The organism is Streptomyces sp. NPDC001231 (assembly GCF_042896885.1).
Lineage (GTDB): Bacteria > Actinomycetota > Actinomycetes > Streptomycetales > Streptomycetaceae > Streptomyces.
This window is the reverse complement of sequence record NZ_JBIAXS010000004.1, coordinates 222847-279202: the sequence shown is the minus strand read 5'-3', so window position 1 is coordinate 279202 and position 56356 is coordinate 222847. Positions and strand designations below refer to the sequence as shown.

Genomic DNA, 56356 nt, shown 5'->3' with positions numbered 1-56356 from the left:
GCCTTCATGAAGACGCTCGACGACGCCCGTGAGCTGGCCTCCACGATGGTCGGCCTGGGCACCGACCACGGCGTGCGGACGGTCGCGCTCCTGACCGACATGTCGACCCCGCTCGGCCTGACGGCGGGCAACGCGCTGGAGGTCCGCGAGTCGGTCGAGGTCCTGGCCGGCGGCGGCCCCGCGGACGTGGTCGAACTGACCCTGGCCCTGGCGCGCGAGATGCTGGACGCGGCCGGCCTGAAGGACGCCGACCCGGCGAAGGCCCTGGCCGACGGCTCCGCGATGGACGTCTGGCGCCGCATGATCGCGGCCCAGGGCGGCGACCCCGACGCCCCCCTGCCCACCTCCCGGGAACAGCACGTGATCACGGCCCCCTCCTCCGGCGTCCTGACCCGCCTCGACGCCTACGACATCGGCGTCGCCGCCTGGCGCCTGGGCGCCGGCCGCGCCCGCAAGGAGGACCCGGTCCAGGCGGCCGCGGGCGTCGAGCTGCACGCCAAGCCCGGCGACCGGGTGACGGAGGGCCAGCCCCTGCTGACCCTTCACACCGACACCCCCGAGCGCTTCGAGTACGCGCTCCAGTCGGTCGAGGGCTCGTACGACATCGCGGCGCCCGGCACGGACTTCACCGCCTCGCCGGTGGTGCTGGAACGTATCGCCTGACCTGCGCTTTCCCCTTTTGGGTGAACGGGATCGGTGGACCACCGCCGGTCCCGTTCGGCATGCTGGGATCGGTGACGCACCGATAGGAGACGGCCATGAGGGCACTCACCGTCAGTCATGACCCCGAGCAGGGCTGGGACGACCTCGTCCGGTTCTGGGAGGAGATGGAATGGCCCGAGGGCGGCAAGGTGGAGATCATCGAGGGGATCGTCACCGTGTCACCGCCGCCGTCCGAAGAGCACAACGACACCGCGGAACTGCTTCACGAACGCCTGTACGGCGCACTACCACCCAACTGCGACTGGGGCGTCTATCAGACGCTCGGGCTGACGTGCCCGGAGACGGGCAGCTTGTTCGTCCCTGATCTGTGCGTGGTGCCGAGAGTCGCCCTGCGCCGCGGAACGCGGGTGCCTGTCGGCGAGGCGGAACTGGTTGTCGAGGTCACGTCCCGGAGCAACGCCAATCAGGACCGCATCAAGAAGGCCCACGGTTACGCCGTGGGAGGCGTGCCCTTCTACCTTCTCCTGGATCCCTGGCACTCGGGTCGTCCCACGGCGACGCTCTACGGCGAGCCGCGGAAGGGCACGTATCGGGTACTCGCATCAGTCGAGTACGGCGAGGAACTGAAGCTCCCCGAGCCGTTCAAACTGGTTCTCGACACCGGTATGTTCCCCTGCATCTGACGGGTTTCACCCCAGCAGTGCCGCCACCACCACCAGCGCCGGCACCGACAGGATCGTCGACAGCAGGATGGACTCGCGGGCCAGGGACTCGCCGACGCGGTAGCGGCTCGCGTAGGTGAACAGGTTCTGTGCGGCGGGCAGGGCCGAGGTCACCACGACGTCCAGCAGAGGTGCCCCGCTCAGGCCGAAGACGCCCGCCGCCAGGGCCCAGGCCGCCAACGGCTGGCCCGCCGACTTCAGGGCGACCGCGAGCAGCACCGGGTGGCGGTCGCGGCCGCGGCCGGGGGCCGCGCTGCCGCGCAGGGAGATGCCGTAGGCCAGCAGGACGGCCGGGACGGACATGTTGCCGATCAGGGTGATCGGGTCCATGACCGGGCCGGGCACCCGCAGGCCGGTGGCCGAGACCAGGACCCCGCTCAGGGAGCCCATCGCGATCGGGTTGCGCAGCGGGGTGAGCAGGCGCCGCCACAGGGAGCCCTTCCCGTCCGGCCCGGAGAGGTCCAGCACCGTCAGCGCGATGGGCGTGACCATGATCTGCTGGAACAGCAGGACCGGGGCCACCAGGGACGCGTCGCCGAGGACGTACACGGCGATCGGGATGCCGAGGTTGCCGGAGTTGACGTAGCTGGAGCACAGCGCACCGATCGTGGTGCGGCCCACGCCCCAGCGCCGCACCGCGCCGAACGCCACGAAGACGCCGGCCGCCGCGGCCGTGCTCATCGCCGTCACCAGCAGCCGGCTGGAGAAGACCACCGACAGGTCGGCCCGCGCGAGCGTCGTGAACAACAGGGCGGGGGACGCCACGTGGAAGGCCAGCCTGGTCAGCACCTCGCGGCCCTGGTCGCCGAGGGAGCCGCGGCGCCCGATCACATAGCCGACGCCGATCACCACCGCGATGACCGCGAACCCGCTCAGCACCCCCCGCACACGGCCTCCTCCGCGGGCAGGAGGCCGTCGGGTATCCAGGGAGGTGCCGATCCGTGGGACATACGGCCACCCTCCGGGGAGGGCGGGGACCGGGTCAATGTGATCTCCGGCGGGCCTGTGGCCTCCGGTCCGCGATGAGTTGTGCCCGGCCGCACGGTCTACAGACCGTGGATGCCAGGACACCTGCCGTGCTCGTGCTCGCCGGCCCCGTCGCCCGGGAGGAGGTGGCGGGGCTGTGTGCGGATGTGCGGGCCCTGCTGGAGGACACCCGGGCCGACGTCGTGGTGTGCGACGTCGGGGGTCTCGGACCGCCGGGACTCGGCGTGGTCGACCTGCTGGCGCGGCTCCAGCTCACCGCCCGGCAGGTCGGCGGCCACATACGGCTGCGCGACCCCGACCCGGCGCTAGACGCCCTCCTCCGCCTGGTCGGCCTCTCCTTCGAGATGGAGCGGCAACCCGAACAACGGGAACCACCGCTGGGTGTCGAGGAAGCAGTGGAACCCGGTGATCCGGCCCTCTGACGTCTCCAGGACCTGCACCGCCCACGGGGTGAAGCCGCCCTTCTCCGGGTCCGGCTTGTACTGGGCGAAGCCCGGCAGCCCGTTGGCCCGCACCGCCAGCAGCCGGGAGCCCGCGCAGGCCGCGCCCAGCGTCGTCATGAAGCCCGTTATGTCCGACGGGCCCGTCAGCCAGAGGTCGAACGGCGGCATCGTCATCACCGCGTCCTCGTGCAGCAGCGCGGTCAGCTCCGCCATGTCGTACCCCTCGAACGCCTTCACATAGCGCTCCAGGAGCCGTTGCTGGGCCTCGTCCAACGGGTCCGACACCGCCGCCTCGGCCGCCTTGTCGCCCCGCTCGGCGAGCGTGGCGCGCGCCCGCTGGAGGGCGCTGTTGACCGACGCGACCGATGTGCCCAGCAGTTCGGCGACCTCGCTCGCCCGCCAGGCCAGCACCTCGCGCAGGATCAGCACGGCCCGCTGCTTGGGCGGCAGCTGCTGCAACGCGGCCATGAAGGCGAGCCGCACCGACTCCTTGGTGACGGCCGCCTCCGCCGGGTCCTCGACCGCCGGCAGCACACGGGCGTCCGGCATCGGCTCCAGCCATGTGTGGTCGGGGCGCGGGGACAGCGCCGCGCGGGCCAGCGGCGTGGACTCGGTCAGGTCCATCGGCCGGGCCCGCTTGCTGCCCGCCGCCAGCATGTCCAGGCAGACGTTCGTCGCGATGCGGTAGAGCCACGAGCGCAGACTGGAGCGCCCCTCGAACTTGTCGTAGCTCCGCCAGGCACGCACGAGGGTGTCCTGGACCGCGTCCTCCGCCTCGAAGGACGAGCCGAGCATGCGGTAGCAGTAACCGGTCAGCTCGACCCGGTACTCCTCCAGCCGCTCGTCGAGCTCCGCCGTCGCCGTCGTGCCGTTTCCCATCGTCCACCCGCCCTGTGGCCGTCCCGGCCGGTGCGCGTCGTCACGCCCAGCACTTCGGAAGCTATCGCAGCCCACTGACAACGGCCCTTGGAGCGGAAGAAACAGCAGGCCGGAGGGTATCCACCGGCTCGCGGCCCGCGCGTGGGCGTCCCGGACGGCGCTGCGGCGCGGGGGCCGGCGCGGCTACGCGGGCAGCGGCTCCCGCCGCGCCGCGACCCTGGCCGCCCGCGAGCCGAGCACCGTGATCGCCACGACGCCCAGGACGGCCAGCAGTCCGACCCCGACCGTTCCCGCCCAGCCCTGCGCGTGGAAGGCCAGGGCGCCCACCGTGCTGCCCGCGCTGGAGCCGACGTAGTAGGCGGACTGGTAGAGCGCCGAGGCCTGGGCGCGGCCGTGCGTGGCCGTCCGGCTGACCGCCGAGGAGGCGACCGCGTGACCGGCGAAGAAGCCCGCGGTGATCAGGACCAGGCCCAGCAGGACCAGCGCGACCGAGTCCAGCAGGGACACCAGCAGACCCGCCGCCGTCGTGGCGCCCGCCAGGTACAGGGCGCCCCTGCGGCCCAGCCGGCCCACCAGCCGGCCCGCCGTCGACGCGGACACCGTGCCGACCAGGTACACCAGGAAGATCGAGCCGACGATGCCCTGCGGCAGGGAGAACGGCGCCTCGGTCAGGCGGTAGCCGATCACCGTGTAGACCCCGCCGAACACGGTCATGAACAGCGCGCCGATCGCGTACAGCCGGCGCAGCAGCGGATCGGCGAGGTGGTCGCGGACCGAGCGCGCCAGCACCCGCGGGCGCAGCGAGCCCGCCCTGAAGTGCCGGGGTGCCGGAAGCAGCAGGCGGAAGGCCACCGCGCAGCCCACCGCGATCACCCCGATCACCCCGACGGCCACCCGCCAGCCCCACTCCTGGGCGACCCAGCCGGTGATGACCCGGCCGCTCATGCCGCCCACGCTGTTGCCGGCCACGAACAGGCCGATCGCCGTGACCAGGGCCCGGGGCCGGACCTCCTCCGCCAGATACGCCTGCGCCGAGGCCGGCAGCCCCGCGAGGGCCGCGCCCTGGAGCGCCCGCAGCACCACCAGCGCGCCCAGCGACGGCGCGAACGGCACCAGCAGCCCGACGACCACCGCGACCGCCAGCGAGGCCGTCATGACCGTACGCCGCCCGAAACGCTCCGACAGCGCGCTCGCCGGGAGCACGAACAGCGCCAGGCCGCCCGTCGCGGCGGCCACCGTCCAGCTCGCGTCGCTCGCCGCCACGTGGAACTCGCCGGAGATCAGCGGCAGCAGGGCCTGTGTGGAGTACAGCAGCGCGAAGGTGGCGACACCCGCGAGGAAGAGGGCGAGGCTCATCCGGCGGTAGCCGGGGCCGCCCGGGGCCATGCGGGAGTCGGAGTCGGGGACTGAGGCGACGGCGCCCACGGTGGTGAGCGCCCCGGTATCGGCGGGAGTCATACGGCGACCGTAGAAAGCCGGGCACTCATCCGTCCAATGCACGGACTCTGCATAATCGTTCCCATGGTGCATCAGCCGAGGTCGCAGCCGCGTCTGTCACAGACCGGTGACACAGAAGACATCGTCGCGTTGCTGGCGCCCCGCCTGGCGCACTTCGCCGGCGTGGCCCGCACCGAGCACGTCACCCGGGCCGCGCAGGAGATGCAGGTCCCGCAGTCGACGCTCTCGCGGGCCATGGTCCGGCTGGAGCAGGACCTCGGCGTCGACCTCTTCGCCCGCCGGGGCCGCACGGTCTCCCTGACCCCCGCCGGCCGTACCTTCCTCGCCTCCGTGCAACGCGCCCTCGCCGAGATCGAGCGCGCCGCCGAGGAGGTGCGCGCCGACGCCGACCCGGCCACCGGCAAGGTCGCCTTCGGCTTCCTGCACACCATGGGTGCCGAGACCGTGCCCGGCCTCATCCACGCCTTCCGAGCCGACCACCCCCGCGTTCGCTTCAGCCTCGTGCAGAACTACGGCGAGGCCATGCTGGAGGGGCTGCGGGCGGGCGAGCTCGACCTCTGCCTGACGTCCCCCGTGCCGGACGCCCCCGACCTGGTCGCCCGCCGTCTCGACGAGCAGAAGCTGCGCCTGGTCGTCCCCGCCGACCACCGGCTCGCCGCCCGGCGCCGCATCCGCCTGACCGAGGCCGCCGAGGAGTCCTTCGTGACCCTGGAACCCGGCTACGGCCTGCGCCGCATCACCGACGCCCTGTGCCGGGAGGCCGGCTTCAAGCCGCGCGTCGCCTTCGAGGGCGAGGAGGCCGAGACCCTGCGCGGCCTGGTCGCCGCGGGCCTCGGGGTCGCCCTGCTGCCCCCGCCGGCCTTCCCCCGCCCGGGAGTCGTCGAGCTGACGGTGACGGCCCCGCGCGCGGTACGGGAGATCGGCGTGGCCTGGCTGGCGGGCCACCCGGACACCCCGCCGGTGGCGGCCTTCAAGAAGTTCCTGCTCGCCAAGCGCGGCAATCTGCTCCCCACCTGACGGCGGGCGGCCCTACCGCCGCAGCGTCTTCCCGAACCCGGCCGCCAGCGGCATCCGCAGACCCAGCGGTGGCGGAGCCGCCAGCGCGTCCTGCACCGGCCGCGAGAACACCCGCCCGAACAGTGAGCCCATGACGAAGTCGGTGGTGAGCGCGAGGACTTCGTCCCGGTACTGGCGCAACCCGTGTCCGTCGGCGTGGACTTCGAACCGGCACACGTCCCGGTTCGCCTTCTTCGCCCGCTCGGCGAACCGGAAGGACAGCTCGGGATCGGTCCGTTCGTCGTTCGTGCCGTGCACGATCAGCACCCGGCGCCCGGCGAGCTGCCTGACCGGTTCGGGCGAGGCCGCCACGTCGTCCTCGGGCAGCCAAGGGGCGATGGCCACCACGGAGTTGACGGTCTCGTGTCCGGCGGCGTGCAGCGCGGCGCGGCCGCCCATGTCGGGACCGGCCAGGCAGACCGGCACGTCCCCGTAGCACCGGACGACCTCCTCGACGGCCCAGGCGGCGTCGCGGGCCGGATGCGCCTCGGCGCCGTTCCAGCCGCGGTAGCGGTAGTGCACCACGTGCACGGCCAGGCCCTCCTCGCGCCCCGCGCGGGCCAGCCGGCGCCCCAGCGCGCGCACCGAGGCGGCGGCCAGCACCGGCGAGGGTCTGCGGGTGGAGACCTCCTGGCCGCCCGGGAGCAGCAGCACCGCTCCGCCCACCGCCGCCGGCTCCGGGCCGAGCGTCCTCCCCAGCCGGGCCGTGCGAACCGGCGTCGCTTGGTGTGCCATCAGATTCCTTTCGAGCGGACCGTCGGCTTCGGCTGGTTGGGGAATCGACTCCGTGATTGCGCTGCGGAGCAGCGTGACATCCGATCTCGAATATGAGTCACCGTCAAAAGCGGTTCTGGTCGTGGCTGGAGGTGACCGCCGGAGCCGCTGAACCTTCGCGTGCCCCCGGATTTGAAGCGGCAGGTCGAGGAGTACGCCCACCGGGCGGGCATCTCGTCGCTGCCGCGTGCGTTCTCCTCGCCGAAGCCCTGCGCCTTGAGCGGAGGCGCAGGGGGTGGTCCGCGCGTACAAGTTCCGCCCACTCCTGTCCTGCGACGACGTGACTGCTGAGCTCCTGCCGCCCAGCGGTGGCGTGGTCGGCATCGACATGGGCACCGTGCACTTCCTGACCACCTCGGACGGAGCACACGCCGCCAACCCGATGTTCCTCGACGCCTTCCTGCCGAACGGCGCCGCCGCGAAGGCCGGGCGCAACCGCGGCATCCTGGACGCGAGCTGGGGACAGCTCCTGACGCTCCTGGCGAACAAGGCTGAAAGTGCCGGTCGCCTCGTGATCGGAGTGGACGCCCGCAACACCTCCCGCACGTGCCCGGCGCGCGGGCACGTCGCGAAGGAGAACCGCGTCACCCAAGCGAAGTTCCAGTGCACGGCGTGCGGCTTCACCGCCGACGCCGACCGCGTCGGCGCGACGAACGTCCTCAACAGGGCCGGGCTGGTCCTCTGTGACGTGGCCTCGCCACCGTCGCAGGGAGCCCGAGCGTTCACGCGTGGGTGGAGTCACGACAGAACAGTGTCAGAAGCACCCGTGTACGCCACCCGTCCGGGCGGTCACCGTTACATATCGACGGATGTGTACACGCGATGATCTACGCGCGTAGGAGTTAGAGTGCGGAAATGACGAGCCAGACTGCCCGCCAGGCGAACACCCCGAGCTCGGACCAGATCCGCCGGGCGCCCAAGGTTCTGCTCCATGACCACCTCGACGGCGGGCTCCGCCCGGGAACCGTCGTCGACCTGGCCCGCGCGTCGGGCTACTCCCTGCTCCCCGAGACCGACCCCGACAAGTTGGGCCTGTGGTTCCGTGAGGCCGCCGACTCCGGCTCCCTGGAACGGTACTTGGAGACGTTCTCGCACACCGTCGCCGTGCTGCAGACCCGCGACGCCCTCGTCCGGGTCGCCCGCGAGTGCGCCGAGGACCTCGCCGAGGACGGCGTCGTCTACGCCGAGGTGCGCTACGCCCCCGAGCAGCACCTGGAGGGCGGGCTGAGCCTGGAGGAAGTCGTCGAGGCCGTCAACGAGGGCTTCCGCGAGGGCGAGCGGACCGCCCTGGCGAACGGTCACCGGATCCGGGTCGGCGTCCTGCTGACCGCGATGCGGCACGCGGCCCGTTCCCTGGAGATCGCCGAACTCGCCAACCGATACCGGGACTCGGGCGTGGTGGGCTTCGACATCGCGGGTGCGGAGGCCGGTTACCCGCCCACCCGGCACCTGGACGCCTTCGAGTACCTGAAGCGGGAGAACAACCACTTCACGATCCACGCCGGCGAGGCCTTCGGACTGCCGTCCATCTGGCAGGCGCTGCAGTGGTGCGGCGCGGACCGGCTGGGCCACGGGGTGCGCATCATCGACGACATCCAGGTGCACGAGGACGGCACGGTCGAACTGGGGCGGCTGGCCTCCTACGTCCGCGACAAGCGCATCCCGCTGGAGCTGTGCCCGAGTTCCAACCTCCAGACCGGGGCGGCGCCCTCGTACGCCGAGCATCCGATCGGGCTGCTGCGCCGGCTCCACTTCCGGGCCACGGTCAACACGGACAACCGTCTTATGTCCCACACCAGCATGAGCCGGGAGTTCGAGCAGCTGGTCGAGGCATTCGGATACACACTCGACGACATGCAGTGGTTCTCCGTCAATGCGATGAAATCAGCATTCATTCCTTTCGATGAACGGCTGGCGATGATCAATGACGTGATCAAGCCCGGATATGCGGCACTGAAATCCGAATGGCTGTTTCAGCAGACGGCGTCCACCAGGGGTTTCTCCACCTCGGAAGGCTGATCGGAGGATACGGGAACACATCCGGGACGCATATTCCGCCCGTATTTCGACGTTTGCGGCGGGCGGCTCGGCATGTTTACGGTCGTGGACCGCTCGGTTCCCTGTCTTCCACCCAAGGACGCGTTTTCATGAAGCAGTCTGCCGCCAAGTCCCTCGGTGTCGCCGCCCTCGGGGCCGCCTTCGCCGCCGCCGGCGCGGGCGCCGCGAACGCCGCGCCGGCCGTTCCGGACGCCGGCCAGGCACTCGGCACCGTCAGCAAGGCGCTCCCGACGGAGAACGTCGCCAAGTCGGTGCCCGGGGCCGGTCAGGCGCTGAACCAGGCCAAGCCCGCGGTGCAGTCGGGTCTCGCGGCCGCGCAGCCGGCCACCCAGGGCCTGCTCCAGAACGGCCCGACCAAGCCGGTCGCCGGTCTGCTCGGCGGACTGCCGGTGCAGGGCCTGCCCACCCACGGCCTGCCGTTGAACGGGCTGCCGCTGGGCTGAGCCGACCGCTCCCCCCTCCGGACACGGCACGGCTGGGGCGCACCTCCTGGTTCCAGGGTGCGTCCCAGCCGTGCCGTCGTTTCACCGTGTCACCGGTTCACCGGTTCACCGTGTCGCCGTCTGCGCGTGCGCGGCGTTCACCACGCGCTGCCGGCCGTCTCCTCCGAGGGCAACAGGATCCACAGCGCGATGTAGACCAGGAACTGCGGGCCCGGCAGCAGGCAGGACAGCAGGAAGATCACGCGCATCGTCGTCGCGGAGGTGCCGAAGCGCCGAGCCAGCGCAGCGCACACTCCGCCGATCACGCGGCCGTGGGTCGGGCGGGCCAGGGCGGTCATGGTCGACTCCTTCGTGAGCTGTCGGTGCGGGGCCGCTCCGTCGGCTGCCCCGTCCGTCTTCCACGTTACGGAGACGAAGGGGGCAGAGCGTCGCTCCACGGGGCGAGGCCGACCCTGGCAATCGTCGGGGTGCGACCCTGAGGCGGATCCTCCTGGCGCGGGGCCGACCGGTCCCGGCGCTCGGCCCCACGGCGGAGACGGGAGCGGCCCGCGGGCACGACCGCGAGGTGGGCGAGGGCCACGCCCGCGGTGTTCAGCAGGAGCGTGTCGACGTCCACCACCCGGCCCGGTACGCCGGTCTGCAGCAGGGCGATGCCCAGCGAGACCAGGGCGCCCGCGGCGACCGTGCGGAACAGGGACCCGAGGGGGGAGACGTGAAGGCTGCCGTGCGTCATCGGCAGCAGGACGCCCAGCGGCGCGAGCAGCGCCAGGCCCTCGCCGATGCGCCGGGCCGCCTCGGGCCAGTCCAGCGCCAGGTCGGCCCGGACGGTGGCGAGCGGACGCAGATTGGGCGGCGTCACCCAGGGGACATCCAGCGGACGCAGCGTGAGCCAGGCGACGAGCGCGAGGTGGGCGACGAGGAGGACACCCCCTGTCACGCGGACGTGGAACGCGGCGCTGCCGCGGATGGAGCCTTGACGCTGCACGCCACCCAAGACGCGGCCCCCGGCACGATCGGTTCCGGCCGGACAGCACACTCCGCGGTGAGTGCTGCGCCACACTCGCGCACCGCGCCTGCGTGTCACGGCCCTGTGCCACACCCGTGCGCCACGCCCCCGCGGCACACCTGTGCACCGCACCTGTGCGGCACGGCCCTGTGTCACACCCATGCGCCGGGCTCGTGTGCCACGGTTGAGCACCCCACCCCTGTGCCCGCGCTCGTGTGCCACGGCCCTGTGTCACACCTGCCCGCCGCACCTGTGTGCCAGGGTCCAGCGTCAAGCCTGTGCGCCGCGCCGTGTGCCACAGCCGAGCGTCCCACCCGTGCGCCGCGCTCGTGTCTCACGGCCCAGCGCCGCGCCGTGTGCCACGGCCGAGCGTCCCACCCGTGCGCCGCGCTCGTGTGTCACGGCCCAGCGCCGCGCCGTGTGCCACGGCCGAGCGTCCCACCCGTGCGCCGCGCCCGTGTGCCGCGGCCCAGCGCCACCCGTGTGCCACGGCCCTGTGCCAAGCCTGTGTGGCCGCGGCCCTGTGTCGCACTCGTGTGCTGCAACCGAGCGGCGCACCCGTGGCCCGCACCCGTGTGCCGGCCCGCGTCAGCCCGTGGTCACCTGGGTCGACGGTGGCAGGGTGGTGCCTGGTCGGGAGCGGAGTTCCCCGGTGCAGTCGTAGCGGCGCAGCGCCGTGTCGTCCGGGCCGCCGAGGACGACGGAGCCGTCCCCTTCGGCGGCGGCCGAGTCGGACAGCGTGCACACGATCTGCGCGAGGGCGTACAGGGCGAGGCCGGCCGGCGCGCTGCTCAGCCGGAGCGTGTCGGCGGGGTCACCGGGGTGCGGCCCTTCGACCTTCAGGCCGTCCGGGACGTGCGTGGTGTACCCGGCCGCCTTCTCGCCGGTCGACGGCGGCGCGGCGAGCTGGTCGAGCAGCCCCTGGGCCACGATCACCCGCCGCCTCGCGTCCGCGGTGCCCTCCGGCACCCGTACCGTCCGGTCGACGGTCACCAGCGACGAGCCGCACAACAGGAAGACCTGTACGGGCACGCCGCGCGAGGACTGGATGGTCAGGTCGGGCTGGGACAGCGAGCAGGGCACACGGGAGGGCGCGCCGCCGAAGTCCGTGGGCACCTCGGTGGGCCGGATCCCGCACCCGGCGAGCAGCAGGCCCAGGGCGGTCAGCGCCGCCGGAAGAAGTCGGCGTGCGTTCATCGGGTGGCCCCGTTCGGGCCGTTCGAGCCGTTCACGCCGTTCACGCCGTTCACGCCGTTCTCCTCGTACCGCTCACCCTCCGACCGCTCCTCGGCGAGCGTGGAGGCGTCCTGCGGCAGCCGCAGCGTGAAGACCGCTCCGCCCTCGGGCGAGTTGGCCGCGGTGATGCCGCCGCCGTGGATGTGCGCGTTGTTCAGGGCGATGGACAGTCCGAGGCCGCTGCCCTCGGAGCGCGGCCGGGACGCGCTCGCCTTGTAGAAGCGGTCGAAGACGTGCGGCAGGACGTCCTCGGGGATGCCCGGCCCGTGGTCGCGCACCTGGATGACGATCTCGGCGGGCCGCTCCGCCTCCGCGGCCGACTCGCGCACCGACACCCGCACCGGCGAGCCGCCGTGCTTGAGCGCGTTGCCGATGAGGTTGGCGAGGATGACGTCCAGGCGGCGCGGGTCGAGCCGGGCGTGGATGCCGCGCTCGGCGTCCAGCTCCACGGCGTCCAGCCAGGCACGGGCGTCGATGCAGGCGGTGATCTGATCGGCGATGTCGACGTCGTCCAGCACCAGCCGGGCCGTGCCCGCGTCGAAGCGGGTGACCTCCATCAGGTTCTCGACCAGGTCGTTCAGTCGCCGGGTCTCGCTGACGACGAGCCGGACCGCCGGCTCGATCATCGGGTCGATGCCGCCGCTCTCGGAGTCCAGCTCCTCCTCCAGCACCTCCGTCACGGCGGTGATGGCGGTCAGCGGCGTACGCAGCTCGTGGCTCATGTCCGCGACGAAGCGGCGGGAGGCCTCGTCGCGGGCGGCCATGTCGGCGACCCGTTTCTCCAGCGCCTCGGCCGCCTTGTTGAACGTGCGGGACATGTCGGCGAGTTCGTCGGTGCCGGACACCCGCAGCCGGGTGTCGAGCTTGCCCTCGCCGAGCCGGCGCGCGGCGACTCCCAGCCGGTGCACCGGCTTCAGCACCGTCGTGGCGGCGGCCTGGGCGAGGAGAGCGGCACCGACGAGCGCCAGTCCGGTGGCGATGCCCAGGGACCAGGCAAGCGAGTTGAGGTCCTTGGCCTCCGGCTCCAGCGACTTGAGCATGTAGCCGGTCGGGCCGCCACCGATCACCCGTGTGCCGGCCACCAGGTACGGCGTCCCGTGCATGACGATCCGCTGCCAGTACAGGTGGTAGGGCGCCTTGTTGGCCGAGGAGAGCGGCTGCTGCCTGTTCACCGCGGTGCGCAGCGAGGCGGGCACGTCCTCCAGCGAGAAGCCGTTCAGCCCGCCGGAGTTGCCGTACAGCGTCCTGCCGTTCGCGTCCTGGCCGACCAGCAGCACGCTGACGCGCTGGCTGCTGCCGGCCATTTGCCCGGCGGTGTGCTGGAGTTGGTCCTGCGTGATGTGCACCGGCAGCGCGCTCGCGCGGTTCTGCACCTCCTGCTGGAAGTCGCGCAGCGCCGCGTCCTGGGCGCGGGTGAGCACCGCCTCGCGGTTGAGCCAGTACGCGATCCCGGACGCCGACACGGCCGCGGTCAGCGCCACCAGCGCGAAGACCACGACCAGCCGCAGGCGCAGACTGGTGAACCGCAGCCGGGACAACGTTCCCCTGCGCCCCGAGGCCCAGCCCCGGAGCCCGCCCCGCTCGTCCGTCACTGAGGCGCGTCCAGGCGGTAACCGACGCCGCGCACGGTACGGATCAGCGTCGGGGACGAGGGCACGTCCTCCACCTTGGCGCGCAGCCGCTGCACACAGGCGTCCACCAGCCGCGAGTCACCGAGGTAGTCGTGCTCCCACACCAGCCGCAGCAGCTGCTGCCGGGACAGCGCCTGCCCGGGCCGGCGGCTCAGCTCCAGCAGCAGTCTCAGCTCGGTCGGGGTCAGCTGGAGGTCCTCGCCGTTCTTCGTCACGGTCATCGCCGCCCGGTCGATGACGAGGCTGCCGAAGGTCGCCGAGTCGTTCGCCTCCCGCTCGCCGCGCCGCAGCACGGCCCGGATCCGGGCGTCCAGCACCCGCCCCTGCACGGGTTTGACCACGTAGTCGTCGGCTCCGGACTCCAGCCCGACCACCACGTCGATGTCGTCGCTGCGCGCGGTGAGCAGAATGATCGGCAGCTGGTCCGTGCGCCGGATGCGCCGGCACACCTCGAACCCGTCGATGCCGGGCAGCATCACGTCCAGCACGATCAGGTCCGGCCGCTGCTCGCGCAGCAGCTTCAGACCGTCCTCACCGCTGGCAGCGGTGGCCACCCGGTGTCCCTGGCGCGTCAGTGAGAGCTCCAGGGCCGTTCGGATGGCGTCGTCGTCCTCGATCAGCAACAGGGAAGGCACGAGCCTCATTCTGGCCCATGTGGGCGTGGGGTTTCGACACCTGGAGCGCTCCCGCACATCTCCCACGAATGACGACGGTCATCAAGACCCCTGTACCGACCCCGCCTCGTCGACGGCTGCCTCCCGCCCACCGGCTCGGCGATGGATCACTACGCGATCACGTCACCGGACTCCGCGCGTGCACCCGGATCGCCTCGCCGGACCTTTGTTTCCGCACAGCGGTCTCCTGAAGGCCATTGATCACAAATGAAGACAATCCCCAGTTCTCATCGATTCAAGCCGGACCTGTTCACCGCCGACAGGGTACTGCGCAACGCGGCTGGATCGGCATGGCGGCGTCTGAGACAGGAGGAGATGTTCATGCGATTCGCGGTCACTGTTCTTCGTCCGCAGGGGTATCAACATTGGGAAGCGTTCAAAGAGGTCGCTGAAACCGTGCATCGGGCGCTGCTGCACCTAGGCCATGACAGTGTGCTGACCCACGATCCTCGTCTGCCGGGCCGCAGGCACATCATTTTCGGATCCAACCTTCTAGGGAATTACCCGAGCCCGGCGGAAGTCCTGCCGGAGAAGTCCATCCTGTATAACTTGGAGCAGATTTCCGCTGGTTCCCGTTGGGTCACGCAGGGTCTGCTGGATTTGTTCCGAAAGTGCACGGTGTGGGACTACAGCGCTCGTAATATCGCCGAACTCGAGCGCTTGGGGGTGGGCGAGGTCCAGCATGTCCCCATCGGCTACGTTCCGGAGTTGGAGCGAATGCGGCCAGTGGTCGAGGAGGACATCGACGTGCTGCTCATCGGCTCATTGAACGAACGCCGCCTCGCTCCGATCCAGCACCTCGCTTCGGAGGGGCTCAATGCCGTCGCCCGGTTCGGCCTCTATGGCGGAGCGCGCGATGCTCTGCTGGCCAGAGCGAAGATCGTGTTGAACATTCACTTCTACGAAGCCAAGGTCTTTGAGATTGTAAGGGTTTCCTACCTGTTGGCGAACGGCAGGTTCGTAGTGTCCGAGCGCGGCTGTGACATCGAAGAGGAATCCCGGTTCGACTCAGGTCTGGCCTTCACCGACTACGCGAAAATCGCCGATACGTGTCGCCACTACCTCCAGCGTGCTGATGAGCGACGGGCCCGGGCAGAGGCAGGCAGGGAACTCATGCGCTCGAATCCCGCCACGGATCTTCTGCGTCCCGCTATCGCTGCCCTGTAGCGGTAGCCGCGGCTCGCCGCGGCACGTGGTGACCTCCACCCCGCTCGCCGTCCCCGACTCCGACGCGGTGTCCAGCCGGGCCAGCGCTTCCCACGCAGCTTCTTCTGCAGCGCGTCAGCGAACACCTCGCGCCCACGGGCTCCGTACCCCTGTGACAGGTCTGTGACAGTCGGCGGACATGGCCATGAAGTGACCACGGCAAGATTTTCGGCACGGGGCAAGGAACAGAGCGGAACACCGGAACTCCACGACGGGGGGCGCGAATGAACACGCTGCACAGCACCAGCCACAGCGCAGTGGTCACGCGTCTGCACGACGTGGCCCGGTCTTCGGAGAAGTCCGGTGCCGTGAGCGGGCGGGGGTGCGCTCGCGGCACCGGGCGTCAGCACACCGCGCATGCGCAGCAGGGGCCTCAGCCCCGCATGACGGTGGTTGACGCTCACACGGGGGAAACACACGGGGGAACCGCGTACGGGGAGGGTCCGGGGGAGCGCCGCGCACTGTCGGAGACCGTGGACGCCGAAGCGGCGTTCACCGCCTACGTCCAGGAGCGCCGCGCCTCCCTGTACGCAACCGCCTACCACCTCACCGGCGACCGCTTCGAGGCCGAGGACCTGCTGCAGAGCGCGCTGTTCTCGACCTACCGGGCGTGGGACCGGATCAGTGACAAGGCGGCCGTCGGCGGGTACCTCCGCCGCACCATGACCAACCTGCACATCAGCGCCTGGCGGCGCCGCAAGCTCAACGAGTACCCGACCGAGGAACTGCCGGAGACGCCCGGCGACACGGACGCCATGCGCGGCACCGAGCTGCGCACGGTCCTGTGGCAGGCGCTGGCCCGGCTGCCCGAACTCCAGCGCACCATGCTGGTCCTGCGTTACTACGAGGGCCGTACGGACCCGGAGATCGCGGACATACTCGGCATCAGCGTCGGCACGGTGAAGTCCAGCATCTGGCGGTCCCTGCGCCGGCTGCGCGAGGACGAGGTCCTCAGCTTCGGCCGTGACCGTGAGGAGTCCTTCGGCGAGCTCGTCGCCTGAGCCGGCCGAAGGGCAAACGGGGGAAGGGAAAACGGGGGGAACAACGGGGGAGGGAAAAAGGACGGGGGAACCGGGGGAACAACGGGGACTCGGGGGACGGGGGAGTCCCTGGGGACACGGGGGAACACGGGGGAGTGTGGGGGAGCACCAAGGGAGCGGGACTGGAGGACCGGGGGGTCTGTCCAGTCCCGCTTTCGCGTGCGCACGCGCGTTGACGCGCGAGAGGTGCTACGAGGCGCGTACGACGAGAGGGGCGTACGAGGCGCGTAGGCGCGTACGAGGTGTGTACGACCCTGTGCCGTAAGCCGGTTACGCGGCCGTCCGTGTCTGCGCCTGCCGACCCGCCGCCGCGGCGGCCAGCCGGCCCAGGGCCTCGTCCCGGTCGCAGGCGTGGGCGCCCAGCGCGACCTGACGGGCCACGATCGACCGCTCGGCGCGCATCAGCCGCCAGCCCCGGCGCAGCAGGAACGGGACCGACTTGCGGCCCTCCTTCAGATCCCGCAGGAAGCGCCGCCGGAAGGTCCTGGCCGGTCCGCGGTTCAGGCACAGCGCGTCGGCCAGGACGCCGAGTTCCCGGCAGCGCGTCACGATCTCGGCGGCGAAGATGCCCTCCGCGATGAACAGCGGGGTGCGGCCGATGTGCAGGGTGTTCTCACCGGTGCGGGCGCTCAGCGAGATGTCGTACACCGGCACGTTCGTGGTGCCCGTCGCGCACAGCCGGCTGATCGCCGCGACCGCGACGTCCGCGTCCCACGAGCCGGGGTGGTCCCAGTCGATGTCCGAACTCCCCGCCACCAGCGGCAGGGTCGGGTCGCCGGCCTCCTTGTAGAAGTCGTCGAGGCGCAGCACGGGCAGTCCGGAGCGGGCGGCTACCAGGGACTTGCCCGAGCCCGAGGGGCCGCACAGCAGCACGACACGGGCGGGTGACGGGGGATGAAGGCTCACGGAACACCAGTTTGACGCATGGTGGCCCGCCTGCCGACCCCGCGGGTCGGCTTTGGAACGTGGGTTACGTCTCAACTACCGTTCCTGAAGACTGAGCGGTAACGGGTCCTGTTGCCAGGCCTCGTGCTCAGCCGAACGCCCCGAACGGTGTTGGGCGTTCTGGCCTCCCGCTTTCGCTCCGCGGTCCGGCGGCACGGATCGTGTCCGTGGTCCGGGAGTGCGGGGACGGGTTTCCTGCTCCCACCGCAACGGCAGCACGCAGCCCCGGATGCGACCGCCGGCTCTCTCTCGTGCACGCCAGAACACACTCCAGCTCAGCCAAGCCCCGGCAGCCCCCAACGCTGTGTACTGTTCTGGTTACCCAACGCAGCAGAAGGTGGCATCAGCAATGGCCCGACACGCGTCCTTCCCTCACTCCACCGCCCGGCGTGCTCTGCTCGCCGTCGCCACCGCCGGGGCCGCCCTGGGCGTGGGCGCGACAACGGCCTCGGCGGACATCCTCCCCGGCGGGGGCGAGGGCCGACTGCTCGGCTCCCTCGGCAAGGCCGACCCGCAGACGGGCGTGCAGGCACTGACCGGCACGGTCGGCCACACCACCGGAACGGTCACGGCCCTCAAGCCCAACCCGCTCGCGGGCACCGGTGTCGACCCGCTCGACAACGGCGTCGGCACCCAGCTCGCCGACTTCCGGCCGGTCAGCTCGAAGATGCTCACAGGCCCGGTGGCCCAGGCCCCGTCGGTGGGTGCCGTGCCGGTCGTCGGGCAGTTGCTCGGCTCGGTGCGCTGACGCGCGCGCACGCGGAGAGTCGGTGCGCTGACGCGCGCACGCGGAAAGCCGCGCCTCCCCCGGACGGAGGGGAGGCGCGGCTCTCGTCTGTGCGGGGGAGGCGCGGTGCGGCGCCCCGGGCGGCTCAGTACGACGAGCCGGAGGCGCCCAGGGAGCCCGTCGGGTGCCAGACCGTCTTGGTCTCCAGGAAGGCCGTCATACGGTCGATGCCCGGCGTCGCGAAGTAATCCACAGGCTGTGGACGAAGGACGCGCTTGAGGTTGTCCGCCGCCGCGACCTCCAGCTCCTTCGCCAGCTCGGCGTCGGCGCCCGCGAGGTCGATCGCGTTGACGTCCTGGTGCGCGGCGAGCGGCGTGGCGATCTCCGCCGTACCGCCGGACAGGACGTTCACGACACCGCCCGGCAGGTCGGAGGTGGCCAGCACCTCGCCGAGGGAGAGCGCGGGGAGCGGGTGCTTCTCGCTCGCGACCACCACCGCCGTGTTGCCCGTCGCGATCACCGGGGCGATCACCGAGACCAGGCCCAGGAACGACGACTCCTGCGGGGCCAGGACGGTCACCACGCCGGTCGGCTCGGGGGAGGAGAGGTTGAAGTACGGGCCCGCGACCGGGTTGCCGCCGCCCACCACCTGGGCGATCTTGTCGGTCCAGCCCGCGTACCAGACCCAGCGGTCGATCGCCGCGTCGACCTGCGCGGCCGACTTGGCCTTGGACAGGCCCTCGGCCTCGGCGACCTCGCGGACGAACTGCTCGCGGCGGCCCTCCAGCATCTCCGCGACGCGGTAGAGGATCTGGCCCCGGTTGTACGCGGTCGCGCCGGACCACGCGCCGAACGCCTTGCGCGCGGCCACGACCGCGTCACGGGCGTCCTTGCGGGACGACCGCGGTGCGTTCGCCAGCCAGTTGCCCTTGGAGTCGCTCACCTCGTACACCCGGCCGCTCTCGGAACGCGGGAACTTGCCGCCCACGTACAGCTTGTAGGTCTTGAGGACCGAAAGCCGCGGTTCGGTCGTCGCCCCAGACTTCTCGGACTTCTCAGACATCGAGGTACGCCTCCAGGCCGTGCCGGCCGCCCTCGCGGCCGAAGCCCGACTCCTTGTAGCCGCCGAACGGCGAGGTCGGATCGAACTTGTTGAACGTGTTGGACCAGACGACACCGGCGCGCAGCCTGCTCGCCACCGCCAGGATCCGGGAACCCTTCTCCGTCCAGATGCCCGCCGAGAGCCCGTACGGGGTGTTGTTGGCCTTGGCGACGGCCTCGTCCGGGGTGCGGAAGGTGAGGACGGAGAGCACCGGGCCGAAGATCTCGTCACGGGCGATGGTGTGCGCCTGGGTGACACCGGTGAACAGCGTCGGGGCGAACCAGTAGCCGCTCTCGGGCAGTTCGCAGGCGGGCGACCAGCGCTCGGCGCCCTCCGCCTCGCCCTGGTCGGCGAGCGTGGTGATCCGGGCCAGCTGCTCGGCGGAGTTGATCGCCCCGATGTCGGTGTTCTTGTCGAGCGGATCGCCCAGACGCAGGGTGGAGAGCCTGCGCTTGAGGGAGTCCAGCAGCTCGTCGTGGATCGACTCCTGCACCAGCAGGCGCGAGCCCGCGCAGCAGACCTGGCCCTGGTTGAAGAAGATGCCGTTCACGATGCCCTCGACGGCCTGGTCGATCGGCGCGTCGTCGAAGACGATGTTGGCGCCCTTGCCGCCCAGTTCGAGGGTGAGCTTCTTGTCCGTGCCCGCGACCGTGCGCGCGATCGCCTTGCCGACGGCCGTGGAGCCGGTGAAGGCGACCTTGTTCACGTCCGGGTGCGCGACCAGCGCGGCGCCCGCGTCGCCGTAGCCGGGAAGGATGTTGACGACACCCTTCGGCAGGCCCGCCTGGCGGCAGATGTCCGCGAAGAACAGCGCGGAGAGCGGGGTGGTCTCGGCGGGCTTGAGCACGACCGTGTTGCCGGTCGCCAGCGCCGGGGCGATCTTCCACGCCAGCATCAGCAGCGGGAAGTTCCACGGGATGACCTGGCCGGCCACGCCGAGCGGCTTCGGGTTCGGCCCGTAGCCCGCGTGGTCGAGCTTGTCGGCCCAGCCGGCGTAGTAGAAGAAGTACGCGGCCACCAGGGGCAGGTCCGCGTCCCTCGTCTCCCGGATCGGCTTGCCGTTGTCCAGCGTCTCCAGGACGGCCAGCTCACGGCCGCGCTCCTGGATGATGCGGGCGATGCGGAACAGGTACTTGGCGCGCTCGGAGCCGGGCAGCGCCGACCACTTCGCGAAGGCCCTGCGGGCCGCCTTGACCGCGCGGTCCACGTCCGCCTCGCCGGCCTGGGCGACCTCGGACAGCACCTCCTCCGTGCTGGGGGAGACCGTCTTGAAGACCTTGCCGTCGGCGGCCTCGGCGAACTCGCCGTCGACGAACAGACCGTAGGACGGCGCGATGTCGACGATCGACCGGGACTCGGGAGCCGGTGCGTAGGCGAAGGGGGAAAGCGGGTTTTCCGTGTTCATGGGGCTCAGTCCACCGTCACGTAGTCGGGGCCGGAGTAGCGGCCGGTGGCCAGCTTCTGGCGCTGCATCAGCAGGTCGTTCAGGAGCGAGGAGGCGCCGAAGCGGAACCAGTGGTTGTCCAGCCAGTCCCCGCCGGCGGTCTCGTTGACCAGGACCAGGAACTTGATCGCGTCCTTGGAGGTGCGGATGCCGCCGGCCGGCTTCACGCCCACCTGCACGCCGGTCTGCGCCCGGAAGTCACGGACGGCCTCCAGCATGAGCAGCGTGTTGGCCGGGGTGGCGTTGACGGCGACCTTGCCGGTGGAGGTCTTGATGAAGTCGGCGCCCGCCAGCATGCCGAGCCAGCTCGCGCGGCGGATGTTGTCGTACGTCGACAGCTCGCCGGTCTCGAAGATGACCTTCAGGCGGGCAGAGGTCCCGCAGGCCTCCTTCACGGCGACGATCTCGTCGTACACCTTGAGGTACTTGCCGGCGAGGAACGCCCCGCGGTCGATGACCATGTCGATCTCGTCGGCGCCCGCGGCGACCGCCGCGCGCACGTCCGCCAGCTTGATGTCCAGCGGCGCCCGGCCGGCCGGGAAGGCGGTGGCGACCGAGGCGACCTTCACGGCCGAGCCGGCCACGGCCTCCTTCGCGGTGGCCACCATGTCGGGGTACACGCAGACCGCGGCCGTGGCGGGGGCCGTACGGTCCGTCGGGTCGGGGTGGACCGCCTTGGCGCCGAGCGCCCGGACCTTGCCCGGGGTGTCCGCGCCTTCCAGCGTCGTCAGGTCGACCATCGAGATGGCGAGGTCGATCGCGTACGCCTTCGCGGTGGTCTTGATGGAACGGGTGCCGAGCGAGGCGGCGCGCGCCTCCAGGCCGACCGCGTCGACGCCGGGCAGCCCGTGCAGGAAGCGGCGCAGCGTGCTGTCGGACGCGGTGACGTCAGCGAGAGGGGGTGCAGTGGTGGGCATGGTCACCAGGCGAGCATATCTACGCGCGTAGCGGCTGTACACCCCTTGAGTCCAGATTGTGCCCCCGGCCATATTCCGCGGGGTGCTGGTTTCCGTGCTCGCTCCGTGCTCCCGCACCGCGGATGAGGGCGCCCGCGGACGTCGGGCACAATCGGGGCCATGACGACGCCCGAGCACGAACCCCCCGCGCCGCAGCCCTCCGCCTCCGAGTTCCAGGACCGGGTCCACCGGTCGTCCGCGGGCATCGCGGGCGGTGTCCTGCTGCTCGCCATCATCCTGTGGCTGGGCATCGACGCGCTGGTCACCGGCCAGGGCCGTACCCCGTGGCTGGCGCTCGCCGGGATGATCCTCGCGGTGCCGCTCGTGGTCGCCTTCACCGTGCGGCCCGCCGTGTACGCCAACTCCGACCGGCTGCGTGTCCGCAACCCCTTCCGCGTGATCGTGCTGCCCTGGGGGCAGGTCTCCGGCCTGCGCTCCGGCTACTCCAACGAGGTGTTCGACAAGGCCGGCACCAAGTACCAGCTGTGGGCGCTGCCCGTGTCGCTGCGGGCGCGCAAGCGGGCCGCCCGCCGGCAGGCGCGGGCCACCGTCGCGACCGCACGCGCGACGGGTGGCACCAGGGTCGGTGCCGGTGACACCGCCGCGGACCGCGATCCCATCCGGACGGACACCGACCAGTTCATGAACGACCTGCGCGAGGTCCAGGAGGCCCGCGAGCACGCCGAGTCCGCCCAGGGCGAGGTGACGGTCCGCTGGGCGTACGAGATCGTGGGTCCGGCGCTGGCCGGTGCGGTGGTGCTGGCGATTCTGATCGCGGTGGGGTGACGCGGGCGCGTCGGCGTCACATCGCGTGACCTTCGGAACGGAACGGGTGCCCTCGCTCAGAGGGCACCCGTTCCGTTCCGTTTTCGTACGGGTCAGATGCCCGCCGCCGCCGACAGGTCCCGCTTGATCGACGCCAGCAGGGCGTCGGCCCTGCCGCGGGCCGCCGGGAGGTCGGCGTGGGTGCCGACCGGGATCACGACCTCCAGGTAGCACTTCAGCTTGGGCTCCGTACCGCTGGGGCGGACGATGACGCGGGCGCCGTCGAGGGTGTAGCGCAGGCCGTCCGTGGGCGGAAGCCGGTCCGTGCCCCGGGTGAGGTCCTCGGAACGGGTGACCGGCAGGCCCGCGAGCGCGGTCGGGGGCTGCTCGCGCAGGCGCCGCATCGCGTCGGCGATCAGCGAGAGGTCCTTGACGCGGACCGAGAGCTGGTCGGTGGCGTGCAGGCCGTGCTCGACGGCGAGGTCGTCCAGGAGGTCCAGCAGGGTGCGGCCCTCCTCCTTGAGCCGGGACGCCAGCTCGGTGATCAGGAGGGCGGCGGTGATGCCGTCCTTGTCGCGTACGCCGTCGGGGTCGACGCAGTAGCCGAGGGCCTCCTCGTAGCCGTAGCGCAGACCCTCCACGCGGGCGATCCACTTGAAGCCGGTGAGCGTCTCCTCGTGCGGCAGGCCCGCCTTCCCGGCGATGCGTCCGAGGAGGGAGGAGGAGACGATCGACTCCGCGAAGGTGCCGGTCACGCCACGGGAGACCAGGTGGGCGGCGAGCAGGGCGCCCACCTCGTCGCCGCGCAGCATGCGCCAGTCGGTGCCGTGCCCGACGGCCACCGCGCAGCGGTCGGCGTCGGGGTCGTTGGCGATGATCAGGTCGGGGCCGGTCGCGCGGGCCCGGGCGAACGCCAGGTCCATCGCGCCGGGCTCCTCCGGGTTGGGGAACGCGACGGTCGGGAAGTCCGGGTCCGGCTCGGCCTGCTCGGCGACCAGGTCCGGGGCCGGGAAGCCGGCCCGGGCGAACGCGGCGAGGAGGGTGTCCTTGCCGACGCCGTGCATCGCCGTGTAGACGGTGCGGGCCGTGCGCGGCGAGCCGGGGGCGAGGACCGCGTCCGTACGGGCCAGGTAGGCCTCCAGGACGGAGCCGTCGAGGGTGTCCCAGCCGGAGTCCGGGCGGGGCACCGCGGTGAGCGTGGTGATCGCGTCGATCTCGGCGGCGATTCCGGCGTCCGCCGGGGGCACGATCTGGGAGCCGTCGCCCAGGTAGACCTTGTAGCCGTTGTCGCGGGGCGGGTTGTGGCTGGCGGTGACCTCCACACCGGCGACCGCGCCGAGGTGCCTGATGGCGAAGGCGAGGACCGGGGTGGGGAGGGGGCGGGGGAGCACGGCGGCGCGCAGTCCGGCGCCCGTCATGACGGCGGCGGTGTCGCGGGCGAAGTCGGCGGACTTGTGCCGGGCGTCGTAGCCGATGACGACGAGGCCGGCGTTCTCGTCCCCGTGGGCGGTCCCGTTCTTCTTCAGGTACGCGGCGAGGCCTGCGGCGGCGCGGATGACGACGGAGCGGTTCATGCGCATGGGCCCGGCGCCGAGTTCGCCGCGCAGGCCGGCGGTGCCGAACTGGAGCGTGCCGGCGAAGCGGGCGGTCAGCTCCTCGGTATCCCCGGCTTCGAGGAGCCGGGCGAGTTCGTCACGGGTGTCGGCGTCGGGGTCCTCGGCCAGCCACGCCTTGGCCCGTGCGATGAGGTCGTCGTGCACGTTGGGGTCAGCCTCTCGTGAGTTTGTCGGCCTGGGCCGTCTGCCTCCGGCGGGTGGGTGCCGGGGCACCTGGGATGCGTTGGGGGGCGGGGCCGTGGGGCGCGTCCGGCCGCCGCGCGCGAGCGTACTGCCCGGAGTTCCGAGGCCGTGCCGGGCGGAGACCGCCGGGCGCAGACGAAGTGCGCGGCAGGGGCCGCCGGCGCACCCCACGGCCCCTGCCGCGGTCCGGCGGCTCTCCCTTCGCGGGTGCCGCCGGCCGTTCGGCGTGCTGCGGGGTGCCGGGGTGTGCCGGGGTCTACAGGCGGCCCAGCACCTGGGTCAGCAGGGAGCCCATGCGGGTGGCGCTGTCGCGGCCCGCCTGGAGGACCTCCTCGTGGTTGAGGGGCTCGCCGGTCATGCCCGCGGCGAGGTTGGTCACCAGGGAGATGCCGAGGACCTCCGCGCCCGCCTCGCGGGCGGCGATCGCCTCCAGGACGGTGGACATGCCGACCAGGTCCGCGCCGATGGTGCGGGCCATGCGGATCTCCGCCGGCGTCTCGTAGTGCGGGCCGGGGAACTGGGCGTAGACGCCCTCCTCGAGGGTGGGGTCGACCTCCTTGCACAGGGCGCGCAGGCGCGGCGAGTACAGGTCGGTGAGGTCGACGAAGTTGGCGCCGACGATCGGCGAGGTCGCCGTCAGGTTGAGGTGGTCGCTGATCAGCACCGGCTGACCGGGGCGCATGCCCTCGCGCAGGCCGCCGCAGCCGTTGGTGAGCACGATCGTCTTGCAGCCGGCCGAGACAGCGGTGCGCACACCGTGGGCCACGGCGGCCACGCCACGGCCCTCGTAGTAATGGGTGCGGCCCAGGAACACCAGCGCGCGTCTGTCCCCGATGGCGTACGAGCGGATCTTGCCGCCGTGGCCCTCAACCGCCGGCGGCGGGAATCCGGGCAGCTCGGTGACCTGGAACTCGGCGTCGGGGGTCCCCAGGGCGTCGACGGCCGGCGCCCAGCCGGACCCCATCACGAGGGCGACGTCGTGGGACTCGGCACCCGTGAGTTCGCGCAGGCGCGCGGCGGCGGCGTCGGCGGCGGCGTACGGATCGCCCTGGATGTCGTCCGGAAGAAGAGATGCGTTCACGCGGATGAGCGTAGCCGGTATTCGCCTACGCGCGTAGATGTCAGTGGTCACGGCAATGCGATCGTTGTCTTGTCGTTTCCGGCGAGGGGCGGCGCCGGAGGGGCCCGCCCAGGCTTTCGTTCAGGTCTTCGGGAGCCCCGCGCCGCTCAGCACGGCCGCTTCCGCAGCTCCATCACATAGTCGTGGGGCGCCCCCGCCGACTCCGCCGCGTCCGCGATCTCGCCGAGGTAGCGGGCGGAGGGGAGACCGCCCTCGTAGGCGTTGAGGACGTAGACCCAGGCCCGTTCCTCGCCGTCCAGGGTGTGGACGCGCACGCGTGCGCGCCGGTAGACGTCCATGCCCACCCCCACCCAGCGGTCGAGGGCGTCCTCGTCCATCGGGGCGATGTCGTACAGGGCCACGAAGACCTGGGAGATCGGGTCCTCGACCAGGGTCGCCAGCGCGCCCTCCCAGCTCACCTGCTCGCCGCCGAAGGTCAGCCGCCAGCCGTTCAGCCAGCCCGTGGCACGCAACGGCGAGTGCGGGGCGCGGCGGGACATCAGCCGCGCGTCGAGATTGCCGGCGTATGCGGCATAGAGCGACATGCGTCGAGCGTACGGCAGCCGCGCACCCGCCTCACGGGTCCCATGCGCAACGGGAGTGCCCCGCGCCGACGCCCCGGGGCCGTAGCACCTTGAACGGTGCGGGACAATGGAGTACGTGACTCGGATCGTGATCATCGGTGGTGGACCCGGCGGCTACGAAGCGGCGCTGGTGGCGGCGCAGCTCGGCGCGGAGGTGACCGTCGTCGACTGCGACGGTCTGGGCGGAGCGTCGGTGCTGACCGACTGCGTGCCGTCGAAGACCCTTATCGCTACGGCCGAGGTGATGACCACCTTCGACTCCTCGTACGAGGAACTGGGGATCATCGTCGCCGACACCCCCTCCGACGGCGGCCCCGCCCAGGATCTTCCGGCGGACCAGGCCGGCCGGGTGGTGGGCGTCGACCTGGGGAAGGTCAACCGCCGGGTGAAGCGGCTGGCGCTCGCCCAGTCCCACGACATCACCGCCTCCGTGACGCGGGCCGGCGCCCGGGTCGTGCGCGGGCACGGCCGGCTGGAGGGCATGCAGGCGCTCGACGGGTCGCGCACGGTCGTCGTCAGGGCGGCCGACGGGAGCGAGGAGAGGCTCACCGCGGACGCCGTGCTGATCGCGACCGGCGGCCACCCGCGCGAGCTGCCCGACGCCCAGCCGGACGGCGAGCGGATCCTCAACTGGACCCAGGTCTACGACCTCACCGAGCTGCCCGAGGAACTCATCGTGGTCGGCTCGGGCGTCACCGGTGCCGAGTTCGCCGGCGCCTACCAGGCACTCGGCTCGAAGGTCACGCTGGTGTCCTCCCGCGACCGCGTGCTGCCGGGTGAGGACCCGGACGCGGCCGCGGTCCTGGAGGACGTCTTCCGCCGCCGCGGCATGAACGTCATGGCGCGCTCGCGGGCCGCCGCGGCCAAGCGGGTCGGGGACCGTGTGGAGGTGACGCTGGCGGACGGCCGGGTCATCACGGGCAGCCACTGCCTGATGGCCGTCGGCGCCATCCCCAACAGCGCCGGGCTCGGCCTGGAGGAGGCCGGCGTCAAACTGCGCGAGTCCGGTCACATCTGGACCGACAAGGTGTCGAGGACGACGGCTCCGGGCGTGTACGCGGCCGGCGACGTGACCGGAGTCTTCGCGCTGGCGTCGGTGGCGGCGATGCAGGGACGCATCGCGATGTACCACTTCCTGGGCGACGCGGTGGCCCCGCTGAACCTGAAGACGGTCTCCTCCAACGTCTTCACCGACCCCGAGATCGCCACCGTCGGCTACACCCAGGCCGACGTGGACGCCGGCAAGATCGACGCCCGCTGTGTGAAGCTGCCGCTGCTGCGCAACCCGCGCGCCAAGATGCAGGGCATCCGGGACGGCTTCGTCAAGATCTTCTGCCGTCCGGGCACGGGGATCGTGGTCGGCGGCGTGGTCGTCGCCCCGCGCGCCTCGGAACTGATCCACCCCATCTCGATCGCCGTCGACAACAACCTGACGGTCGAACAGATCGCGAACGCCTTCACCGTGTACCCCTCGCTGTCGGGGTCGATCGCGGAGGTGGCACGGCAGTTGCACACGCGCAAGGCGACGGCCGAGGCGTAGGCGGTCCGGCGTCCGGGCCGACTCCCCGCCGGTCACGGGGAGTTGCGGACCGTGCCGGTGGCACGGGCAAGGGGACCAGGCCCCATACCACTTCGCACCCTGCCCTGCGAACAACTTCTGCTATTCGGCGCAAACTGCTGAAAGCAGACGGTCGCTGGGGTTACTGTCAGTTTCGTGTTCGCTGCTGAACGTCGCCAATTGATCCTCGAAATGGTGCGAGCGAACGGTGCCGTGTCGCTCCGTGAACTCGCCCGCGTCGTCCAGACCTCCGAAGTGACCGTACGGCGGGACGTGCGGGCGCTGGAGGCCGAAGGACTCCTCGACCGCCGGCACGGCGGTGCGGTACTCCCGGGTGGGTTCACCCGGGAGTCCGGCTTCCCGCAGAAGTCGCATCTCGCGACCGCGGAGAAGACGGCCATCGCCGACCTCGCCGCGAGCCTCGTCGAAGAGGGCGAGGCGATCGTCGTGGGCGCGGGTACCACCACTCAGGAGCTGGCCCGCCGGCTCGCCCGGGTGCCCGGCCTGACCGTCGTCACCAACTCCCTGCTGGTCGCCCAGGCGTTGGCCCATGCCAACCGCGTGGAGGTCGTGATGACCGGCGGCACGCTGCGTGGCTCCAACTACGCGCTCGTCGGGTCGGGGGCGGAGCAGTCGCTGCACGGGCTGCGGGTGTCCAAGGCCTTCCTGTCGGGGAGCGGGCTGACGGCCGAACGGGGCCTGTCCACCTCCAACATGCTGTCGGCGTCCGTCGACCGGGCCCTGGTGCAGGCCGCCGCGGAGGTGGTGGTCCTCGCCGACCACACCAAGCTCGGTACGGACACGATGTTCCAGACCGTCCCGACCGATCTCATCACCCGCCTGGTGACGGACGAGCCCCCGGCCCACGACGACCGCGCGGCCACCGAGCTCCAGGCCCTCGCCGACCAGGGCGTCCAGATCGCCGTGGCCGGCGCGACGGGAAACCCGGTGGCGGACCAGCCCCCGCCCCGCGACCGTCGCCGTGAGGTCCCGCTCCCGGGTCCCCGCCGCACCCAGCCGCCGGGCGCGAACCTCCGCCCGGCGTCCCTGGGCGGGGAACAGCCGAACGGCACGGAACGCCCGGCCGCGCGGGTGGCGGACCTCCGGAGGCGATGAGGGCCTTCGGGCCGTCCTCGGGACTCTCGGACTGTCTTCGGGATGGGCTTCCGACCGTCCTCGGGAAGGGCTTCCGACCGCCCTACGGAAAGCACGGCGCCCGGCGGGCCGCTCTCGCGGCTCGCCGGGCGCCTGTGGGTGCGGGTGCTCCGGGGGATCAGTCCTTGATCTCGCAGATGACGGCGCCGGAGGTGACGGAGGCGCCGACGTCGGCCGACAGGCCCTTGATGGTGCCGCTGCGGTGGGCGTTGAGGGGCTGCTCCATCTTCATGGCCTCCAGGACGACGACCAGGTCGCCCTCCTTGACCTCCTGGCCCTCCTCGACGGCGACCTTGACGATGGTGCCCTGCATCGGGGAGGCGAGGGTGTCGCCGGAGGCGACGGGGCCGGACTTCTTCGCGGCGCGGCGCTTGGGCTTGGCACCCGCGGCGAGGCCGGTGCGGGCCAGGGACATGCCCAGCGAGGTGGGCAGCGAGACCTCCAGGCGCTTGCCGCCGACCTCGACGACCACGGTCTCGCGGCCCGTCTCCTCGTCCGCCTCCGCGCTGTCGGCGGTGGCGGTGAAGGGCTTGATGTCGTTGACGAACTCGGTCTCGATCCAGCGGGTGTGGACCGTGAACGGGTCGCTGGAGCCGGTCAGTTCCGGGGCGAACGCCGGGTCGGTGACCACCGCGCGGTGGAAGGGGATGGCGGTGGCCATGCCCTCGACCTGGAACTCCTCCAGGGCGCGGGCGGCCCGCTGGAGGGCCTCCTTGCGGGTGCGGCCGGTCACGATCAGCTTGGCCAGCAGCGAGTCCCAGGCCGGGCCGATGACGCTGCCGGACTCGACGCCCGCGTCCAGGCGGACGCCCGGTCCGGACGGCGGGGCGAAGTTCGTCACGGTGCCGGGGGCGGGCAGGAAGCCCCGGCCCGGGTCCTCGCCGTTGATGCGGAACTCGAAGGAGTGGCCACGCAGCGGCGGGTCGTCGTAGCCGAGTTCCTCGCCGTCGGCGATGCGGAACATCTCGCGGACCAGGTCGAAGCCGGCGACCTCCTCGGTGACCGGGTGCTCGACCTGGAGGCGGGTGTTGACCTCCAGGAAGGAGATCGTGCCGTCCTGGCCGACCAGGAACTCGCAGGTGCCGGCGCCGACGTAGCCGGCCTCCGACAGGATCGCCTTGGAGGCGCGGTACAGCTCGGCGACCTGCTCGTCGGACAGGAACGGCGCAGGGGCCTCCTCGACCAGCTTCTGGTGGCGGCGCTGGAGGGAGCAGTCACGGGTGGAGACGACGACCACGTTGCCGTGCTGGTCGGCCAGGCACTGGGTCTCCACGTGCCGCGGCCGGTCCAGGTAGCGCTCGACGAAGCACTCGCCGCGGCCGAAGGCGGCCACCGCCTCGCGCACCGCGGACTCGTACAGCTCGGGGACCTCGTCCAGGGTGCGGGCGACCTTGAGACCGCGCCCGCCGCCACCGAAGGCGGCCTTGATGGCGATCGGCAGGCCGTGCTCCTCGGCGAAGGCCACGACCTCCTCGGCACCGGAGACGGGGTCGGGGGTCCCGGCCACCAGCGGCGCGCCGGCGCGCTGGGCGATGTGCCTTGCCGCGACCTTGTCACCCAGGTCGCGGATGGCCTGCGGCGGCGGGCCGATCCAGATCAGGTCCGCGTCCAGCACGGCCTGGGCGAAGTCGGCGTTCTCCGAGAGGAAGCCGTATCCGGGGTGGATCGCGTCCGCGCCGGACTCCTTCGCGGCCTTCAGCACCTTGTCGATGTCCAGGTAGCTGGTGGCCGGGGTGTCACCGCCCAGGGCGAACGCCTCATCCGCGGCGCGGACATGCAGAGCGTCCCGGTCCGGGTCGGCGTAGACGGCCACGCTCGCGATACCGGCGTCCCGGCAGGCCCGGGCAACGCGGACAGCGATTTCGCCACGGTTGGCGATGAGCACCTTGCGCACGATTGAGGCTCCCTCCTTGAAACAAGCCGAGTTTAGGGACTGCCGACACGGCACTTCGACCCGTCCCCGATGGTGAGCTTGCCCACACGGAGCGTGATTCGAGGCGCGCTCGACCTGCGAAATCCCTTGTCGCATCGCTGTACGCAGGACTCCTCCGGAAAACCCTAGCCCTCCCATGTGGCCAAGGTCTCTGTGAGGGCGTGCTGCGACGCACTTCGTTTCTTTGTGGAGTCCCTACGAATGGCCCAATGATTCTTTGCCGGTGGCAGAACCCTTGTCCCCCCGTTTACCCGTTAGTAGCGTTCACGATGTCTCGGCGGTACTCGCGGTAACAGGGCTCCGGACGGAGCGGCAGTCGGAAGTGGGTGGGACCGGTGGTGCGCAGACCGGTGGCGTGGGTGGTGGCGGTGGTGCTCTTCGCCGAGGCGTTGGGCGTGGCGGCGCTGAACTGGTTCCTCGGCGAGGTCGTGCACCAGCAGCGGATGTCCCTGGCCGGCCTGGATCCGAACGTGATGTCGAACTCGTCGAAGGCCGGCGGTCTGGTCTTCGGCCTCTACTTCGCCCTGTGCGGGCTGGTCGCCCTGCTCGTGGCGGTACGGGGTCGCCGCCCGGCCGGCCTGGGACGCGTCCTGCTGATCAGCGCGGCCGTGGTGCACGGGCTGCTGGGCGCGTTCGCCTGGGGGCTGGTGGGCTGGCGGGCGTTCCTGTTCATGGTGCTGGTGCTCGGGCTCATCGTGCTGCTGCTGATGACGTACGACCACGAGGAGGGACCGGCCGGTGAGGTGCCGGGCGCCCCCCGGGGCGCGGGCGGCCCCGGGACCGAGAAGACTCCCGGGCCCGCGGACGACACGGGTCACGGGGGCGACACGGGTCACGGGGGCGAGACGGGTCACGGGGGCGAGGCGCCCAGGCCTCTCACCCCTCCGGCCGAGGCCCGCACTCCCTGATCAGTCCTCGGCCGGCGCCCACAACTCGGTGATGCCCACGCCGAGTTCGGCCAGCAGACGGCGGATCAGGGGCAGGCTGATGCCGATGACGTTGCCGTGGTCGCCGTCGATGCCGTCGATGAACGGCGCCGAGCGGCCGTCCAGGGTGAAGGCGCCGGCCACGTACAGCGGCTCGCCCGAGGCGACGTACGCGGCGATCTCCTCGTCCGACGGCTCGCCGAAGCGGACCACGGTGGAGGCCGTGGCCGAGGCGTGCCGCCCGCTCTCCGTGTCCCAGACGCAGTGACCGGTCTGGAGGGTGCCGGCCCGGCCGCGCATCGCCTTCCAGCGGGCGGTGGCCTCCTCGGCGTCGGCGGGCTTGCCCAGGGCGTGGCCGTCCAGGTCGAGCACCGAGTCGCAGCCGATCACCAGCGCGCCCCGGACCTCCGGCCGGGCCGCCACCACGGAGGCCTTCGCCTCGGCGAGCGCGAGCGCCAGTTCGGCGGGGGTGGGCGCGGTGACCGCGTCCTCGTCGACGCCGCTGACGATGACCTCCGGGTCGAGCCCGGCCTGCCGGAGCAGCCCGAGCCGGGCGGGGGACTGGGAGGCGAGCACGAGTCGGCGGCGCGGCTGGTCTGTCATACGGTCAGCGTATCGGCGGCGGCTCCTCCGGCTCACCTCACGCCGATCACGAACATCGCCAGCACCATGGCCAGTGCCATGAGAACGCCCAGCCGCCGCAACATGTCCTGCGTGTCACGCAGTTCCTTCGGCGGCTCGTTCTCGGGATCGGACCACAGCATCCTCCGATCGTGCGACCGCGACCACGCCGCGCGCCTGAGTACGCGTACTCAACTTGTCCCCCACTGGGCGTTCACGCGGGCGGGCCGGGGACACCGCCTCAAGGACTGAACCGCCCCTGACGGCCGCAGGCCCGTCCCCGGGCCACCGCCCCGACGCGGCCGCACAGGCATCGGCCCCACGGCCGTGGCGCGGCGGCTGCGGCTCTCCTGAGTGGGTCAGCGGCCGGAGGGTGGGATACGGCCAGGCCCCGGGACCCAGGAGCGGAGCCGTGCCCGGGCACACAGGGAGGCGCGGAGGACCCCGCCGGGGGAGGGGGCGCAGCCCAGCCGAGACACAGGGGCGGAGCCAAGCCGGGACGCCCGGGACGCAGGGGCGGAGCCCAAGGAGGTGGTTACTTGAGCCTACGGAGTTGGGCGGGGGGCCATGTACTGGGGCGGAGCCTCGGCGGGGTGCAGGGGCGGGGCCTCGCCGGGGGTGTGGGGCGGAGCCCCAGGGAACGGTCGCCTGAGCCCTACTGGGTCGGGCGGGATGGTGGGCCAAGTACCCGGGGCGGAGGCCCGCCGGGGTGTGGGGCGGAGCCCCAGGGAACGGTCGCCTGAGCCCTACTGGGTCGGGCGGGATGGTGGGCCAAGTACCCGGGGCGGAGCCCCGCCGGGGTCTGGGGCGGAGCCCCAGGAAGCCGTCACTTGAGCCCTACTGAGTCGGACGCGCGGGTGGGCAGAGCGCCCCCGGGCGGAGCCCGGCCAGGGGTGCAGGGGCGGGGCCCCGCCGGGGTCTGGGGCGGGGCCCCGGGGGACGGTCGCCCGAGGCCCACCGAGTCGGGCGGGCGGGTGGGCAAAGCGCCCTGGGTGGCCGGTGGCGCGGGCGATCAGCCGGGCCAGTAGGTGCGGGACCAGGCCGTAGGGCTCGGGTGAGGGACGTGCCGGGTGGCGATGCGGGACGGGTCGGACCAGGAGTCTCGGGGGGCCGGCGCGCCGGACGGCGTGTTGGCTGCCGCCGCGGCGCGGGCCCGGACCACCGCCAGGGCGGCGGCGAGCTCCTCCGGGGTCGGATGGCCTCGTACGACCTTGATCACAGCGGCTCCTTACAGGGGGATGTTGCCGTGCTTCTTCGGAGGCAGGGATTCCCGCTTGGTGCGCAGCTGACGCAGGCCGCGCACGAGGTGGGAGCGGGTGTCGGAGGGCTTGATCACCGCGTCGACGTAGCCGCGTTCGGCCGCGACGTAGGGGTTGAGGAGGGCGTCCTCGTACTCCTGGATCAGCCGGGCGCGGGTCGCCTCGGCGTCGCCCGCGGCCTCGGCCTCGGCGATCGTGCGGCGGTGCAGGATGTTGACCGCGCCCTGGGCGCCCATGACGGCGATCTGGGCGGTCGGCCAGGCCAGGTTGAGGTCGGCGCCCAGGTGCTTGGAGCCCATGACGTCGTAGGCGCCGCCGAAGGCCTTGCGGGTGATCACGGTGATCAGCGGGACGGTCGCCTCGGCGTAGGCGAAGATCAGCTTGGCGCCGCGGCGGATGATGCCGGTGTGCTCCTGGTCGACGCCCGGGAGGAAGCCGGGCACGTCGACGAAGGTGAGCACGGGCACGTTGAAGGCGTCGCAGGTCCGTACGAAGCGGGCGGCCTTCTCGGAGGCGTCGATGTCCAGGCAGCCGGCGAACTGCATCGGCTGGTTGGCGACGATGCCGACCGGGTGGCCCTCCACCCGTCCGAACCCGGTGAGGATGTTCGGCGCGAACAGCGGCTGGGTCTCGAAGAACTCGGCGTCGTCCAGCACGTGCTCGATCACCGTGTGCATGTCGTACGGCTGGTTCGCGCTGTCCGGGACGACCGAGTCCAGCTCCAGGTCCTCGCCGCTGACCGCCAGGTCGGCCTCCTCGGGGAAGACCGGCGGCTCGGAGAGGTTGTTCGACGGCAGGTACGACAGCAGCTGCTTGACGTACTCGATCGCGTCCTTCTCGTCCCCGGCCATGTGGTGGGCCACGCCGGAGGCGGTGTTGTGGGTGCGCGCGCCGCCCAGCTCCTCGAAGCCGACGTCCTCGCCGGTGACGGTCTTGATGACGTCGGGGCCGGTGATGAACATGTGCGAGGTCTGGTCGACCATGATCGTGAAGTCGGTGATCGCCGGCGAGTAGACCGCGCCGCCCGCGCACGGGCCGACGACCAGGCTGATCTGCGGGATCACCCCGGAGGCGTGGGTGTTGCGGCGGAAGATCTCCCCGTACGCGCCGAGGGAGGCGACCCCCTCCTGGATCCGGGCGCCGCCCGAGTCGTTGATCCCGATGACCGGGCAGCCGGTCTTCAGGGCGAAGTCCATCACCTTGACGATCTTCTGCCCGTAGACCTCGCCCAGCGCTCCTCCGAAGACGGTGAAGTCCTGCGAGAACACCGCGACCGGGCGGCCGTCGACCATGCCGTAGCCGGTGACGACGCCGTCCCCGTACGGCCGGTTCTGCTCCAGGCCGAAGTTGGTGGAGCGGTGCCGGGCGAACTCGTCCAGCTCGACGAACGACCCCTCGTCGAGCAGCAGTTCGATCCGCTCGCGCGCCGTCAGCTTCCCCTTGGCGTGCTGCTTCTCCACGGCGCGCTCGGAGCCGGCGTGCGTCGCTGCCAGGACGCGGCGCTGAAGATCCGCGATCTTGCCCGCGGTCGTGTGAATGTCGATCTCTTGGCGCTCTTCCGGCTCGGACATCGGGATCGCGGCTCCCTGCCTGCTCACAAGGGGGGACGGTTACTCATCCGTAGCGTAGTAGGGGGTCCGCCGTTCGGCAGTGCGGCGTTTCCCACACCTAGGGTGGCTTGCATGACGCCCCGAGATGCAGCAGACGACAACCCCGACAACGTGCCGCACGGCAGCCGCTGGTCCGACCTGGACCGCCCGCCCCTGAACGCCGGGGCCCTGCGGCGCGGGCTGGTACGGGCGGACGGGCTGTGGTCCGAGGTGGACGTGGTGCAGAGCACGGGCTCCACGAACACGGACCTGGTGGCCCGCGCCGCCGCCGGGAAGGCGGGCGAGGGTGCCGTCCTGGTCGCCGAGGAGCAGACCTCCGCCCGGGGCCGTCTGGACCGCCGGTGGACGGCCCCGCCCCGCTCCGGGCTGTTCTTCTCGGTGCTGCTGCGGCCCAGCGAGGTGCCGGTGGCCCGCTGGGGCTGGCTGCCGCTGCTCACCGGGGTCGCGGTGGCCACGGGCCTGTCCCGGGCCGCCGGGGTCGATACGGCGCTGAAGTGGCCGAACGACCTGCTGGTGACCGTCGGCGATGAGGAACGCAAGGCCGGCGGCATCCTGGCCGAGCGGGCCGGCGGGGACGCCGTGGTCATCGGCGTCGGCGTCAACGTCACGCTGCGGCAGGAGGAGCTTCCCGTCCCGGGGGCCGGCTCCCTCGCCCTCGCCGGAGCGGTGAGCACCGACCGCGACCCGCTGCTGCGGGCGGTCCTGCGCTCCCTGGAGGACTGGTACGGCCGATGGCGGGAGGCGGGAGGCGATCCGGCCGCGAGCGGCCTCCAGGAGACGTACGCGGCGGGCTGTGCGACGCTCGGGCGGGTGGTCCGGGCGGAACTGCCGGGCGACCGGTCGGTGGTGGGAGAAGCGGTCGCGGTGGACGGCGACGGCCGGCTGGTCATCGCCACGGAGGCAGGGGTGCAGGAGCCGGTCGGCGCGGGCGACATCGTGCATCTGCGCCCCGTGTGAATCGGTGCCGGTCAGCTCCCCCCGCGGCGCGACCTGACGGAGTGAGCTGGCGCACACCTGCCGTAGAGTTGAGGCCGGTCGATACCTGACCGTGGCAGATCGGAAGGGCAGCAGGCGTGACCGTCGACGACACGGGCTCCGGCGCGGACGCGGACGGCCGGGAGGAGCCTCCGCCATTCCCGTCCTCGCTCGAGCAGGGGGACTCCGACGCCGAATCCGGCGGACACCCTCTCGCACTGCGTCTCGAACAGCTCATCCTGGGCGCGGAGCGGCGCTACACCCCGTTCCAGGCGGCCCGCAGCGCCGGCGTCTCCATGGAGCTTGCCTCCCGCTTCTGGCGGGCCATGGGCTTCGCCGACATAGGCCAGGCCAAGGCGCTCACGGAGGCCGACGTACTGGCCCTGCGGCGGCTCGCCGGTCTGGTCGAGGCGGGGCTGCTCAGCGAGGCCATGGCCGTGCAGGTGGCCCGGTCCACGGGGCAGACCACCGCCCGTCTGGCCGAATGGCAGATGGACTCCTTCCTGGAGGGCCTGACCGAGCCGCCCGAGCCCGGCATGACCCGCACCGAGGTCACGTACCCGATCGTCGAGCTGCTGCTGCCCGAGCTGGAGGAGTTCCTGGTCTACGTCTGGCGCCGCCAGCTCGCCGCCTCGGCCGGCCGGGTCGTGCAGGCCGCCGACGACGAGGAGATGGTCGACCGGCGGCTGGCCGTGGGCTTCGCGGACCTCGTCGGCTTCACCCGGCTGACCCGCCGTATGGAGGAGGAGGAGCTCGGCGAGCTGGTCGAGGCGTTCGAGACGACCTCGGCCGACCTCGTGGCCGCGCGCGGCGGCCGGCTCATCAAGACGCTCGGCGACGAGGTGCTGTACGCCGCCGACGACGCCGGCACGGCGGCGGACATCGCGCTGCGGCTGGTCGAGACGATGGCCCACGACGAGACGATGCCGGAGCTGCGGGTGGGCATGGCGTTCGGCACGGTGACCACTCGAATGGGCGATGTGTTCGGCACCACCGTCAACCTCGCCTCCCGGCTCACCTCGATAGCTCCGCGTGACGCCGTCCTGGTGGACAGCGCCTTCGCCGAGGAGCTGATCCGCACCGGGGACGCCCCGGCGTCCGAGGCGGAGGCGGCCGAGGCCGCGGCGGCCGCGGAGAAGGAGGGCGAGGAGCCGCCGGTGTACCGGTTCGCCCTTCAGCCGATGTGGCAGCGCCCGGTGCGCGGCCTGGGCGTGGTCGAGCCCTGGCTGCTCACCCGGCGGAGCGACGGGACCTCGTAACCGGCGGTCGCGGCCCGGATCAGCGGCCGGGTCCGGCCTCGAGGCCGACGCACAGCCCGATGATCGGCAGGCACAGGCCGCCCCCGCCGGAGGGCGGGGCCGGGGGCTGCGTACTCCGGCTCGGGGCCGGTGTGGGGCGAGGAGCCGGGGCCGTGGTGGCGGGCGGCCGCGGTACGTCGGTGGGCTCCGGGTGCTCCGGCGGGTCCGTGTCCTCGGGGAGCGCCGTGGGAACGGTCGTGGTCTGCGGGAGCGCCGAGGGCTCCGCGGTGGCCGCCGCCGCGGACGGGGACGCCATCGGTACGGCGCTTCCGTCCGGGAGCGGTGCGGCGCTCACCCCGTCCAGGGCGACGGTCGCCGAGGGCGCGGTCGCCGGACCGGCCCCGGTCGTGCCGGAGGTGCCGGCGGGGGTCCCGGCGGAGCGGCCCGAGCCGTGGCCCGGGGCCGCGTGGGGTTCGGCCTCCGCGGCGCCCAGGCCGGCCGGTCCGGACTCGGGCGCCAGCCGTACGAGGCTCAGCACACCGGCGGCCACCGCGAGCCCTCCGGCGGCCAGCAGCGCCTTGCGGGGCCGGCGCCTGCGGTGCCGTCCGTGGGCACGGGAGCCCCAGGGCCGCGTCCATGTGCCGGCGGTCTCCTCCTCCGCCGCGGCGTCGGCGACTATGTCTGTGCTGTCGCAATGATCGCCGTTGTCGTTCTTGTCGCCGTCGTTCTTGTCGCCGTCTTGCCGGACTGTGGCTGTATGCGTCGTCATCGCCGTCCTCCCCGATGCGCTCGCGCCCCCCGATGCGCCATGGCGGACGCACGTTATGCGCTCTCCCGGGGATTCGGTGGGGGTTGGCCGGGGATGTCACTCGAACGGGGTGCCGGGTCTCGACAACGGGGCCGCGGTTGTGTTCCGTCCGCACTTTCCCCGGTGCGGGCCCTGCTGCGATGATCGGACCTGGTTTCTTGTTAACCCGCGTTAACCAGGAGGGTGTCATGAGTGAGGAGCGGTTCGGCGAGTTCGTGCTGGTGCGGCGGCACGACTACGTCGCGGAGCTCGTCCTGGACCGGCCCAAGGCGATGAACGCCGTGTCCACGGACATGGCCCGGTCGATCGCCGGGGCGTGTGCGGCGCTCGCCGCCGACCGGGACGCGCGCGTGGTCGTCCTGACGTCCTCGCACGAGCGGGCGTTCTGCGTCGGGGCCGACCTGAAGGAGCGCAACTCCTTCAGCGACGCCGACCTGGTGCGCCAGCGCCCGGTCGCGCGCGCGGCGTACACCGGCGTACTGGAGCTGCCGATGCCGACGATCGCCGCGGTGCACGGGTTCGCGCTCGGCGGCGGCTTCGAACTGGCCCTGTCCTGCGACGTGATCGTGGCCGACCGTACGGCCGTGGTGGGGCTGCCGGAGGTCTCGGTGGGGGTGATCCCCGGTGGCGGCGGTACGCAGCTGCTGCCCCGGCGGGTGGGCGCCGCGCGGGCGGCCGAGCTGATCTTCACGGCGCGTCGGCTGGAGGCGCCGGAGGCGGCCGGGCTGGGCCTCGTGGACCGCCTGGTGGGCGAGGGCCGGGACCGCGAGGAGGCCCTGGAGCTGGCTTCCCGGATGGCGGCGAACTCGCCGGTCGGACTGCGCGCCGCCAAGCGCGCCCTGCGACTCGGGCACGGCCTCGACCTGCGGGCCGGCCTGGAGGTAGAGGACGCGGCCTGGCGCTCGGTCGCCTTCTCCGCGGACCGCGCGGAGGGGGTGGCGGCCTTCAACGAGAAGCGCCCCCCGCACTGGCCGGGAGAGTAACCACCGCCTCGCGCCGCCTGCGTCCCACGCCGGCCGGGAGTGCACCTCACGCCTGCTGGGGGCGGCGGCTGCCCGACACCGAGCAGTCCGGCGACCGCCGGCAGCCGTGCAGTGCGCCGACCGGAGGAGGCGGGCACCGCCGCCGGGCGCGGACGGCCCGCGTCCCCGTGCCTGCCGTCCGCCGTGACCGCCGTACCGGCCGGGTCGCGGTCGCCCGGCGCTCTGGCTGTCGTGGTCGGCGGGTGGTGGCGGTTCGGCGTCGAGCCGGGGGTCGGCGTCCGACGACTGCGGGCTGCGGTGCCGTGCACTGAGCGGTGGAGGTAGGAGCCGTCGTCGGGCGCGGACGGTCCGCGGCCTCGTGCCTGTGGTCAGGCATGCCCGCTGGGCCGTGCGAATGCCGTGCCGACGGGTCTGTGGCCGCCCGACGTTGTGGCCGTGGTGCTTGGCCGGGTCGCGGTCGCCCGGCGCTCTGGCCGTCGTGGTCGGCGGGTGGTGGCGGTTCGGCGTCGAGCCGGGGGCCGGCAGTCCCCGCGGCTGTCGGCAGCCGTGCCGCGCGCTGGCCGGACGAGGTGGGAGCCGCCGCCGGGCGCGGGCGGCCCGCGGCGCCTGCCGTCCGCCGTGGCCGCCGGACCGCGTGGCCACCGTGCGCGGCGAGCCACACCTGGCCGGGAAGGGACGCCGTGCCTCGCGCGTCCGGGGGCGCGTGAGCCCTGTCGGGTCCTGTGGGTCGGGGGTGTACGGGTCCGTGTCGGGTCCCGTTGACTCGGGGGTGTGGGGTTCCGGTGATCCGGGGGAGCTGTGTGCGGCGCACTGGTGGGTGGGCCAATGTCTCGATTCATCTGAAACATCCCTAGCCTGGGGTGATGGGCGAGAACAGGCGGCTGGCGGACGTCGTGGCGTTGGCACAGGGGATGGCCGCGGCGCAGACCTCGCGTGAGTCGTGGCGGGCGGCGGCGCTCGGTGCGTGCCGGGCGCTGGAGGGGAGCTTCGCCGCGCTCTCGGCGTGGGAGCGCGAGCACGGCCGGCTGCGGGTCCTGGTGAACGTGGGGGACCGGGCGCCGGAAGAGGAGGAGTTCCCGGAGAACGAGGCGTACCCGGTGCACCAGTTTCCGGAGATCACCGAGTTCCTGCACGAGCGGTGGGCCTCGGGCGGTGAACCCGACGCCTGGGTGGAGACCGCCGACGGCGCGGCCGCGGGCCACCCCGGCTACAGCCACCAGCGTGTCGCCGCGCTGCGCAGGCGAGGGCGCGGCTGCTGCGTGGTCGCGCCGATCGTGCAGCACGGACGCGCCTGGGGAGAGCTCTACGTCGCCCGTCCGGTCGGCACCCCCCTCTTCGGCCGCTCCGACGCCGACTTCGCCACCGTGCTGGCCGCCGTGGTAGCCGCCGGGCTCGCCCAGAGCGAGCGGCTGGAGGAGGCCCGCAGGCTGGCGTTCACGGACGCGCTGACCGGGCTCGCCAACCGCCGTGCCGTCGACGTGATGCTCGACGAGGCGATCGAGCGGCACCGCGCGGACGGTGTCGTCGTCAGCCTCGTCGTCTGCGACCTCAACGGGCTCAAGCAGGTCAACGACACCCTCGGTCACGCCGTCGGCGACCGGCTCCTCGAACGGTTCGGCTCCGTGCTGTCGCTGTGCGGCGCGATGGTGCCCGGCGCCCTGGTGGCACGGCTCGGCGGCGACGAGTTCTGCCTGGTCGCGGTGGGCCCCTCGGCCGACGACGTGATCAAGGCGGCCGACGAGCTGTGCCGGCGCGCGGCCGAGCTGGAGCTGGGCGAGGGCGTCGCCTGCGGGGTGGCCTCGACCGAGCACGCGATCCGGCCGGTACCGTCGGCCCGGCGGCTGTTCCGGCTCGCCGACGCCGCCCAGTACCGGGCGAAGGCGCTGCGCGCCGACCGCCCCGTGGTCGCCGGCCGTGAGGGCGCGCAGGACCCGGTCGTCCGCCTCGTCGACGCGCCCCCGCCCGTGCCGGAGGCCCCGGTGGAGCGGCGCCGCTTCCGCGGCCGCAGGCCCTGAGCGGCGCCGGGTGTTCAGGCGTATCCAGGCCGCGAGTTGTAAGAGTCGCTCCCAGCATCCACTAGTGACATCTTCGCATTCACTGCGTACGCTCCTGAATATGGATATGCATACTGTGGTGGTGGGGACGTCGGGGGTCACCGCGTCCGACGTTCTCGCCGTGGCGCGCGGCGGCGCCCGCATCGAGCTCTCCGACGAGGCGGTGGCGGCCCTCACGGCGGCCCGGGAGATCGTGGACGCGCTGGCGGCCAAGCCCGAGCCCGTCTACGGCGTCAGCACCGGCTTCGGCGCCCTGGCGACCCGGCACATCAGCCAGGAGCTGCGCACCCAGCTCCAGCGCAACATCGTCCGCTCGCACGCCGCCGGCATGGGCCCGCGGGTCGAGCGCGAGGTCGTGCGGGCGCTGATGTTCCTCCGGCTGAAGACCGTGTGCTCCGGGCACACCGGCGTACGCCCCGAGGTCGCGCAGACCATGGCCGACGTGCTCAACGCCGGCATCACCCCGGTCGTGCACGAGTACGGCTCCCTCGGCTGCTCCGGCGACCTCGCCCCGCTGTCCCACTGCGCCCTCACCCTCATGGGCGAGGGCGACGCGGAGGGCCCCGACGGCGTCGTACGCCCCGCCGCCGAGCTGCTCGGCGAGCACGGCATCCGGCCTGTCGAGCTGCGCGAGAAGGAGGGCCTGGCCCTCCTCAACGGCACCGACGGCATGCTCGGCATGCTGATCATGGCCCTCGCCGACCTCGAAACCCTGTACAAGTCCGCCGACATCACCGCCGCCCTCAGCCTGGAGGCGCTGCTCGGCACGGACAAGGTCCTCGCTCCCGAGCTGCACGCCATCCGCCCGCACCCGGGGCAGGGCGCCTCCGCCGCCAACATGCTGGCCGTGCTCAAGGGTTCCGGCCTCACCGGGCACCACCAGGGCGACGCGCCCCGCGTCCAGGACGCCTACTCCGTGCGGTGCGCCCCGCAGGTCGCCGGCGCCGGCCGGGACACCCTCGCGTACGCCCGGCTGGTCGCCGAGCGGGAACTCGCCTCCGCCGTGGACAACCCCGTCGTCCTGCCCGACGGCCGGGTGGAGTCCAACGGCAACTTCCACGGCGCCCCGGTCGCCTACGTGCTGGACTTCCTCGCCATCGCCGCCGCCGACCTCGGCTCGATCGCCGAGCGCCGTACCGACCGGCTGCTCGACAAGAACCGCAGCCACGGCCTGCCGCCGTTCCTCGCCGACGACGCCGGCGTCGACTCGGGCCTGATGATCGCCCAGTACACGCAGGCCGCGCTGGTCAGCGAGATGAAGCGGCTCGCCGTACCGGCGTCCGCCGACTCCATCCCGTCCTCCGCCATGCAGGAGGACCACGTCTCCATGGGCTGGTCGGCGGCGCGCAAGCTGCGCACGGCCGTCGGCAACCTGAACCGGATCATCGCGATCGAGCTGTACGCCGCCGCGCGCGCCGTTCAGTTGCGTGAGGGCCTGACCCCGGCTCCGGCGAGCCGGGCGGTCATCGACGCCGCCCGCGAGGCGGGGGTGGAGGGACCGGGCCCGGACCGCTTCCTCGCGCCCGACCTCGCCGCCGCGGACGCCTTCGTGGGGGACGGCCGGCTCGTCGCGGCGGCCGAGACCGTCACCGGCCCGCTCCAGTAGGACGGCGGGCCGGGGCCCAAGTCGAGGGAGGGCCGGGCGGGTTCAGAAGCCGAGGCGCTCCCGGCGCACGGAGTAGACCACGAAACCGGCGCCCAGTATGAGGAGCGCGGTGCCGCCGACGACGTACGGAGTGGTGTCGATGCTTCCGGTGTCGGCGAGTTCGGTCCCGCTCCCGGTGGAGGCGTTCTCCTGGGCGCCGGACGTCTCCACCGCCGAGGCGGGCCGCCCCTGTTCCGTGACCTGGGCGGTCGGCGCCGCCGGGTCCGCCCCTCTCGCCGGAGTGCCCACCGACGCGTCCGCGGAGGGGACGAACCACAGGGCGCCCAGCAGGGTGCCCGCGGCGGTGGCGGTCAGCAACGTACGGCGAGCGGATGACACGGAATATCGATCCCCTTGTGGCGCTGGTGAATTGGCCGTGTGGGGCGATGTTAGTGAACGTCGCGGGTCACAGGAAAGTCACGGGAGGTTTGAGCCGTACCCTCCGACCATGAGCACTCCAGAGACTTCACGTTTTGTACGCCTCAGTGTCGAGCTCGTCCTCGAGATCGAGGACGAGGACGCCGTCATCGGGGCGGCCCGCAGCCGGATCGCCGAGCACATCGAGGACGGCGAGTTGGACCCCGCGGAGCGGGCGCACGCCGAGGGCGCTGTGACGGAAGACACCGCCGAGGCCCTGGCGTACCTGGTTGATCCGTTCGACCTGGTCGGCGAGGTGCCCGGGGTGGAACTCCAGCAGGCCTCCTGGTCGAGCGAACCCATCGCGTACGACCCGGATTCGCCCGACTGGGAGTTCGGCGAGGATGATGTCGATGAGGAAGTCGAGGAAGTCGAGGAAAACGGGGAAGGCGACGAGGACGAAGAGGGCGGGGACGACCAGAAGGCAGGCGGCGCCGGACACTCCGGCTGACGTCGTCCGGATCACATCGGCGACCCCGGCCGCAACCGACGTCCGGGGTTTCGTCGTCTCACGCAACGCGCAGACCGGGCCGCGTACCGTCCGCTACGGCGGACGTGGCAAGTCCCACATCTCCACGACGTGGGAAATGGGACGAAACGGTCGTAGCGTTGAGGACTCGCGACGGGGGCCTCGAGGGGTTTTGGGACTCGCCAACGATGGAGAAGCGTGTGATGACGAACAGTAAGCGGCGCAAGCGCCTGACGGCCGCGTCCGCACTGCTCGGCGGTGTACTGGTGCTCACGGCCTGTTCCGGCAACAGCGACGCGGCCGGCGACGGGGGCGACACCTCGCAGGCCAAGGCCGACAAGGCCGCGGCCCAGGAGGCGTCGGAGGCCCAGATCAAGATCACACCAGCGGACGGCTCCGACAACGCCTCGATCAACAACTCCGCTGCCGTGATCGTGGCCAAGGGCACGCTGACGAAGGTCGCCATGACGACGGCCGACGGTACGGCCGTCGAGGGGCAGATATCGGCCGACAAGAGGAGCTGGAAGCCCGACGCCCAGCTCCAGCGCGCCACCACCTACAAGGTCGCCGCGAGCGCCACCGACGCCAAGGGCCGGGCCGCTCACGAGAACGCCTCCTTCACCACGGTCGCCCCGGCGCACAGCTTCATCGGCTCCTTCAACCCGGACAACGGCACCACGGTCGGCGTCGGCATGCCCGTCTCGATCAACTTCGACAAGGCGATCACCAACAAGGCGGCCGTCCAGAAGGGCATCACCGTCACCTCCTCCAGCGGCCAGGAGGTCGCCTGCCACTGGTTCGGGGTGCAGCGCATGGACTGCCGTCCCGAGCAGTACTGGCAGGAGAACTCCACCGTCACGCTGAAGCTCGACCTCGACGGCGTCGAGGGCGCCCAGGGCGTCTACGGCGTCCAGCAGAAGACGGTCACCTTCAACATCGGCCGCAACCAGGTCTCCTACGTCGACGCGAAGACCAAGCAGATGAAGGTCACGCGGAACGGCAAGGTCGTCAAGACCATCCCGATCTCCGCGGGGTCGCCCGACAACAAGACGTACGAAGGCCAGATGGTGATCTCCGAGAAGTTCAAGGAGACCCGGATGAACGGCGCGACGGTCGGTTTCACCGACGACGACGGCAAGGGCGAGTACGACATCAAGGACGTGCCGCACGCCATGCGCCTGACCAACTCCGGCACCTTCATCCACGGCAACTACTGGGGCGGGCCGGGCGTCTTCGGCAACGTCAACACCAGCCACGGCTGTGTCGGCCTGCAGGACAAGAAGGGCGCGAACGACCCGAACACGCCGGGCTCGTGGTTCTTCGACAACTCGATGGTCGGTGACGTCGTCATCGTCCAGAACACCGGCGACAAGACCGTGGCCCCGGACAACGGCCTCAACGGCTGGAACATGAGCTGGGCGCAGTGGAAGGCCGATTCGGCCGTCTGACGACCGCTTGCCCGTGAAGACCGGTGCCGCCCCTCGGGGCCGCACCGGTCTTCTCATGCTCCTCTCACGACGGCCTCAAGACCTCATCAGGCGGCGCCCCTACCGTCGGCACATGTTCTTCACCTACCTGAGGCGCGAGCTGCGCCGCCGTCGAAAGGCGGCTCTCGTCGTCGCCTCCGGCCTCGCGCTGGGCATCGCGCTGGTCATCGTGGTCAACTCCGTGTCCAACGGCATGGGCGCGGCGCAGGAGAAGGTCCTGCAGTCGCTGTACGGGCTGGGCACCGACATGACCGTCACCAAGGCGGCCACGCCGCCCTCCGGTGACTCCGAGCGCCCGCGCTTCCGGTTCGACGCCAAGGACAACGGGTCCGAGGACACCCAGAGCAGCGACCGGGTCATGGTGCAGGGCTTCACCACCCTGTCCGCCTCCACGGTCACCAAGGTGGCGGACCAGAAGGGCGTCTCCTCCGCGGTCGGCGGGCTCAGCCTCAACGTGGTGAAGGTCAGCGGCCAGTTCACCCGCGGCCAGTTCCAGCAGGGCGAAGGCGGCCGGACGGGCGGCGGCCCCGGCTCCCAGCCGCAGGGCCGGGTCCAGGGCGGCGGCGCCGACTTCGACGTCAACCAGTACTCGGTCTACGGCACCGACGTCACCAAGCCGGAGCTCGGCCCGCTGACCTCCTCGGAGATCACCAGCGGCCGCACCTTCAAGACCACCGAGACGGACGCGAAGGTCGTCGTCGCCGACTCGGCGTACGCCAAGGAGAAGAAGCTCAAGGTCGGCGGCACCGTCACCATCAAGGGCGTCAAGTACGAGGTGATCGGCATCGCCACCGCCAGCAGCGGGGACGCGGCGGCCAACCTCTACATCCCGCTGAAGCAGGCGCAGACCCTCAGCGACAACAAGGACAAGGTCACCACGATCTACGTCAAGGCGACCGACTCCCAGCAGATCGACGCCGTCAAGAGCGCCGTCCAGAAGAACGTCTCGGGAACCACGGTCACCACCTCCGCCGACCTGGCCAAGACCGTCTCCGGCTCGCTGTCCACCGCCTCCAGCCTGGCCACCAACGTCGGCAAGTGGCTGTCCATCGCGGTGCTCGTGGCCGCGTTCCTGGTCGCGGGCCTGCTCACCTCCTCCGCCGTCTCCCGGCGGGTGCGCGAGTTCGGCACGCTCAAGGCGCTGGGCTGGAAGTCCGGCCGGGTGACCCGGCAGGTGGTCGGCGAGGCCGTCGTCAACGGACTGGTCGGCGGCATCCTCGGCATCGCGCTCGGTCTGGCGGGCGCGTACGCGGTGACCGCGATCAGCCCGACGCTGCAGGCCGACCTCGGCGGCTCCGGCGGCGGGGCGGCCGCTGCCGGTGGCGGTCCCGGCGGTGGCGGCTTCTTGGGCGGCGGGGGCATGGGCGGTCCGGGCCGGCAGGCCGCGAAGTCCCTGGAGGTCGCGCTCACCGCGCCGGTCAGCCTCACCACCATCGTCCTCGCGGTCGGCCTCGCCGTGGCCGGCGGTCTGATCGCCGGCGCGTTCGGCGGCTGGCGCGCCTCCCGCCTCCGTCCGGCGGACGCGCTACGGCGGGTCGAGTAGCGCCCGCCCGGGGCCGCGCGATCCTCCCCTGACCGCGCGGCACACCCGCCCACCAGCGGGCCGTCGGCCCAACTCCCGCACGCACTCCAGGAGCTGCTTCACCCATGTACGAACTCACCGGCGTCACCAAGCGCTACATCCGCGGCAAGGGGGTCGTCCAGGCCCTCGACGGGATCGACCTGACCATCGCCGACGGCGACCGCCTGGTCATCCAGGGCCCCACCGGCGGCGGCAAGTCGACGCTGCTGCAGATGCTGGGCGGCCTGGACCGGCCCACCTCCGGCCAGGTCGTCCTCGACGGCACCGACCTGGCGAAGCTGCCCGAGGCCCGGCTCACCCGGGTGCGCAGCGAGAGCATCGGCTTCGTCTTCCAGTCCTTCAACCTGATCCCGACCCTGACCGCGCAGGAGAACGTCGAGACCGCCCTCGTCCCGCTCGGCATCAAGGCCGCCGAACGGCGCGAACGGGCCGCCGAGGCACTGGAGTCGGTCGGGCTCGGCGAGCGGCTCGGACACCTGCCGTCGGAGATGTCCGGCGGCCAGCAGCAGCGCGTCGCCATCGCCCGCGCCCTGGTCAAGCAGCCGAAGGTGCTGCTCGCCGACGAACCCACCGGAAACCTCGACGAGTCCATGCGCGACGAGATCATGGACGTGCTCGAACGGATGTGGAAGGAGCACGGGCTGACGTTCGTCATGGTCACCCACGACTCCGCCATCGCGAAGAAGGCCCCGCGCCTGGCGACCATCCGCAAGGGCCGCATCACCGTCAAGGAGAACGCGAGCGCCTGACACCGATCCGCTCTTGAGCGGTTGATCACCCCCCGGGCATACTTCCTCTTCCGGGGGGTGGGGGTATAGCGCACTCGTGCGAGCCTTCCCCCGGCCGAGTGGACAGGAATCCGCTCGGCACTCCGTTTCCAGGGGGAGTTTTGCGCAGACAAGTGAAAAGAGCGTGCGTGGCCACGGTCGCCACAGCGGCGGCCGTCGCCCTCGCCGCGGGCATGACCAGCCCCGCGTCGGCGGGGCCCGAGCAGCGCTCGGCCCACGCCGCCGGGCCCACGGCCCACCGCACCGTCACTCTCATCACCGGCGACCGGGTCACTGTGGACGCCAAGGGGCGCGTGGTCGGGCTGCACCGGGCCGAGGGCCGCGAGCAGATACCCGTGCAGGTCCGTCGGACGGGCGGACACACCCTCGTCGTACCGGCCGACGCATCCCGTCTGATCGCCTCCGGCAAGCTGGACCAACGCCTGTTCGACATCACCGAGTTGAACAAGTCCGCTACCCGCAGGTCGCTCAAGAACGGCCTGAAGGTCATCGTCGGCTACCAGGGCGCGGCCACCACCGCCCGGGCCGACGTCCGCGAGGCCGGCACCCTGCGCCGGGCGCTGAAGGCGCTGAACGCCGACGCGGTGCAGACGCCCCTCAAGGACACGCCCGAGCTGTGGAAGGCGCTCACCAAGGGGGACCGGACCAGCGCCGGCATCGCGCACATCTGGCTCGACGGCGTCCGCAAGGTCAACCTCGACAAGTCCGTGCCGCAGATCGGCGCGCCGAAGGCCTGGCAGACCGGCTACACCGGCAAGGGCGTGAAGATCGCCGTCCTGGACACCGGAGTCGACGCCACCCACCCCGATCTGAAGTCCCAGGTGGTGGCGGCCAAGAACTTCTCCACCGCCGGCAGCACGACCGACCGCTTCGGCCACGGCACCCATGTCGCCTCCATCGCGGCGGGTACCGGCGCCAAGTCGGGCGGCAAGTACAAGGGCGTGGCGCCCGACGCCAAGATCCTCAACGGCAAGGTCCTCGACGACGACGGCTACGGCGACGACTCCGGCATCCTCGCCGGTATGGAGTGGGCGGCCCAGCAGGGCGCCGACATCGTCAACCTCAGCCTCGGCGGCCCGGACACCCCCGGAGTCGACCCGCTGGAGGCGGAAGTCGACAAGCTCTCCGCCGAGAAGGGCATACTCTTCGCGATCGCCGCGGGCAACGAGGGCCCCGAGTCGCTCGGTTCGCCCGGCAGCGCCGACTCCGCCCTCACCGTCGGCGCCGTCGACAAGAAGGACCGGTTCGCCGACTTCTCCTCCACCGGCCCGCGCCTGGGTGACGGCGTCATCAAGCCCGACGTCACCGCGCCGGGCGTGGCCATCACCGCCGCCGCGGCCAAGAACAGCCTGATCGCCCAGGAGGTCGGCGAGAGCCCGGCCGGCTACCTGACCATCGACGGCACCTCGATGGCGACCCCGCACGTCGCCGGTGCCGCCGCGCTCCTCAAGCAGCAGCACCCCGACTGGGGTTACACCGAACTGAAGGGCGCGCTGGCCGGTTCCGCCAAGGGCGGCCCGTACACCCCCTTCGAGCAGGGCGCCGGCCGTATCGCCGTCGACAAGGCGATCCAGCAGACCGTGATCGCCGACCCGGTGTCGGTGAGCTTCGGCATCCAGGCCTGGCCGCACACCGACGACGAGCCGGTCACCAAGCAGCTGACCTACCGCAACCTCGGTACCGAGGACGTCACGCTCAGCCTTGCCATGACGGCCACCGGCCCCAAGGGCCAGCCCACCCCGGACGGTTTCTTCACGCTCGGCGCGACCGAGGTGACCGTCCCGGCCGGCGACAAGGCCTCCGTCGACGTGACCGTGAACACCCGGCTGGGCGGCACCCTGGACGGTGCGTACTCGGCGTACGTGACGGCGACCGGCGGCGGGCAGACCGTCCGTACGGCCGCGGCCGTGCAGCGCGAGGTCGAGTCGTACGACGTCACCGTCAAGCACATCGGCCGGGACGGCAAGCCCGCCGCCGGCCACGACACGGTCCTGTTCGGCTACACCGGCCTCGGCGCGGACCGCGCCTACCAGGTGCCCGCGGGATCCGGCACGTCGACCGTGCGCGTGCCCAAGGGCACCTACCTGCTGGACGCCTGGATCGCGAAGGACTTCACCACCTTCAAGGGCGGCCTGGACTGGCTGGTCCAGCCGAAGCTGACCGTCACCGGGAACGTCACGCTGGCGGTCGACGCCCGCAACGCCAAGAAGGCCGACATCACCGTGCCGGACAAGACCGCACGGCAGCACGGCGGGACGATCGGCTACTCCTACGACCCGGCGATGGTCGCCCTCTCCATGACCGTCGGCAACTGGTCCGAGCTGCGCACCGGCTCCGTGGGCGGCGACGTCACCGGGCTCAGTCAGACCTGGAGCGGCCAGTGGACCAAGGGCGCGAAGGCCGAATACGACGTGGCGACCGCCGCGACGGTCAAGCGGTTCCAGGGCGGCAAGGTCCGCCACTACGCCGCGCGTGAGCTCGCCACGGTGAAGAACAACGTGGGCGCGGGCGCCACCGGCAAGACCGGCGCCGTCACGCCCTGGGGCCTGTTCTCCGACGGCATCGTCCTCGCGGACAGCATCGAGCAGAAGCTGCCGGGCACGCGGACGCTGTACCTGTCGACGGGCAACGGCATCGCGTGGTCCCTGTTCGTGGAGCAGTTCCGCGGCCACGACAAGAAGGGCCGGCCGATCTCCGAGGCGCTGTACGTGCCCGACGGCATGAAGACCTACAAGGGCGGAAAGACCTACACCAACACCTTCAACAGGGCGGTGTTCGGTCCCCACCTGAGCCGGGACTACGGCGTCTTCCGCTACGGGAACGAGCTCTACGGTGCCCTGCCGCTGTTCGCCGACTCCCAGGGGCACTGGGGCATCTCGACGTACACCTCGGCGAAGACGACCCTGTACCGCAACGGCAAGAAGGTCGCCTCCAACGACGACCCGCTGTTCGGGGACAAGCCCTTCACCGTGAGTGCCGGTGACGCCCAGTACCGGCTGACCACCTCGGTCCAGCGCAGCGCCAAGGTGGCGAACGCCTCCACCCGCGTCGACGCGAGCTGGACGTTCCGTTCCAAGAAGCCGTCCGGCCGGGCGGAGGTCCGGCTGCCGGCCTCCATGCTCCGCTTCAAGGCCGGCACCGGCCTGGACAACCGTGTCCCGGCGGGCAGGAAGGCCACCTTCCCGGTCACCGTGGAGGGCGCCGCCGCGGGCAAGAACCTCAAGTCGCTGACCGTCTGGGTGTCGTACAACAGCGGCAAGACCTGGAAGAAGGTCACCGTCACGAAGGGCAAGATCACCGTCAAGAACCCGGCGAAGGGGAAGGCCATTTCCTACAAGGCCAAGATCACGGACAAGAAGGGCAACGTGTCCACGGTCTCGATCTACGGTGCGTACTACGGCAAGTGAGCCGGTGGTCGACGGCACTTGACGGCCTGACGGGCCTGATGGGCCCGACGGCCCATGGCGAATGAGCGGCCCGCCGGAAGCATGGCTTCCGGCGGGCCGTTCCCGTGCTCGGGACCGGTACCGGGTCCATCGCGCCCCCGTTGGGCCGGGGTTGACTTAGGGTCGTGACCATGACAGCCGAAGTGACCGCCATGATCACCGCCGTCGTCGGCGTCCTCGGCACGCTCTTCGCGCCCGTGCTCAGCCAGCGGCTGAGTGCACGCGGGCGCGCGGAGGAGGCCGAGGCGGCGGAACGCAGACGGCGGTTCGAGGAACGCCGCGACGCGTACACGGCGATGAACCGGGCCTCGCGCCAGTTCCACACGCTCCTCAAGGACGCGCTGCACCGCATCCGCGACGGCGTGTACACGGAACAGGACCGCGAGCAGCTGGAGGAGGTGCGGCGCGACCACCGCGACCGCTACGCCGAGGCCCAGATGGTGGTGCCCGAGCGGATCCTGAGCGCCTCGCGGGCGGTGAACGAGGTCCTGGCCGACGTCGACGCCGCGGCCAAGCGTCTCGACCGGGGCCTGGCCGGGGAGGGCGAGAGCGCGGAGCAGGCCCTGCTCGACCTGAAGGAGGCCGAACCGCGCCTGTCGGCGATGCGCAGGATGATGCGGGAGGACCTGGGCGTGCGGGACTGAGGCGCGCGGCCCCGGGCGGTCCCTGTGCGGGACCTCTGGAAGGGGGCGACGACGGAGCGGGTTGCTGTTGCCGGGCGGATGTGCGAGACGGCCATCGCTGGATAGAGTCGTCCCGTTACAACTGGTTGTGGGGACAACCAGAGTGCCTTGGGGAGGGCCCGCAACACATGAGTCGTCGCTCTAATGGCTTGGTCGGTGTCTGGGCTGAGATGCAGCGGCAGCAGCAGCGCCAGATGGAGGCCGAAGCCCGACGGCGGCGACAAGAGGCGCAGCAGGCACGTGCCCATCAGCGCCGGGCCGCACAGAGTCACCGCGAGTACCGGCAGGCAGAGGCCCGACGCCGTACCGAGGAACTGGACGCACAGGTCGCGTCCCTGCAAGGCCTTCTCGCCTCGGGTTGTCGGGCTCCGGCATTCAGGGCCTCCTCTCTCACGCGCCGTGAAGAGATCGAGCCCTTCGCTCCAGGTCCACTGGCGCAGCCCGTGCCCATGCCGAATCTCGGTCATTACCAGGCGCAGGGCGGGTGGACTGCCAGTCGCCGAGCACAGGCGCAGGCCGAAGCCCGGGCGCGCTTCGAGCGGGACTGGCACGCGGCGCAGGCGGCGGAGGCCCAGCGGCAGCAGCAGTTGGCGTCGTACCGGCGGGAGTACCAGCAGTGGGCCGACGCCCAACTGGCCGATGTGCGGCGGCACAACGCCGACGTCGCCGAGCTGACCGAGGGAGTGAGGCGCCGCGATCCCGACGCCGTGGTCGAGTACTTCTCCGCCGCTCTCTACGCGTCGACCGCGTGGCCGGAGGGTTTCCCACGCCAGGTGGCGGCGGCGTACGACGCGGCAGCCGGACAGTTGGTGCTGGACTGGGAGCTGCCCGCCTACGGCGTCGTCCCCGAGGTCAAGTCCGTCCGGTACGTGTCCGCGACGGACCAGGACAAGGAGACCGCCCGGCCGGTGACTCAGCGCAGGGCCCTGTACCGGAAGGTTCTGGCGCAGTGCGCGCTGCTCGTCCTGCACGAACTCTTCGCCGCGGACGAGCTGGGCGCGCTTGAATCGGTCACCTTGAACGGCTTCGTGGACGGACACGACCCCACGACGGGCCGACCGGGCCACATCTACCTGGCGACCGTCATGGCCCCGCGCCCGACGTTCCGCGATCTGCACCTGGCGCAGGTGGACGCCTGCAGCTGCCTGGCCGATGCGCTGCGCGGGCAACTCTCGGCCCGCCCCGACCAACTCACTCCGGTGCGGCCGAGCCGCCGGCCGCAGGAGGTGGGGAACCGTGTCGTCACGCATGGCAGCGATGAGGAACCCGACCTGTACGAGATGGATCCGATCGCCTTCGAGGATCTCGTTGCCGATCTATTCCGGTCCATGGGGATGCAGGCGGTCACCACCCAACGCTCGAACGACGGCGGGGTGGACGTCGACGCGCTGGATCCGACACCGATCCGCGGCGGCAAGATCGTCGTCCAGGTCAAGCGCTACCGCAACACGGTGCCGCCCACCGCTGTGCGCGACTTGTACGGGACCGTGCAGGACACCGGCGCCAACAAGGGCGTACTCGTGACGACGTCGAGGTTCGGCCCCGGCTCACACACCTTCGCCAACGGCAAGCCGCTGGAACTGATCCCGGGAACCGAACTCGTCGACCTGCTGCACCGTCATGGGCTGAGTGGACGCCTGGGCGATGGTGCCCGCCCCTCCGCGGCGCAGCCGTCGCCGACGGTCGCGGACACTCGGCTGCCCGACGACCACAACGTCCTGGGCATGTCGTGGACCGGAAGTGTCGCCCTGGACGTGTGCGCTCTCGTCTGCCGTGGCAACCGCGTCCTCAGCGACGATCACTTCGTCTTCTACAACAACCGGCGCACACCGGACGGTACGGTGCGCGCCCTCCCCGCCCAAGCGCCCGACAAAGCCGCGATCTGCGTCTCCTTCGACGCGCTGCCGGCTGAGGCCGACCGATTCGTCCTCGTGGCCGCCATCGATCCGGAGGTCAACCCGGACGCCGACCTCTCGGGCTTCACGGACGCGTCCATCCGCCTGCTCGACCCGAGGCTGGCCGAGCTGGGACGCCTGGAAGTCTCCGACGGCCGCCCCCGCGAAACCGCCTTGGTACTCGGCTCCTTCCGCCGCAGGCCCAACGGGGACTGGGACTTCGTCCTGGGCGGCAAGGGCTACACGGGCGGCCTGGAAGAACTCGTCCAGGATTTCGGCATCGAGGTGGAGTAGAACCAGGGCTGTCTTCCGTGCGTGCGCAGACCAGGGGTGGTCTGCGCACGCATCACGGAGGCTTGCCCCTCCTGTGCCGTGCCGATCGAAGCCGGACGTCCTAGCAGAAGCCGTTGAGGCCCCACCACTCGCCGTCGGTCCGCTCGCCGGGCATCAGGGAACCGGTGTCCCGCCCCCGGTAGGTGACCAGCCAGCCCAGGTGGCCGGGGTAGCCGTCGATCACGTACTTCGTGTTGGTCACGGTGGCGAGGTCGGGACGCCCGTCGCCGGAGAAGTCGCCGACCGAGATCAGGTTCGCCCTGGCGTTCCAGCCGCTGGAGCCGATGAGCTTGCGCGTGCCGAGCTTGCCGGTGGAGGTGCCCGGGTAGAGCCACAGCTTGCCTGTGGACGCCTCGCGTGCGTAGAGGTCGGGACGGCCGTCGCCGTTCACGTCGCCCATGCCGACGAGCGCGTTCATCTTGTTCCAGCCGCTGGAGCCGATGAGCTTGCGCGTGCCGAGCTTGCCGGTGGAGGTCCCCGGGTAGAGCCACAGCTTGCCCGTGGCCTTCTCGACCGCGATCAGGTCGGAGCGGCGGTCACCGGTCAGGTCACCGAAGGCGGTGATGTGGTTCATGGACTTCCAGCTGCTGGAGCCGATGAGCTTGCGGGTGCCGTGGGAGCCGGTTCCGGTGCCGGGGTAGAGCCACAGCTTGCCGGTGGACGCCTCGCGGGCGATGAGGTCCTCACGGCCGTCACCGGTGAAGTCGCCGTGCCGGGTCAGGACGTTCATGCTGTTCCAGCCACTCGAGCCGACGAGCCGGCCGGTGCCGTTGCCCGGAGTGAACCAGAGCCGTCCGGCCTTGTCGCGGATGATCATGTCGGCTCTGCGGTCGCCGTTCATGTCCCCGAAGCCCAGGGCCTTCGGGGAGGTCTCGGAGAACCAGCGCGGGTAAGCGGGCTGGCTGCACTCGCGCTCGGTACGGACGAACTTGATCGAGCTGGTGGTCGCGACCGGGGACCCGCTCCACTCGCCGGGCTTGTTCGGCTTCTGGGCCCAGTAGCCGCCGATGGCCACGTAGTTCTTGTCCTCGTAGAGGCAGGCGATCGACTTCGTGCGGTTGACGTACGAGTGGATCTTGTTGTCCCAGCTGCCCAGGTCCGCGACGTTCTTGTTCGTCTTCCACATCGAGCCGTTGGCGCTCTTGCCCGTCCACCCGCAGAAGTAGCCCGACGGGCAGTCGTACGAACTCGCGGCCGCCGGAGCGGCGTTCGCTGCGGCCAGGCCGGTGCCGGCGAGCGCCAGGCCCATGAGCGTCGCCATGCCTCGGTTGAAACGATTCTGCATGTGCTGTGTTCCCCTCCCTTTGACGCGCGCCGGTACCTTGTCCCGTCAACACGCCTGCGTTTGGTGGCGGTTGCTGCGGGACCCTGGCGGCTGTCCGGCGCAAGCCAGGTGATCGTAAAGTACGTCGAGCCCCCCTGCATCGCAGTTCCCGCACGCCTGGCGGTGCCGGCAGGGGGTGGTGACCCGCGGAGTTCGCCGCCGCTCGTCTTCTCAAGGCGACGACGAGCGGCGAAGGCCTCCACTTCTTACCTGTCCAACCTCACCTGCTCGTAGCCGTGGCAGTGAGGAGTCGGCCGCGGTATCCGCGTCCCGGACTCGCAGGGGAAGCGGGCCCGGCCGTCGTGGGCCGCGGCTGACTGTCCGTCCGCGACATGGATGACGACCTTGCCACACCGGTGCTCCATGTCGAGCGCCTCGTACGCGGCGTGGGTCTGTGCGAGGGGAACGACCCGGTCGATCTGCGGGCTCAGCCTCCGCTCGTGATCAACTCTCTGATGGATTCGAGCCCTTCACGGTCCGGCTCGACGGCGAAGAACACTCCGCGTGCGGCACTGCCTTGGGCCGCCCCGGGATCGGGCGGCGCGACGATGGTGACCAGGACCCCACCCGGGCGCAGAACGTTCCAGGACCGGGTCTGGGTGTCGCCGCCCACCGTGTCGAATAGACCAGCTGTTCGGGGCCCCCGCGCCGGTGAGCGCGTACCGCGCGCATCGTGTCCATGAGGCCATCACCTCCTGATGACGGGCGGTGCCGTGCCGAGGGCCACGCCGTCACGATCAGGCTCACAGGTACGACCGAAGCCAGGCGTCGCCCGTTCAAGGGATCTCTGGTGCCGCGCCGTGCCGAGCGAGCACCACACAGCCGGCCCGGTCGGCGGAAGCGCCCCGGTCCATTGCGGCATCACCCGCATGGACCAGAGCAGGACACCCCATCGCACCCCCGGACAGGCTTCCCTCGCCCGCAGGCCCGCTCGACCAATCGGCCGACAACGCCGTGACTGCGGGGCGTCGGTGCGTTCCGTGGCGGCCGATGGCCGCCATGCGCACGCACCGGGGCGATGCGACGATCGTCGGTGACCGGCAGCTGACCACGAACGGGCCCGCGCCCGCCCTGGGCCCTGTCGTCACATTCCCGCCTGCCGCGCGGCGTCAGGCACGCACTCCCCCAAGCTCTTCGAGCAGGGGGGACCCCCAGCCGCGTTGCCGAACCGCCCACGTGGCTCCGCCACGAGGGCGCTCCGGCGCCTTGCGATCGCACGCACCGGACGCCGCGCGGCCCGCCCTTCGGGCGGACGACGGGAATGTGACGACAGGACCCAGGGCCCGGCCCGGAGGCCACTGGTGCCGTGCTCCGACGACCTGAGTCGAGGTGAGAAGCCCAATGATCAGCAGGAGGCTCGTGCTTCAGGCCACTCTGGCAGGCGGAACATGTCTCTTTTCGGTTCCCGGTACGGTGTTGCCGCGGGCTTCGCCGGCGGAAGCAGACGTC

The 56356-nt window shown here is 71.7% G+C and carries 51 protein-coding genes (1 of these 51 cut by a window edge); 26 read left to right on the top strand and 25 right to left on the bottom strand.

Annotated elements, in window-relative coordinates:
- On the top strand, positions 1–663 hold the 3' portion of the coding sequence (locus ACFY3J_RS07560; protein WP_384172361.1) for a thymidine phosphorylase. The gene continues 621 nt to the left of window position 1, outside the view; 663 of the gene's 1284 nt are visible here — the last part of the coding sequence; its start codon lies beyond the left edge, outside the window; the stop codon is at positions 661–663.
- A gap of 95 nt (positions 664–758) precedes the next feature.
- A complete protein-coding gene (locus tag ACFY3J_RS07555; protein ID WP_384172358.1) occupies positions 759–1346 on the top strand; it encodes a Uma2 family endonuclease in 588 nt (195 codons plus the stop codon).
- A 6-nt stretch (positions 1347–1352) separates the two neighbouring features.
- Here the strand turns inward: ACFY3J_RS07555 and ACFY3J_RS07550 are convergent, their stop codons facing one another.
- Positions 1353–2273, bottom strand: coding sequence for an AEC family transporter (locus ACFY3J_RS07550; RefSeq protein WP_384172355.1), 921 nt, complete (start codon positions 2271–2273; stop codon positions 1353–1355).
- Positions 2274–2407: 134 nt separating this feature from the next.
- On the opposite strand from ACFY3J_RS07550, the gene ACFY3J_RS07545 reads away from it, so the two are divergent.
- The gene (locus ACFY3J_RS07545) at positions 2408–2794 is read left to right on the top strand and encodes an STAS domain-containing protein (protein ID WP_384172352.1); all 387 of its coding nucleotides are present in this window, start codon (positions 2408–2410) and stop codon (positions 2792–2794) included.
- Here ACFY3J_RS07545 and ACFY3J_RS07540 read toward each other — a convergent pair.
- Together ACFY3J_RS07540 and ACFY3J_RS07535 are read right to left on the bottom strand one after the other, a co-directional pair.
- On the bottom strand, positions 2678–3694 hold the full coding sequence (locus tag ACFY3J_RS07540) for a sigma-70 family RNA polymerase sigma factor (protein WP_384172349.1): 1017 nt from the start codon (positions 3692–3694) through the stop codon (positions 2678–2680). The two genes, ACFY3J_RS07545 and ACFY3J_RS07540, sit on opposite strands and share 117 nt — an antisense overlap.
- A gap of 183 nt (positions 3695–3877) precedes the next feature.
- Positions 3878–5152, bottom strand: coding sequence for an MFS transporter (locus tag ACFY3J_RS07535; protein ID WP_384172346.1), 1275 nt, complete (start codon positions 5150–5152; stop codon positions 3878–3880).
- A gap of 63 nt (positions 5153–5215) precedes the next feature.
- Between ACFY3J_RS07535 and ACFY3J_RS07530 the strand changes: the two genes are divergently transcribed.
- Entirely contained in the window at positions 5216–6169 is a 954-nt protein-coding gene (locus ACFY3J_RS07530) for a LysR substrate-binding domain-containing protein (RefSeq protein WP_384172343.1), read from the top strand.
- A gap of 12 nt (positions 6170–6181) precedes the next feature.
- On the opposite strand, the gene ACFY3J_RS07525 is transcribed toward ACFY3J_RS07530, so the two are convergent.
- Positions 6182–6943: an alpha/beta hydrolase gene (locus ACFY3J_RS07525; RefSeq protein ID WP_384172341.1), complete on the bottom strand. Its 762-nt coding sequence runs from the start codon at positions 6941–6943 to the stop codon at positions 6182–6184.
- Positions 6944–7262: 319 nt separating this feature from the next.
- On the opposite strand from ACFY3J_RS07525, the gene ACFY3J_RS07520 reads away from it, so the two are divergent.
- From ACFY3J_RS07520 to ACFY3J_RS07510, 3 genes are all read left to right on the top strand, one after another.
- The gene (locus ACFY3J_RS07520) at positions 7263–7808 is read left to right on the top strand and encodes a zinc ribbon domain-containing protein (protein WP_384172338.1); all 546 of its coding nucleotides are present in this window, start codon (positions 7263–7265) and stop codon (positions 7806–7808) included.
- A gap of 29 nt (positions 7809–7837) precedes the next feature.
- Positions 7838–9001 carry an adenosine deaminase gene (locus ACFY3J_RS07515; RefSeq protein ID WP_384172335.1) on the top strand — a complete coding sequence of 388 codons (1164 nt, stop codon included), beginning with the start codon at positions 7838–7840 and terminating at the stop codon, positions 8999–9001.
- Between the two features lie 128 nt (positions 9002–9129).
- Positions 9130–9483: an ATP-binding protein gene (locus ACFY3J_RS07510; RefSeq protein WP_384172333.1), complete on the top strand. Its 354-nt coding sequence runs from the start codon at positions 9130–9132 to the stop codon at positions 9481–9483.
- Positions 9484–9620: 137 nt separating this feature from the next.
- On the opposite strand, the gene ACFY3J_RS07505 is transcribed toward ACFY3J_RS07510, so the two are convergent.
- From ACFY3J_RS07505 to afsQ1, 5 genes are all read right to left on the bottom strand, one after another.
- Positions 9621–9821: a PspC domain-containing protein gene (locus ACFY3J_RS07505; protein ID WP_384172330.1), complete on the bottom strand. Its 201-nt coding sequence runs from the start codon at positions 9819–9821 to the stop codon at positions 9621–9623.
- 65 nt (positions 9822–9886) lie between these two features.
- Complete coding sequence (locus tag ACFY3J_RS07500; protein WP_390840495.1) at positions 9887–10468, bottom strand: VanZ family protein; 582 nt, start codon at positions 10466–10468, stop codon at positions 9887–9889.
- 609 nt (positions 10469–11077) lie between these two features.
- A complete protein-coding gene (locus tag ACFY3J_RS07495; protein WP_384172324.1) occupies positions 11078–11686 on the bottom strand; it encodes a hypothetical protein in 609 nt (202 codons plus the stop codon).
- A complete protein-coding gene (locus ACFY3J_RS07490; protein ID WP_390840494.1) occupies positions 11683–13317 on the bottom strand; it encodes an ATP-binding protein in 1635 nt (544 codons plus the stop codon). Before ACFY3J_RS07490 ends, ACFY3J_RS07495 begins: the two co-directional genes overlap by 4 nt.
- Entirely contained in the window at positions 13314–13991 is a 678-nt protein-coding gene (gene afsQ1, locus ACFY3J_RS07485; protein ID WP_037868090.1) for a two-component system response regulator AfsQ1, read from the bottom strand. Before afsQ1 ends, ACFY3J_RS07490 begins: the two co-directional genes overlap by 4 nt.
- A 246-nt stretch (positions 13992–14237) precedes the next feature.
- On the opposite strand from afsQ1, the gene ACFY3J_RS07480 reads away from it, so the two are divergent.
- Together ACFY3J_RS07480 and ACFY3J_RS07475 are read left to right on the top strand one after the other, a co-directional pair.
- Positions 14238–15197, top strand: coding sequence for a hypothetical protein (locus ACFY3J_RS07480; protein WP_390840493.1), 960 nt, complete (start codon positions 14238–14240; stop codon positions 15195–15197).
- Between the two features lie 263 nt (positions 15198–15460).
- The gene (locus ACFY3J_RS07475; protein WP_384172315.1) at positions 15461–16237 is read left to right on the top strand and encodes a SigE family RNA polymerase sigma factor; all 777 of its coding nucleotides are present in this window, start codon (positions 15461–15463) and stop codon (positions 16235–16237) included.
- 309 nt (positions 16238–16546) lie between these two features.
- On the opposite strand, the gene ACFY3J_RS07470 is transcribed toward ACFY3J_RS07475, so the two are convergent.
- Positions 16547–17182 (bottom strand): uridine kinase, encoded by a 636-nt coding sequence (locus ACFY3J_RS07470; protein WP_384172312.1) that lies wholly within the window; start codon positions 17180–17182, stop codon positions 16547–16549.
- Positions 17183–17570: 388 nt separating this feature from the next.
- On the opposite strand from ACFY3J_RS07470, the gene ACFY3J_RS07465 reads away from it, so the two are divergent.
- The gene (locus ACFY3J_RS07465; protein ID WP_384172309.1) at positions 17571–17969 is read left to right on the top strand and encodes a hypothetical protein; all 399 of its coding nucleotides are present in this window, start codon (positions 17571–17573) and stop codon (positions 17967–17969) included.
- Positions 17970–18093: 124 nt separating this feature from the next.
- On the opposite strand, the gene ACFY3J_RS07460 is transcribed toward ACFY3J_RS07465, so the two are convergent.
- The 3 genes from ACFY3J_RS07460 to deoC are packed head-to-tail and all read right to left on the bottom strand — an operon-like array spanning position 18094 to position 21411.
- Positions 18094–19011, bottom strand: a complete 918-nt coding sequence (locus tag ACFY3J_RS07460) for an aldehyde dehydrogenase family protein (protein ID WP_384172306.1) — start codon at positions 19009–19011, stop codon at positions 18094–18096.
- Positions 19004–20455, bottom strand: coding sequence for an aldehyde dehydrogenase family protein (locus ACFY3J_RS07455; RefSeq protein WP_390840491.1), 1452 nt, complete (start codon positions 20453–20455; stop codon positions 19004–19006). The genes ACFY3J_RS07460 and ACFY3J_RS07455 overlap by 8 nt, the downstream gene beginning before the upstream one ends.
- Before the next feature lie 5 nt (positions 20456–20460).
- The gene (deoC, locus tag ACFY3J_RS07450; protein ID WP_384172643.1) at positions 20461–21411 is read right to left on the bottom strand and encodes a deoxyribose-phosphate aldolase; all 951 of its coding nucleotides are present in this window, start codon (positions 21409–21411) and stop codon (positions 20461–20463) included.
- A gap of 159 nt (positions 21412–21570) precedes the next feature.
- Between deoC and ACFY3J_RS07445 the strand changes: the two genes are divergently transcribed.
- Positions 21571–22236 carry a PH domain-containing protein gene (locus tag ACFY3J_RS07445; RefSeq protein WP_384172300.1) on the top strand — a complete coding sequence of 222 codons (666 nt, stop codon included), beginning with the start codon at positions 21571–21573 and terminating at the stop codon, positions 22234–22236.
- Between the two features lie 92 nt (positions 22237–22328).
- On the opposite strand, the gene ACFY3J_RS07440 is transcribed toward ACFY3J_RS07445, so the two are convergent.
- The 3 genes from ACFY3J_RS07440 to ACFY3J_RS07430 form a co-directional block, all read right to left on the bottom strand.
- Positions 22329–23975, bottom strand: coding sequence for a phospho-sugar mutase (locus ACFY3J_RS07440; RefSeq protein ID WP_384172297.1), 1647 nt, complete (start codon positions 23973–23975; stop codon positions 22329–22331).
- A 295-nt stretch (positions 23976–24270) separates the two neighbouring features.
- Positions 24271–25095, bottom strand: coding sequence for a purine-nucleoside phosphorylase (locus ACFY3J_RS07435; protein WP_384172294.1), 825 nt, complete (start codon positions 25093–25095; stop codon positions 24271–24273).
- Between the two features lie 146 nt (positions 25096–25241).
- Complete coding sequence (locus ACFY3J_RS07430) at positions 25242–25679, bottom strand: gamma-glutamylcyclotransferase (RefSeq protein ID WP_361415818.1); 438 nt, start codon at positions 25677–25679, stop codon at positions 25242–25244.
- A 106-nt stretch (positions 25680–25785) separates the two neighbouring features.
- Here ACFY3J_RS07430 and ACFY3J_RS07425 point away from each other — a divergent pair, with 106 nt between their 5' ends.
- Positions 25786–27258, top strand: coding sequence for an NAD(P)H-quinone dehydrogenase (locus ACFY3J_RS07425; protein WP_384172289.1), 1473 nt, complete (start codon positions 25786–25788; stop codon positions 27256–27258).
- Positions 27259–27432: 174 nt separating this feature from the next.
- Positions 27433–28392, top strand: a complete 960-nt coding sequence (locus ACFY3J_RS07420; RefSeq protein ID WP_384172286.1) for a DeoR/GlpR family DNA-binding transcription regulator — start codon at positions 27433–27435, stop codon at positions 28390–28392.
- Between the two features lie 157 nt (positions 28393–28549).
- Here the strand turns inward: ACFY3J_RS07420 and ACFY3J_RS07415 are convergent, their stop codons facing one another.
- On the bottom strand, positions 28550–30325 hold the full coding sequence (locus ACFY3J_RS07415; protein ID WP_384172283.1) for an acetyl/propionyl/methylcrotonyl-CoA carboxylase subunit alpha: 1776 nt from the start codon (positions 30323–30325) through the stop codon (positions 28550–28552).
- A gap of 374 nt (positions 30326–30699) precedes the next feature.
- On the opposite strand from ACFY3J_RS07415, the gene ACFY3J_RS07410 reads away from it, so the two are divergent.
- Positions 30700–31272 (top strand): hypothetical protein, encoded by a 573-nt coding sequence (locus tag ACFY3J_RS07410; protein ID WP_384172280.1) that lies wholly within the window; start codon positions 30700–30702, stop codon positions 31270–31272.
- On the opposite strand, the gene ACFY3J_RS07405 is transcribed toward ACFY3J_RS07410, so the two are convergent.
- The 4 genes from ACFY3J_RS07405 to ACFY3J_RS07390 form a co-directional block, all read right to left on the bottom strand.
- A complete protein-coding gene (locus tag ACFY3J_RS07405; RefSeq protein ID WP_390840490.1) occupies positions 31273–31893 on the bottom strand; it encodes a Maf family protein in 621 nt (206 codons plus the stop codon).
- A gap of 32 nt (positions 31894–31925) precedes the next feature.
- Positions 31926–32054, bottom strand: coding sequence for a morphogenic membrane protein MmpB (gene mmpB / locus ACFY3J_RS07400; protein ID WP_141359021.1), 129 nt, complete (start codon positions 32052–32054; stop codon positions 31926–31928).
- Positions 32055–32923: 869 nt separating this feature from the next.
- Positions 32924–33130, bottom strand: a complete 207-nt coding sequence (locus ACFY3J_RS07395) for an acyl-CoA carboxylase epsilon subunit (protein WP_384172273.1) — start codon at positions 33128–33130, stop codon at positions 32924–32926.
- A 9-nt stretch (positions 33131–33139) separates the two neighbouring features.
- Positions 33140–34741: an acyl-CoA carboxylase subunit beta gene (locus ACFY3J_RS07390; RefSeq protein ID WP_384172270.1), complete on the bottom strand. Its 1602-nt coding sequence runs from the start codon at positions 34739–34741 to the stop codon at positions 33140–33142.
- Between the two features lie 111 nt (positions 34742–34852).
- Between ACFY3J_RS07390 and ACFY3J_RS07385 the strand changes: the two genes are divergently transcribed.
- Positions 34853–35737: a biotin--[acetyl-CoA-carboxylase] ligase gene (locus tag ACFY3J_RS07385; protein ID WP_384172267.1), complete on the top strand. Its 885-nt coding sequence runs from the start codon at positions 34853–34855 to the stop codon at positions 35735–35737.
- Between the two features lie 116 nt (positions 35738–35853).
- A complete protein-coding gene (locus ACFY3J_RS07380) occupies positions 35854–37014 on the top strand; it encodes an adenylate/guanylate cyclase domain-containing protein (protein WP_384172264.1) in 1161 nt (386 codons plus the stop codon).
- 19 nt (positions 37015–37033) lie between these two features.
- On the opposite strand, the gene ACFY3J_RS07375 is transcribed toward ACFY3J_RS07380, so the two are convergent.
- Positions 37034–37762 (bottom strand): hypothetical protein, encoded by a 729-nt coding sequence (locus tag ACFY3J_RS07375; protein ID WP_390840489.1) that lies wholly within the window; start codon positions 37760–37762, stop codon positions 37034–37036.
- Between the two features lie 227 nt (positions 37763–37989).
- Between ACFY3J_RS07375 and ACFY3J_RS07370 the strand changes: the two genes are divergently transcribed.
- The 3 genes from ACFY3J_RS07370 (at position 37990) to hutH (ending at position 42444) form a co-directional block, all read left to right on the top strand.
- Positions 37990–38784 (top strand): enoyl-CoA hydratase/isomerase family protein, encoded by a 795-nt coding sequence (locus tag ACFY3J_RS07370; RefSeq protein ID WP_390840488.1) that lies wholly within the window; start codon positions 37990–37992, stop codon positions 38782–38784.
- Between the two features lie 863 nt (positions 38785–39647).
- Positions 39648–40799, top strand: a complete 1152-nt coding sequence (locus ACFY3J_RS07365; protein WP_384172255.1) for a diguanylate cyclase domain-containing protein — start codon at positions 39648–39650, stop codon at positions 40797–40799.
- Between the two features lie 106 nt (positions 40800–40905).
- Entirely contained in the window at positions 40906–42444 is a 1539-nt protein-coding gene (gene hutH / locus ACFY3J_RS07360) for a histidine ammonia-lyase (RefSeq protein ID WP_390840512.1), read from the top strand.
- Between the two features lie 42 nt (positions 42445–42486).
- On the opposite strand, the gene ACFY3J_RS07355 is transcribed toward hutH, so the two are convergent.
- Entirely contained in the window at positions 42487–42822 is a 336-nt protein-coding gene (locus ACFY3J_RS07355) for an LAETG motif-containing sortase-dependent surface protein (protein WP_390840487.1), read from the bottom strand.
- A 109-nt stretch (positions 42823–42931) separates the two neighbouring features.
- On the opposite strand from ACFY3J_RS07355, the gene ACFY3J_RS07350 reads away from it, so the two are divergent.
- The 7 genes from ACFY3J_RS07350 to ACFY3J_RS07320 all read left to right on the top strand — a co-directional run bounded on the left by ACFY3J_RS07350 (position 42932) and on the right by ACFY3J_RS07320 (position 53544).
- Complete coding sequence (locus ACFY3J_RS07350; RefSeq protein WP_384172248.1) at positions 42932–43351, top strand: hypothetical protein; 420 nt, start codon at positions 42932–42934, stop codon at positions 43349–43351.
- Between the two features lie 221 nt (positions 43352–43572).
- Positions 43573–44817 carry an Ig-like domain-containing protein gene (locus ACFY3J_RS07345; RefSeq protein WP_384172245.1) on the top strand — a complete coding sequence of 415 codons (1245 nt, stop codon included), beginning with the start codon at positions 43573–43575 and terminating at the stop codon, positions 44815–44817.
- Between the two features lie 112 nt (positions 44818–44929).
- Entirely contained in the window at positions 44930–46399 is a 1470-nt protein-coding gene (locus ACFY3J_RS07340) for an ABC transporter permease (protein WP_384172242.1), read from the top strand.
- A 104-nt stretch (positions 46400–46503) separates the two neighbouring features.
- Positions 46504–47187, top strand: a complete 684-nt coding sequence (locus tag ACFY3J_RS07335) for an ABC transporter ATP-binding protein (protein ID WP_384172239.1) — start codon at positions 46504–46506, stop codon at positions 47185–47187.
- A 140-nt stretch (positions 47188–47327) separates the two neighbouring features.
- Positions 47328–50633, top strand: a complete 3306-nt coding sequence (locus ACFY3J_RS07330; protein WP_390840486.1) for a S8 family serine peptidase — start codon at positions 47328–47330, stop codon at positions 50631–50633.
- Positions 50634–50803: 170 nt separating this feature from the next.
- Complete coding sequence (locus ACFY3J_RS07325; protein WP_384172236.1) at positions 50804–51316, top strand: hypothetical protein; 513 nt, start codon at positions 50804–50806, stop codon at positions 51314–51316.
- A gap of 167 nt (positions 51317–51483) precedes the next feature.
- Positions 51484–53544: a restriction endonuclease gene (locus ACFY3J_RS07320; RefSeq protein ID WP_384172233.1), complete on the top strand. Its 2061-nt coding sequence runs from the start codon at positions 51484–51486 to the stop codon at positions 53542–53544.
- 100 nt (positions 53545–53644) lie between these two features.
- Here ACFY3J_RS07320 and ACFY3J_RS07315 read toward each other — a convergent pair whose 3' ends face one another.
- Positions 53645–54868, bottom strand: coding sequence for an FG-GAP-like repeat-containing protein (locus ACFY3J_RS07315; protein ID WP_384172230.1), 1224 nt, complete (start codon positions 54866–54868; stop codon positions 53645–53647).
- A 466-nt stretch (positions 54869–55334) separates the two neighbouring features.
- Positions 55335–55520, bottom strand: a complete 186-nt coding sequence (locus ACFY3J_RS07310; RefSeq protein WP_384172227.1) for a hypothetical protein — start codon at positions 55518–55520, stop codon at positions 55335–55337.
- Between the last annotated feature and the right edge of the window lie 836 nt (positions 55521–56356).

Coding starts and splice junctions, on each gene's coding strand:
- hutH (WP_390840512.1), top strand. CDS start 40,906: ATGCATACTGTGGTGGTGGGGACGTCGGGGGTCACCGCGTCCGACGTT.
- ACFY3J_RS07540 (WP_384172349.1), bottom strand. CDS start 3,694: ATGGGAAACGGCACGACGGCGACGGCGGAGCTCGACGAGCGGCTGGAG.
- ACFY3J_RS07370 (WP_390840488.1), top strand. CDS start 37,990: ATGAGTGAGGAGCGGTTCGGCGAGTTCGTGCTGGTGCGGCGGCACGAC.
- mmpB (WP_141359021.1), bottom strand. CDS start 32,054: ATGCTGTGGTCCGATCCCGAGAACGAGCCGCCGAAGGAACTGCGTGAC.
- ACFY3J_RS07480 (WP_390840493.1), top strand. CDS start 14,238: ATGAAGACAATCCCCAGTTCTCATCGATTCAAGCCGGACCTGTTCACC.
- ACFY3J_RS07365 (WP_384172255.1), top strand. CDS start 39,648: ATGGGCGAGAACAGGCGGCTGGCGGACGTCGTGGCGTTGGCACAGGGG.
- ACFY3J_RS07405 (WP_390840490.1), bottom strand. CDS start 31,893: ATGACAGACCAGCCGCGCCGCCGACTCGTGCTCGCCTCCCAGTCCCCC.
- deoC (WP_384172643.1), bottom strand. CDS start 21,411: ATGCCCACCACTGCACCCCCTCTCGCTGACGTCACCGCGTCCGACAGC.
- ACFY3J_RS07555 (WP_384172358.1), top strand. CDS start 759: ATGAGGGCACTCACCGTCAGTCATGACCCCGAGCAGGGCTGGGACGAC.
- ACFY3J_RS07390 (WP_384172270.1), bottom strand. CDS start 34,741: ATGTCCGAGCCGGAAGAGCGCCAAGAGATCGACATTCACACGACCGCG.
- ACFY3J_RS07460 (WP_384172306.1), bottom strand. CDS start 19,011: ATGTCTGAGAAGTCCGAGAAGTCTGGGGCGACGACCGAACCGCGGCTT.
- ACFY3J_RS07325 (WP_384172236.1), top strand. CDS start 50,804: ATGACAGCCGAAGTGACCGCCATGATCACCGCCGTCGTCGGCGTCCTC.
- ACFY3J_RS07425 (WP_384172289.1), top strand. CDS start 25,786: ATGGAGTACGTGACTCGGATCGTGATCATCGGTGGTGGACCCGGCGGC.
- ACFY3J_RS07335 (WP_384172239.1), top strand. CDS start 46,504: ATGTACGAACTCACCGGCGTCACCAAGCGCTACATCCGCGGCAAGGGG.
- ACFY3J_RS07545 (WP_384172352.1), top strand. CDS start 2,408: ATGAGTTGTGCCCGGCCGCACGGTCTACAGACCGTGGATGCCAGGACA.
- ACFY3J_RS07430 (WP_361415818.1), bottom strand. CDS start 25,679: ATGTCGCTCTATGCCGCATACGCCGGCAATCTCGACGCGCGGCTGATG.
- ACFY3J_RS07475 (WP_384172315.1), top strand. CDS start 15,461: ATGAACACGCTGCACAGCACCAGCCACAGCGCAGTGGTCACGCGTCTG.
- ACFY3J_RS07455 (WP_390840491.1), bottom strand. CDS start 20,455: ATGAACACGGAAAACCCGCTTTCCCCCTTCGCCTACGCACCGGCTCCC.
- ACFY3J_RS07340 (WP_384172242.1), top strand. CDS start 44,930: ATGTTCTTCACCTACCTGAGGCGCGAGCTGCGCCGCCGTCGAAAGGCG.
- ACFY3J_RS07495 (WP_384172324.1), bottom strand. CDS start 11,686: ATGAACGCACGCCGACTTCTTCCGGCGGCGCTGACCGCCCTGGGCCTG.
- ACFY3J_RS07320 (WP_384172233.1), top strand. CDS start 51,484: ATGAGTCGTCGCTCTAATGGCTTGGTCGGTGTCTGGGCTGAGATGCAG.
- ACFY3J_RS07515 (WP_384172335.1), top strand. CDS start 7,838: ATGACGAGCCAGACTGCCCGCCAGGCGAACACCCCGAGCTCGGACCAG.
- ACFY3J_RS07505 (WP_384172330.1), bottom strand. CDS start 9,821: ATGACCGCCCTGGCCCGCCCGACCCACGGCCGCGTGATCGGCGGAGTG.
- ACFY3J_RS07385 (WP_384172267.1), top strand. CDS start 34,853: ATGACGCCCCGAGATGCAGCAGACGACAACCCCGACAACGTGCCGCAC.
- ACFY3J_RS07530 (WP_384172343.1), top strand. CDS start 5,216: ATGGTGCATCAGCCGAGGTCGCAGCCGCGTCTGTCACAGACCGGTGAC.
- ACFY3J_RS07465 (WP_384172309.1), top strand. CDS start 17,571: ATGGCCCGACACGCGTCCTTCCCTCACTCCACCGCCCGGCGTGCTCTG.
- ACFY3J_RS07510 (WP_384172333.1), top strand. CDS start 9,130: ATGAAGCAGTCTGCCGCCAAGTCCCTCGGTGTCGCCGCCCTCGGGGCC.
- ACFY3J_RS07315 (WP_384172230.1), bottom strand. CDS start 54,868: ATGCAGAATCGTTTCAACCGAGGCATGGCGACGCTCATGGGCCTGGCG.
- ACFY3J_RS07345 (WP_384172245.1), top strand. CDS start 43,573: ATGACGAACAGTAAGCGGCGCAAGCGCCTGACGGCCGCGTCCGCACTG.
- ACFY3J_RS07445 (WP_384172300.1), top strand. CDS start 21,571: ATGACGACGCCCGAGCACGAACCCCCCGCGCCGCAGCCCTCCGCCTCC.
- ACFY3J_RS07535 (WP_384172346.1), bottom strand. CDS start 5,152: ATGACTCCCGCCGATACCGGGGCGCTCACCACCGTGGGCGCCGTCGCC.
- ACFY3J_RS07350 (WP_384172248.1), top strand. CDS start 42,932: ATGAGCACTCCAGAGACTTCACGTTTTGTACGCCTCAGTGTCGAGCTC.
- ACFY3J_RS07525 (WP_384172341.1), bottom strand. CDS start 6,943: ATGGCACACCAAGCGACGCCGGTTCGCACGGCCCGGCTGGGGAGGACG.
- ACFY3J_RS07375 (WP_390840489.1), bottom strand. CDS start 37,762: ATGACGACGCATACAGCCACAGTCCGGCAAGACGGCGACAAGAACGAC.